We start from the raw sequence: 57671 nt of genomic DNA, 5'->3' as shown, positions 1-57671 counted from the left end.
AAGGAAGTGTTCGACACCGGCTCATGGCCGTCGGCCTCCCTCTACGCCAAGACTGAATGGCTGGACCAGAACAAGGAAACCGCAGGCAAGCTCGCCAAGGCGATCAAGCGCACCCTGGAATTCATCAACGGCCATTCCGGTGAGGAGATTGCCGCGAAAATGCCTGAGAAGTTCGCCGGCGGGGACAAGGTCCTCTACGCCAAGGTCATTGAGGACCTGAAGAAGACGATCAGCAAGGACGGATCCTTTACCGAGGACGGCGTCAAGGCAGTCCTGAAGACACAGCAGGTGGCCAACCCGGAGGTCGGGAACAAGGACATCAAGCTGGCCGACACCTACACGAACGAATTTGTAAAATAATGCACCTCCCTGCGGCCCGCCGATCTCCTTCGGCGGGCCGCAGTTGTCTGCAGCCCCCAGCGTCCAAGGATTCCCGTGGCCCAGAACCTGACCCAGAAGCTCCTCGCCAGCCATCTCACTTCCGGCGAACCGACCCCCGGCTCCGATGTCACCATCGCCGTCGACCAAATCCTCATTGAGGACGCCACCGGAACCATGACCGCCATGCAGTTCGAAATGCTCGGCGTGGATTCCATCGCGGTGCCGCTGGCAGTCATGTATGTCGATCACAATGTCCTGCAGATCGATGACAAGAATATGCAGGACCACCACTACCTCCGGACGTTCTCCGCCCGCTACGGGCTGCGCTACTCCCCTGCCGGGCACGGCATCTCCCACTACATCCACCTGGAGCACTTCTCCCGGCCGGGCCAGGTCCTGGTGGGCGCGGATTCCCACACCTCCACGGCGGGCGCCCTGGGCATGTTCGCCCTCGGTGCCGGCGGGCTGGAGGTGGCCGTGGCGATGGCCGGCTACGGGTTCGACTTTGTGTGCCCCGCCGTTGTGGGTGTGGAACTGACCGGCACACTCGGGCCCAACGCCGAAGCGAAGGACGTGGTGCTGGAGCTGCTGCGCCGCCACGGCGTGCGGGGCGGCCGCGGGAAGGTCTTCGAGTTCTACGGCGAGGGGGTGTCTTCCCTGTCAGTCCCGGCGCGCGCCACTATCTGCAACATGATCATCGAAACAGGTGCCGCCACCGCCATCTTTCCCTCCGATGACCAGACCCGCGCGTGGCTGCGGGCCCAGCGCCGCGAGGACCAGTTTGTCCCGCTGACGGCCGACGCCGGCGCCACGTACGACGACGACGAGCAGCTTGATCTCTCAAGCATCGTTCCGCTTGTGGCGCTGCCGCACTCGCCGGGCAACGTCCGTCCCGTGTCCGAACTGCCGCGCACGGAGGTGGTCCAGGTCTGCGTCGGTTCCTCCGTGAACAGTTCCTACGAGGACCTGGCCACCGTGGCTGCCATCCTCAAGGGACACACCGTCCATCCGTCCGTCCAGCTCACGGTGACGCCGGGATCACGGCAGATCCTGCAGACGATCATCGCCTCCGGTGTCTATGAGGACCTCATGGAGGCAGGGGCGCGAATGCTCGAGCCGGTATGCGGCCCCTGCGTGGGCATCGGGCAGGCACCCACGGAGGGTGCGCCGTCGTTACGCACGTTCAACCGCAACTTCCCGGGCCGCAGCGGTACCGCGGAGGACTCCGTGTACCTGTGTTCGCCGTCGACCGCTGCTGCCAGCGCACTGGAAGGCGCCATCGTGGACGCCTCCACCGTCAGCCGCGGTGAGCTCCGCCCTGCCACTCCGCCACATCCGGAAGTCCACGAGCTGCACATCGCCGGCGTCCTGCCCCTCGAGACCCGCCGCACCATCGAGATCGAGCGGGGCAGCAACCTCGTCCCGCCGCCACAGCCAACCCCGCTGCCGGTTGACCTGGACGCGAGGGTGCTGATCGCCGTCGGGGATGACATCTCCACCGGTGATATGGCTCCAGACGGCGCCATCGCCATGTCCGTCTGGTCCAACATCGCTGTCTGTGCGCGCTTCATGTTCCGCCGCCTGGACCCCGGTTTTCACGATCGTGCCCTCGAATGGGGCGGCGGGATCATTGTGGGCGGGGAAAACTACGGGCAGGGTTCGTCGCGGGAGCACGCCGCCCTGATCCCGCTGTACCTGGGGATCCGGGTGGTGGCTGCCCGCAGCTACGCCCGGATCCACCGCCGCAACCTCATCGCGGCCGGAATCGTGCCCCTGATCCTCCCCGCCGACGCGCAAAGCTCAACCGGGCAGCGGTGGGTCATTGAGGGGCTTGCCGACGCCCTGACCAAGGGGCGCCGCTCCATCACCGCCCGCGTGGACGGGGACTTTGAGCTGACACTCGGGCTCGACTTCTCCCCGGCCGAACGCGCCGTCCTCACTGCCGGCGGCCTGCTGGCGCAGGTGCGGAGCGGCGGGCGCTCCATGTTGGTGGGCGACGCCGTCGTTCAGGACGACGCTGCAGGCGTTTCACAGAGCCGATCCGCACGGTGAGGCCGGCCGCCATCGGACCCGTCCCAACACTGCCGCGCCGGCCCGGACAGCGGGCCACCGCCATCGCGGCGCTGACAACGGTGGTGGCCGTGCTGCCGGTCTTCCTGGTCGGCGGGCTGGCTGTCCAGCTCGAGCAGGACCTGGGCATGACTCCGTCAGCACTCGGCGTGGCGGTGGCCGCCTTCTGGGCTGTCTCAGCACTGCTGTCCGCCCCGGCCGGGTATGTGGCGAGCGGACTGGGGCTCCGCCGCGGGGTTCCGCTCGCCGTCGGGCTGGGCTTTGTTGCACTGGCCGGCATCGCCTTTGTCACCCCGCACTGGGCGTGGCTGATCGTGTGGCTCAGTTTCGCCGGTGCCGCGAACGCCCTGATCCACCCGCTCTCCAACGGCCTGATCGTGGACCAGGTGGCGGTCCGCAACCGCGCCTTCTCGTTTGGCCTCAAGCAGGCGGCCATTCCGACGGCGACACTCACCGCGGGCCTGTCCGTTCCGGTATTCGCCCTCACCGTGGGGTGGAACTGGACCTTTGCCGTAGCTGCACTGCTGGCGGCCGCCCTGATTCCGGCGCTCCTTAGCACCCTCCCGCGCACCGCTCCCCTCCACCGGCGCTCAGGTAAGGCTGCCAGGGAGCCGCTCCCCATGAGGCTGAAACACTTCCTTTTTGCCACAGCCGTGGCCAGCGCCCTGGGAGCCGGGCAGGCCAATGTGGTAGGTGCTTTCACTGTCGCGATGGCTGTTCAGGCGGGGTTTTCTGCCGCCGGCGCGGGCCTGCTGCTGGGCGCTGCCAGTGTGGCCGGGATCCTGGCCCGCCCGCTGGTGGGTATCGCCGGGGACCGCGGGATCGGGGGCTCGATGGCCACAGTTGCCCTGATGATGGGGGCCGGGAGCCTGGGGCTGCTGGGCATGGCGTCCGCTTTCCCCATCGCCTATGCAGCCGGAGCCGTGGTTGCGTTCGGCCTGGGCTGGGGGTGGAACGGCCTGGCCCATTACGTGGTCTCACGCACGGCGCATCGGTTCACCATCCAGGCCACAGGCATCACCCAGAGCGGAACCTACATCGGCGGAACCCTGGGGCCGCTGCTGTTCGGGATCGTTTTCTCCCGGTTCAGTCCGGCCGTTGGGTGGACGCTTGCAGCGGTGGTGGCAGCAGCCGGGGCGGCGGCCTCGCTGGTGGCGTTCCGTCTGGAGAAGCGTTTGCGCGACAGTTAGCTGCCGCCCGGGCTGGTCGCCGAGGACTAGTTGCCTAGGACAGGCGCGACAGCACTGCGGCGGCAAACTCAGTTGTGGTCGCGGTGCCCTTCAGGTCCGGCGTCGCAGTACCATCCGCGAGTGCGCCCTCGAAGGCCAAGGTCAGGGACCGGGCGGCCTCCGTCTCACCGAGATGGTCCAGCATCATTGCCGCGGCCCACAAGGCGCCCACCGGGTTGGCGATACCCTTGCCCGCAATATCCGGAGCAGAGCCGTGCACGGGTTCGAACATCGAGGGGTGCCGCCGCTCGGGGTTGAGGTTGGCGCTGGGGGCAATGCCGATGGACCCGGCAATACCGGCTACCAGGTCCGAGAGAATGTCCCCGAACAGGTTGGACGCAACGATGGTCCGGATGCTCGTCGGCTTCATCACCAGCCGTGCCGCCAGCGCGTCAATGAGCACCTTTTCGACGACGACGCCGGGGAATGCCTTGACCGTCTCCGCCACCACTTCATCCCAGAAGGGCATGGTGTGGATGATGCCGTTGGACTTTGTTGCGGAGACCAGCTGTCCGCCGCGGCCGGTGGCAACATTGGCGGCATAGCGCGCAGCCCGGGCGATACCGCTCCTGGTGAAGACGCTCTCCTGGACGGCGAACTCGCCGTCGGTTCCGGTGCCGAACCTTCCGCCGATCTTGGAGTATTCCCCTTCGACGTTCTCCCGCACCACCACGATGTCCAGGTCCTCGATGCCGGGCATGGCACCGACAACGCCGGGCAGCAAGCTCATGGGCCGGAGGTTGATGTACTGGTCGAACTCCCGGCGGATGGGGATGAGGAGCCCCCAGAGGGTAACGTCGTCGGGCACATCGGGTGTCCCGACGGCTCCCAGGTAGATGCCGTCGCCGCTGCCCAGCTGCTCGATGCCGTCGACGGGCATCATGCGGCCCGCCTTGCGGTATAGATCGCTGTTCCAGTCGCGGACCCGCCACTGGACGTCGAAGTCGTAGATTCCGGCGACGGCGTCAACGCACTGCATCGCGACGTCGGTGACATCCACGCCAATGCCGTCGCCGGGAATCGCATCGATGACATAACTGCGGCCCATGCGCATCCAATCTCTCGTGGTATCCAAAGATCATATGCGGACGGTCAGGAAATCTCGGCGGCAGAGTCCAGCAAGTCGACAGTGCCCGCGGCGACTCCGACGACGAGGTCGAAGCCCTCATCCGTGGTGAAGCCATGCCGGTAACCGTTGATCCACAGCAGCAGCACCATGAGCGTCCCGGCTCAGTACTTGTAGAAGCCCTCCCCCGAGGCGACGCCCAGCTTGCCCTGGTCGATGTAGTGCTCCTTCAGGTACTGGGCGAACGCCTGGGAACCGGCATCCGGCGAGGCCGAGGCGATGTTGTATGCCGTGGTGAGGCCAACGACGTCGTAGATCTGGAACGGTCCGCTCGGGGCCCCCGTGGCGATGCGCCAGGTCTTGTCAATCGTGTGGGGGTCGGCGACGCCCTGCAGCAGCAGTCCGGCGGCTGCGTTCAGCAGCGGAACCAGCATCGAGTTCAGGACGTAGCCGGCCTTCTCCTTCTTGATCTCGATCGGTTCCAGTCCGCTGTTCCGGGCAAAGTCGGCGACAGCGGCGTACACAGCCCGGTCCGTCTCCGCGGTGCCCATGACCTCGGCGATGTTCTGCGCCCAGATGTTGTTGGCGTAATGGAGCGCGAGGAAGCGGTCCGCGCGTCCGGTGAAGTCTTTCAGGTCACTGGGCAGCAGGGTGGACGAGTTGGTCGCGAAGATGGCCTTGGCCGGCGCCAGCTCCGCGAGCTTGCGGTAGACGTCGCGTTTGAGTTCCAGCAGTTCGGGAACGGCTTCGATCACGAGGTCCGCGTCGACGACGGCGTCCCCGAGGTCTGCGGTGAGGCGGAGGTTTGCCAGGGCTGCTTCGGTCTTGCCCTCGGAGGCGCCGCCTACCTGTGCCCGGTAGATGCCGGCGAGGCGGGTGAAACGGTCCCGCGCCTTGGCAAGCGCGTCCTCGTCGACGTCGTAGGCGGTGACCGCGAAACCGTGGAACGCGGCCTGGAAGGCGATCTGGGAGCCGAGCACTCCGGTGCCGAGCACAGTGAGCGTCTTGATGGAGGGCATTATGGTTTCCTTTCGGCGCGGGCCTTAGCGGCCGCCGGGGTTGTCGGACCCATAAATACTGCGGATCCAGATGGTTGACAGGACGTCCAGGGCGGCGGTCTCCGCGATGGCGGGACTCTCCCGGTTGAGGGCAGCAGTAATGACCCGTTCGTTCATCAGGTTCAGGCTCACCGCGAGGTCGTGCGCGTCGATGCCCGCCGGCGCGGCCCCGCGGGCCTGCTCGGCACGGATGACGTCGCTTGAGAAGTCGACCCAGGACTGCATCGATTTGGACCACAGCCCGCGCACCTCGTCGTTGCGGGCGCGCGCCGCGATGGCGGCGGTCGACACACCGCGGTGCGAGACAAACACCTCAACGAACATTCCGATGGAACGGGTCCACGCACCCGCGGGGTCGCTCTCGAAATCGCGCGGCAGGTGCCCCACCCGGTGCTCGACCTCGGTGATAACCCGGTCCAGCAGGGCCAGCAGCACGGCATCTTTCGAGGGGAAGTAGAAGTAGAACGTGGGGCGCGAAATGCCGGCACCCTGGGCCAGATCCTCGATGGAGACGTCGTCAAAGGCACGGCTGGACAGGAGGGCCTCCGCGGTGACCAGGATTGCGTCCTGTCGCTCATCGCCCGAGACCCTCGCGCCGCGTCTTCCTCTTTGAGCCATGCGCCCATCCTAGCCCCGGTTCTCAACACGGTGTTGACTATCTCAACACTAAGTCGATAACTTGTCGGCATGAGTGAGCACGTAGATGTGTTGATTGTCGGCGCCGGGCTGAGCGGCGTGGGTTTCGCCAGCCGGCTTAAGCGCGAGGTATCCGGAAAAACCTTCACCGTACTGGAGTCGCGGAACGCCGTAGGGGGGACCTGGGACCTGTTCCGGTACCCCGGGATCCGGTCCGACAGCGACATGTACACGCTCGGCTACTCCTTCCGGCCCTGGGCCGGCGCCAAGGCGATCGCGGATGGCGAGTCCATCCGCGAGTACATCGAGGCAACGGTCGCCGACGAGGGCCTCGCGCCGCGGATACGGCTGAACACCCGGGTCATTTCCGCCGCATGGTCAAGCGAAACCGCACTGTGGACCGTGACGGCGGTCCACACCTCCGGCGGCGAGTTCCGGTCCGGCGACACCGCCTCCTCCCCCGAGCCGGTCACCTTCACCTGCTCGTTCCTGTCCGTCTGTTCCGGCTACTACCGCTATGACGAGGGCTTCACCCCGGCCATCGACGGGGCCGACACCTTTGACGGAACGATCGTCCACCCGCAGCACTGGCCGGCCGATCTGGACTATGAGGGAAAGCAGGTGGTGGTCATCGGCAGCGGTGCCACGGCCGTGACGCTGGTGCCGTCCATGGCAAAGTCGGCGGCCAAGGTGACGATGCTGCAGCGTTCCCCCACCTACATCGCCCCCGTGCCCGCGCGGGACCACCTGGCCGACCGCCTCCGGGGCAAGCTGCCCGCGCAACTGGCGTACGACGTCGTACGCACCAAGAACATTTTCTTCTCCATGTTCACCTACCAGCTCAGCCGACGGCGGCCCGAGACGATGAAGGCGATCCTGCGCAAGTCGGCAGTAGCCAAACTGCCGGCGGGCTTCCCGGTGGACACGCACCTTGCCCCGTCGTACCAGCCGTGGGACCAGCGGGTCTGCGCGATCCCCAACGGGGACCTGTACCGGGCCATCAGTGCCGGCACTGCCGAGATCGTGACCGACACGATCTCCCGGATCACCCCGGATGGGATTGACCTGGCCTCCGGCACATCGCTGCCCGCCGACGTCATTGTCACGGCCACAGGATTGAACTTGCTGGTGATCGGCGGCATAAAGCTCTCCGTCGACGGCGAGCCCGTAGACGTCGGCAGAACCCTCACCTACAAGGGCATGATGCTGGAGGGGGTCCCGAATTTCGCCCTCACCATCGGCTACACCAACGCGTCCTGGACCCTGAAGGCAGACCTGGTCGCTGGCTACATCTGCAGGCTGATCAAGCAGCTCGACCGCCGGAACCTCCAATGGGTGGTACCCGTGGCACCCGCCGACGTCGCCCACGGCACGCTGTCCTCGCTGATCGACCTGAAGGCCGGCTACATTTTCCGCGGCGCCGACCAGTTGCCCCGGCAGGGCGCAGGCTCGCCGTGGCGGCTGCACCAGAACTACTTCCGCGACTTCGCCCTGCTCCGGGCCGGCAGGCTGACCGACCACGTCCGGTTCGGCCGGCGCGGGCAGCCGGTGCGGGAAACCGTCCGGCAACCCGCGGCCCCGGCCCGGGATCCCCTCGCGCTGCCGGGAACGGGCCATGTCACCGTCGCGGGGACACGCCTGCGCTACCGGAAGACCGGCAGCGGGGATCCGGTCCTGCTGCTGCACGGCATCGGCCAGAGCCTCGAGGACTGGAACGAACAGCACGGGCGGCTCTCGGACCGCCACACGGTCTACAGCATCGACCTGCCCGGCTTCGCGTACTCCGAACGGCTCCCCGGCACGACGACGCTCGCGAAGCTGGCCGGGATCCTGCCGGCCTTCCTGGACGCCGTCGGGGTTTCCGGGCCGCTGCCTGTGATGGGCAACTCGCTCGGCGGTGCCATGGCCATGAAGCTGGCCGCCGACCATCCGGACCGCGTCTCCGCGCTCGTGCTGGCCAACAGCGCCGGATTCGGCAAGGAAGTGGCACTGGTCCTTCGCCTCCTTGCGGTCCGCCCACTCGCGGCCCTGCTCCTGCGGCCCGACGAGAAAGCATCACGGCGGACCGTCCAGTCGCTCTTCTACGACAAAACGCTGGTCACGGACGACCGCATCGGCCACGCGCTCGCCCTGTCGCAGCGGGAGGCGCACCGCCGGACGCTGCTCGACGTCGCCCGCGACCTGGGAACGATCTCCGGTGTCCGGGCCGAGTGGCGCACCGCTCTGATCGAGGCGCTCGCCAAGTCCGAGGTTCCGGCGCTGGTGGTGTGGGGCGACCACGACCACATCCTGCCGTTCAGCCACCTTGAAGCGGCCGCCGCGGCGCTGCCCCGCGCCGAGTCGCACGTCTTCGCCAAGACCGGGCACATGCCGCAGATCGAACGGCCTGACGAGTTCGCGGCCGTTGTCGAGGACTTCCTCACGAAGGTCTCCGCAGACCGTCAGGCGGCAAGCATCTAAGGGCGCTTCTCGACGTCGGTAAGGACTTCGGGCGCCACGTCCGACGCCGGCACCGCTCCAAAAGATCCAGCCCGGTCTATGACTCTTGGCCCCGTTCCGGAAACGGCCCCCTTTCGCTTTCGACCCGTCGGGCGGCCTCTCGAGTCGCACGTCAGCGATATCAAGTAACTAGGCTGAATAGTTGCAGAAGCAGCTTAATTTTTACCTTCCGTTCACCACAATCCGGGCGCACGCCGAATCTAATTTCGCAACCGGTGCGTAGAGTGGCTGCATGCCATTTGACCCGCAGGAAAACCCGGACCCTGTGATGTGGAGAACAAGAGGGAGATGAGCCAGGGCCCCAAGGTAGGTCTTGGCATTCTCGCAGGCGTCGTGCTTCTCTTCGGAGGTTGCTCCGGATGGGAAGCGTGGAAGAATCAGCAGACCATCGCAGAGATGAAGTTGATCGCCGACCGACTTCAGAAGGGTGAGGGGTGGACCGACTTGCCACACCAGCCTCCGGTGGGCGGCGCGATTTGCATCCCCATCGACGGACCCTGCTCCCAGTACTCCTACCGCTGGGAGACTCACCAAAAGTACCAAGAGGGTGAGCTGGAGCGGTATATTCAGCAGGTGGGGCTCAAGCCTCTCGAGTATGATCCCTGCGTCAGGAACCCACGCTTCAACTCAGGCGGACTGAACTGCTTGGCCGCAGGAGTCATTGATGCCTGGGACGTTCGTATCAACATCACTGACTCGGTGATGGACGCCCATACCCACCAGGTACAGATCGTTGTAAACCGGTATCCGTATGGGTCAAGGTACAAGTAAAGCCCAGAGATCAGGCCAGTGTTTGATCTCCGGGCTTCCTTATGTCTTGGTTGCTTGACCGGTGTCAGGGCTTCACACGTCACTGCATCTTGCAGAGGGTAAGCTGCCAGCAGCCCTGCCCCAGGGCACGATCGGCATACATGGTCCACACCCCCTCTGCCCCTGAAACGGGTTCCACGCCCGAGGCCGGCGTGGCCGCCCTGGTATGCCTAGCCGGGTTAAGTGGCTGGTGCCACAACGTCCTCCAACACTGACCTGTCGAAGAAACGGATCTCGCCCGTTGCCTCAAAGAACACCGGAACGACCGAGGTGCTCAGGTCTTTGGACGTTTCGTAAATTTCAGCCGCACTCCCGTGCTTCCTGGCAATTGTTCCAACCAGCTCGGTACCGCGAACCCGAACAGTTCGATATTTGTAGCTCATCGTGACTCCTTCGTCGGCTAGGGCACACCCTACCCCTTGGCAGTGCCGCTTCGGGAGGTTGGCTCCTATGGCGCCAACACCGCTGGTGGCGGCTTCGGATCACTTCAGATCCCGGCCATGGATGTGTGGCTCTTGGCCCGTTCCAGGAGGTTTTACTGAGAGCGGCGGGCCTTCTCTCGCGACTTTCGGACAAGCAACGACGAAGCGCAGTCCTCACCCGCGACCCGCCTATAAATCGCCGTAGTTACCAGTTAGCGCGGTACGTCATGCGTGAGTGATAACCACACTTATTCACCCTCACTGTGCGCAACGGCTGGCATGACGCCGAGATTCGCGCATAGCGAGTCCACAAGACTGTCAAGCGGCTGGGTGATGTCTCCGAGGATATGTGGTTCGTCCATGCCGAGACTCTCGAGCGCGGCGAACTGGGAGTCCAGCAGCGTGCGCGGCATGAACTCGTGGGAACGGGCGTCCATCCTCGCCCCGATGGTGTCTGCGTCGCCGGCGAGGTGGACGAAGACAACATCCGGTGCATAACTGCGCAGGAGGTCCCGGTACCGGCGCTTCAGCGCGGAGCAGGCGACGATAGGCGGAACTGATGTGCCGCCGTCGCCCTTTCCTGCAAGCAACTCCCCCAACCGGCCCAACCACGGCTCCCGGTCGGCGTCCGTGAGCGCAACCCCGGCGGCCATCTTTTGCTTGTTGGCGGGCGGGTGGAAGTCATCCCCGTCGAAGAATGGCATCCCCAGTCGTTGACCCAGCAGGGTTCCGACGGTGGACTTACCGCAGCCGGAAACGCCCATCACCACCAATGGAGGCAAGTGGCCGCTCATCGGACGTCCCCGGGTTCCCCGAAGCTGAGGAGGACTTTGCCGGACGATGTGGAGTCTTTTGCTACCTCGAACGCGTGCAGGGCGTCGGCCAGCGGGAATTCGTGGGTGATGACGGGGCTGATGTGCAGGGATCCGTCCGCAAGGGCGGTGATCACCTGGTCGATCTCGTCGTTGAACCGGAAGGAGCCTTTGAGGTCCAGTTCGCGGGTGATGGCCAGCGAAATGGGCACTGGCTGCATGCCGGTGGGCAGCAGGCCCACCATCACCACGGTTCCGCCGCGCACCGCGCCCTGGATGGCTGATGCCAGGCCGTGGTGGCTGCCGGAGGACTCGATGACGACGTCGGCTTCCACCGCGGCGATCGCTGTGGCGTCCGCTGCATTGATCACCTGGTCAGCGCCGACGGCCATGGCGATCTCAAGCGGTTTGGGGTGGAGGTCGACGGCGGTGATCCGGGCGGCGCCGGCACGTTTGAGGACGGCAACGGCCAGGGCGCCGATGGGCCCTGAACCGATGACGAGCGCCGTCTTTCCCCGGACGTCGCCGGCGCGCGAGACTGCATGCCAGGCAACGCTTGCGGGTTCGATCAGGGCCGCCGTCCGAAGGTCAAGGTCCTTTGGCAAGGCGCGGAGCATCCGGACGGGCAGGTTCACGTACCTGCTGAAGGCGCCGTCCGTGTGGGGGTAACGGGCAGCGCTGCCCAGGTACGTGCACCCGGGTGAGAGGTTGGGCCGGTCTGCGGGATACTTAGCCGCGCCAGGGCCGGGCGTTGCGGGGTGGACGGCCACGGCGGTCCCGGCCTGTGGTCCTGCACCGTTGGCTGCCGGGCGCACCACCACACCGGAGATTTCGTGGCCCAGCACCAGCGGGGCCTTGAGGATGGACTCCCCCGCGGCACCGTGCAGCCAGTAGTGCAGGTCCGAACCGCAGATCCCACCGTACAGAACTTCCACCACCGCTTCGTCAGGTGCGGGCTGCGGCAACAGGACCTCGTCGATGCGCAGGTCATCTGCGGCGTGCGCCACCAGGGCCGGGCCCGTGGCAGGCAGTTCTTCCAGGCCTGCCCCCAAGTGCGTATTCAGAGTCATCACACCACCACTGTCATTCCACCATCAATGAAGATGGTTTGTCCGTTCACGAAGTTCGAGCCATCTGAGGCAAGCCACACCACGGGACCGGCGAGGTCCTCCACGGTGCCCCACCGGTGGGCGGGCGTCCGGCCCAGGATCCAGGAGTTGAAGGCCTCATCATCAACGAGGTTCTGGGTCATCTCGGTATGGATGTAGCCGGGTGCAACCGCGTTGATCTGCAGCCCGGAGGCGGCCCACTCTGCCGTCATGGCGCGCGTGAGGTTCCGCAGCCCGCCCTTTGCCGCAATATACGGGGCGATGGTCGGACGGGCCAGGTCCGTCTGGACGGAACAGATGTTGATGATCTTGCCCCGGCCGCGGGTGATCATGTGCCGCGCGGCTTCCCTCCCCACAAGGAACGCGCTGGTGAGGTCCGTGGAGAGTACTCGTTCCCAGTCCGCGACGTCCAGGTCCAGCATGGGCACCCGGTGCTGGATCCCCGCGTTGTTCACCAGGATTTCCAGCGGGCCCACGTTCTCCTCGATCCATCGGATGCTGCGGGCGGCCGCGTCGTCGTCGGTCACATCGAATGCGATGCTGTGGACGCGGCCCGGCGGGAAGTCCGCGGCCATTGCCGCGGCGGCGTCCTTCAGCCGCTCCTCATTGACGCCGTTGAGCACTACTGTTGCTCCGGCGTCGGCCAACGCCCTTGCAAGCGCCGAACCGATTCCCCTGCTGGAGCCCGTCACCAGGGCAACCCGGCCGGTCAAGTCAAAAAGCGCGCTCATGCGAACGGGCCTTCCTGAACTAGGTTGGCCGGGGGTTCACCGGCGGCCAGGGCCTCAAGCTGGCGCTTGAGGAGCTTGAGGATCCGCGGCTCAAAGGCTGATGCATTACCGCCAATGTGAGGGGTGATGAGTGCGTTCTCCGCGGACCACAAAAGATGGCCTGCGGGCAGCGGTTCGGGATCGACGACGTCGAGGGCGCACTGCAGGCGGCCGGACACCACTTCCCGGGTCAGGCTGTCGGTGTCCACCACGGCGCCGCGGCCCACGTTCACCACGAGGGCGCCGTGCGGCAGGGCGGCCAGGACATCCCGGCCCACCAGGTGGTGGGTCTTGTCGTTCAGCGGCAGGACCGAGACCAGGATGTCGTGGCCTGCGGCGAGCTCCACCAGTTCTTCCGGGCCGTGGACCTGTCCGTCGGCGTCGGTGCGGGCTGAGCTTCCCACCCGGGTGATGGTGACTTCGAAGGGTTCCAGGCGGCGGGCCAGTTCCTTACCGATACCGCCGATGCCCAGCAACAGGACCTTCCGGTCGGCCAGGGACTGGCGGCGCTGGGGGTTCCAGCTTTCGGCCTGCTGGTCCTTGACGGCCTGGTCAATGCCGCGCAGCTTGGCCAGGATGAGCCCCACAGCCAGCTCGGCCGTGGCAGCTGCGTGGACGCCTGAGGCGTTTGCCACTGCGGCGCCCTGCCCGGCAGCCTCGCGGACGCCGTCGTACCCTGTTGACTGGGTCTGCACGAACTTAAGGTTCGGGACCTTGGCCAGGGAACCCATCACTGCCCCCGCGTCGATGTAGGGCAGGATGACGCCGTCGATGCCACCCAGCTCCTCCCCCGGTTCGTCCTTCATGTCCCACACCACGCCCCGCAGGCCTTCGGGGAGTGGCGAGAGGTCAGCCAGGAGCTGGGGTTCGGGGAAACTGACGGTTCGTACTAACTGCATCTTGTGGGCCTATCGGTTGGGCGGTGGAAAGGTAGTTCCCGGGTTTGGGCGTCGCGGGGGCGGCTTTAGTCGGAGTCCCCGCGCCGGTCGAAGGTGAGGCCGCCGGGGACCTGGAAGGTAGGCATGAGTTCCAGCATGCCAACGTTGACGTGGCGCGGGGTTTCGATGGCGTAGTCCAGGGCGTTGACGATGTCGTCGGTGGTCAGCGACTCGTAGCCCTCGTAGTACGTTTGCCAGGCTTCTTCCATGGCCTCGGGGCTGCCACCCATGTTGCGGCCAAAGATCTCGGTTTCCACGCGGCCGGGGCAGATTTCGGTGACGCGGATCCGCTTGCCCACGGTGTCGTTGCGGAGCTGCCGGGAAATTTGGTGCACTGCGGCCTTGGTGGCGTGGTAGACGGTGTGGCCGTAGAAGTTGTAGATGCCCGCGATGGAGCTGATGTTGACCACGTGGCCGAGGTCCCGTTCCACCATGCCGGGCAGGACCAGCCGGGTGAGCTGCAGGAGCCCGCGGAGGTTGACGTCGATGAGTTCATCAATGTCCTGCTCGGAGGAATCCAGGATGTTGCCCGGCCTGGAGACGCCGGCGCAGTTGACCAGGACGTCCACTTTCAGGTCATTGACGACGGCGGTCAGCGCGGCGGTGTCGGTCAGGTCCACCACATGCGGGACTGCTCCGGTGCGGTCGGCAAGCTCGGTGAGGCGTTCCTCGTTGCGGGCCACCGCATGGACGGTGAGGCCGCGCTTGGCCAGCCGTTCGGCGATGGCGGCGCCCATGCCGGTGGAAGCTCCGGTGACGAGGGCGGTGGTGTAGTCGGAAAAAGGCATTGGTACTCCAAAGTGGTGGAATTCGGGCAGGCTCTTGCGTCCGGCAAGGGGTTGGACGCAGGAGCCTCGGGTTGGCAGGGGTTAGGGATCGCGCAGCGGTTCGTGGGCGCGGTCGTTGGCGGTGGGAAAAGCATTCACGATGTTCAGGCTCCTGACGCTGGGCTGAGTTCGTGCCAGCGCTGGCCGGCGCCGATACCGAGGAGCCCGAAGACCGTGTTGATGGTGTTCCGGAGCCTGTCCAGTTCCAGGCAGGCTGTGCGGTGCATGGCCGTTGCTTCAGCCACGGTTGTCTTTCGAAAGGTGATGGTGTGTCCGGGCCTGGCTTGCGCCAGGACGTCCAGTGAGCGGCTCGTGACAACTGCAAGGACCGGGTAGCCCGCCGTCACGCCTCGCCCCCGGTGCAGCACCAACAGCTCCTCCCGGGACGGGACCTCGATGGCCCCGACCGGAACGCCGCGGGAGAGCACCTCGGACGTGAGCTGACGCTCAGGAAGGGCACCACCGAGCCGCAGCCCGATGTGGTTGCTGCGGGGGCTCACGGTGTACTGCGTGGTGAACAGCAGGTCTGCCGTGTCCCCGAATTCCGCCACGTCCGGCCCGTCGGTGACATCAATGACCGGGTTGGTGGTGAAGACAGGTTTGGTAAGGCCCAGCCGGAACAGCGGCAGACCAAAGTACGGCTGGGTGATGGGCGCCGTGGTCTTCCGCGTTTCGAGGCGGAAGCCCTCCACGAGCTTCAACCCGAAGCCCACCACAGTGTCAGGGGCGCAGCTTCCCAACAGGGTGGGGACCGTGAAGGATCCGTGGACGGCGATGTAGGCGCGCAGTCCGGTCCGGATTCCCCGTACGGCCACGACTTCGCCGGCCCGGACGGACACCGGTTCCCACTGGGGGCAGTCCCGTCCACCCACCGTGAAGTCCAGGGGCGCACCGGTGACGGCGATCAGCAGGTCGGTGGTGGCGCGCATCCGGAAGTCCAGCGCAGTCAGTTCCAGCAGGGGGTCGTTGTCTTCGTTGCCGGCAAGGATGTTTGCGGCCTTGGCGGAATACTGGTCCAGGGCGCCGTTGACGGGGAGGCCATACGCTGGCCCCTTCGTCCGGCCGAGGTCGGTGACCACGGAGTGGCCCGGTTGCAGGATGGCCAGGGAACCGGTCATGGCCGGGCCTCCAGGAACTGCCCCGCGAAATTTCCGAAGTCCTCCGCAGAAATCCGGTAGAAGCGAAGTTTGTCGCCGGGGACGTAAGGCACCAGAGGTTCGCGTGCTGCGTCCAGGACTGTCAGGGGTGTCTGCCCGATGACGCACCAGCCACCCGGTGCCACTGCGGGCGCGATCACGGCCTGGCGTCCAGCCACGGATACGGCACCGGCGGGAACGGACAGCCGCGGGTCCTTGAGCCTGGGGACGGGCACCGGGAAGTCCGGCCCATCCATCATCGGAGAGCCTGCCGGCGCCCCGAGGCAACGGATGACGTAAGTCTTTGCGGTGTGCCTGGCAATCACGTCCTCAACGTCCAGGCCCTGGTGATCCGCCACGCGGTCCAAGTCGGGCCCATAGTCTCCGCCGTAAACCACGGGCACCTCGAAACGGCGCGGTTCCCGCATGGCGGTGCCGATGAAGTCCAGCTGGCGCATTCCCAGGAGGACGAACGCCCGGACCTGGCGCGCCGACGTGACGTAGGGGTCGAATTCCACCAGGACCGAGTCGTAGGTGGGAACGGCACCATAGATGCCGTCGACGCCGGCGGTGGCCAGCCAACCGGCCAACGAGTGGACGGTAGACCAGTTCGCTTCCGCCTCACCGGACCGTACCACCACGCGCAGGGCAGCGTCACCGGATTCGAAAATATCCAATGCTGTTGGCGTTGTCGTAGTGGTCATTGTCAGGACACCTTTTGCTTTGCGGCGAGCACCTCTGCCAATGGGGCGATGGTGACGCCTGCAGCAATAAGTTCGCTGCGTATCAGGCGGGCCAGTTCGACGGCGTCCGGGTTGTCGCCGTGCAGCAGCACCGTGTCTGCCTGGATGGCGATGTCCCTGCCGGAGGCAGTCTCGATCAATCCTCCACAGACCATCCGCACAGTGCGCTCGACGATGACGGAGGGGTCGTGGATCACAGCGCCGGGCTGGCTGCGCGGCACCAGTGTGCCGTCATCCTGGTAGGCGCGGTCCGCGATGCCGACGATGGCCACCCGGAGGCCGCGCTGCGCAGCAGCGGTGGCGAGTTCACCATCCTGCGCCAGGATGATCAGGGCGGGATCCACCCGCACGGCGGCATCCGCTACGGCTCCGGCGTAGTCGGCCCGCGTTGCCACCAGGTTTCCCAGCCGGCCATGCGGGGCAAGGTGGGAGACGGAACCGCCGTGGTAGGCGGCAAACGCTGACAGGGCTCCCAGCTGGTAGATGACGTCGGTGCGGACTTCGTCAGCTGTGAGGTCCATGGCCCGCCGGCCAAAGCCGCGGAGATCCGGGAAGCTCGGATGGGCGCCGATGCCAACTCCCGTCCTGACACATTCAGCCACCGTGGCGTCCATGATGTCAGGGTCCCCTGCGTGGAAGCCGCAGGCAATGTTGGCGCTGGACACGATCTCCAGCAGGGCTTTGTCGTCACCGATCGAGTAGGCACCAAAACCTTCACCAAGATCCGCTACGAGATCGACTGTGGGCATTACGGGCCTTTCTCTGCCTGGTACTGCGGTATGTAAATGAGTGTGGCATCGGAATTCGAGCCACACAAAGACGAATGCGGTATCTCCCTATAGGAAGCGGTTATGACCTTCACCGGCGCTATTGGCACCAACCTTAAGGAATGTACGCGGCTCGTGTTTCGTAACTGTAAAAATGGTGCGGCCAATAAGCTCTTTCCCTGCTTATGCAAAAAAAATATGCCGCCATCAAAATCAGTGATGGCTGGGCGGGGATAGAATGACTTGGTCATTGGAAAGTCATCTGCAATTAACCTATGCCCGAGACTCGGATCACACAAAGACGTAATGCCTGTCCCGCCATAGCGCCAACGTATGACCCCGCATGCTGTGCCGTCCCGCCGGAAAAGAGGAGCGCTATGGACACCCGGAAGCTGGCGTACTTCGTCAAGATCGTCGACTCAGGAAGCATCACCAAGGCGGCCGCCGCCCTCCACGTGGCCCAGCCCGCGCTGAGCCAGCAGGTGTCCGCCCTTGAAACGGAGCTGAAACAGCGGCTCCTGATCCGGAGCAAGCAGGGGGTGGAGCCTACAGCGGCCGGCCATACCCTGTACCGGCACGCGCAGACCATCCTGCGGCTCGTGGAGCAGGCCAGGATCGATGTGGCAGCGTCAGGAGCGGCGCCTTCGGGCCGCGTCTCCATAGCGATCGCCCCCTACAGCATGGCCTCAAGCCTCACTCCCCGGATCATCAGCGAAGTGGGACGCCGCTACCCGGACATCGTGCTGCATCTGACCGAGATCTACGGCGGTGTGCTCAGCGAGGCCATTAAAAACGGACGGTTGGACATGGCGCTCATCTATGAACCAGGGCCCATCCGCGGGGTGCAGTTCACCACCCTCATCGTCGAGGACCTGTACCTGATTGTGAACTCCCGCCGGGAGCTCCCGGTAGCGTCCACGGCGAACACCATCACGCTGGACGAGGTGGCTGCCGTGGGGCTCTTCCTGCCGGAACAGATCCACACCCTTCGGCAGGTGGTTCAGGCGGGCATCGACAGCAGGGGCTTGAAGCTGAAGCTGGTGGGCGAGGTGGAATCGGTCCCCTCCCTTACCCGGCTGCTTCGCACCGACCTCGGAGCGACCATCCTGCCCAAGTCAGCGGCGGACGCCCTGTTCCATGAGGAGGACTTCCGGGTCCTGAGGATCATCGAGCCTGGACTGCAGTGCAAAATTGCGTTGTGCACGCCCGACCATGAACCTTTGTCGGAAGCCGCGTCCGCCGTCCTGCTGGTACTTAAGGAAATGCTGCAGGAAATGCTCCGGAGTAAATATTCCCCGCTCCCCGCCGCACCGTTCGAGGCATCATAAGCGGGCCTTATCAGGTCACGCCGCTTTAGTCTTATTCATGGAATTGCGTGCGTTCTAGGATAAAAGCCATAAAGGTTTCGCCGAAGGCGATACCGCGGCAATAAATTCCCTGGAGCCCAGCCATGAAGAAGATCACCAGCCTGCAGTACCGGAAGACAGCTGAAAGAAGAATCCAGCTGAAAGCCAGCACCGGTTCACATTGCCCCGCCAACGGTTTTTGGCGTCCCGAGGACGGGGGCGCCACCGAGCCCGTCTTCGTGTTCGAGGGAAGCATGATGCCCCCGGGCAGGCGCGGCACCACCATGTGGTATCTGGAGGACGCGCAGGCGGGACCGCCCGCCTACCTCCTGCCCGGCATGAACTGACCGGCTCATCGGCTCTAAAGCGGCAAGAGGAAAGGCCCGGAGTTCCGAAGGAATCCCGGGCCTCTTGGCTTAACCGTGTCGAATGCTGGGTATTTGCCGTTTTACGTGGTCACAACGACAAGTACCCAGCAATCGGTGGGGATACGTGACTACAGGGCCGGCTCCAGTTCGGCGTCCTCCACCAGCAGGCCCTTCGCCTTCAGCACATCTGTCAGTTTGCACAACTCGATGGTGGTGCCGCCTTCCTTGTACCGGCGGATGAGGTCGTCCTCGGCGTCCACCCGTGCCTGGGACAGGCGGATGACCTCCTCGATCTCATCTTTCCGGACCACCACCACACCGTCGGCGTCACCCAGCAGGACGTCCCCGGGGTAGATAATTTCGTCACCGAAGACCAGGGGATGGTTGATGGGGCCAATGGTTTCCTTGACGGTCCCCTTGATGCAGACGCTGCCGGAGAACACCGGCAGGCCGAGTTCGATCAGGTCCTTGGTGTCGCGGACACCGGAGTCCGTGACCATGCCGGCCAGGCCTTTCGCCTTCATGGCGTTGCCCAGCACATCGCCGAACGTCCCGGCTTCCTCGTACTCGCCCGCTGCTACCAGGACAACGTCACCCTTCTGCGCATAATGGATCGCCACCTGGAGCATGAGGTTGTCCCGGGGTGCACAGACCACGGTGACGGCGGGTCCGCAGAACGTCATGCTGCGCTCGATGGGCTTAATCCTGGAGCTCAGGGCACCTTTGCGGCCCTGCGCTTCATGCACTGTAGCGGAGGAGAACTTGGAAAGGCGCTGAATGGCGTCCTCAGAGGGCCTGTCGAATTTCGTTTTGACGTGGATCATGGGGTGCTCCTGTTGTTGGAAAGAGTAGGCAATTGGATGGTTGGGTCAGGCCAGCGCCGTGACGGCCTTTTCGATGGCGGCAATGGATTCCTCGATCACCGGCAGCCCGGTGGCGTAGGAGATCCGGAAATAAGGGCTCAGCCCGTAGGCCGAACCCTGGATGACGGCAACAGATCCTGCTTCCAGCAGGTACAGCGTGAAGTCCTCGTCGTTGGTGATTTGCCTGCCATCGGGCGTCGTCTTGCCGATGACCCCGGCGCAGTTGACGTAGGCGTAAAAGGCGCCATCCGGCGTCGTGCACTGCAGGCCCTTGACTGCGTTCAGCCCGGTGATAGCCGCATCCCGCCGTTCGCGGTACACGTCCACGCTTTCGCGGACGAATGCCTGGTCTCCGGTGAGTGCCTCGGCGGCAGCGGCCTGGCTGATGGAGGACGGGCAGGAGGACATCTGGGACTGCAGTTTGTTGATGGCAGCCACAATGGGCGCCGGACCACCGGCATAGCCCAGGCGCCAGCCCGTCATGGCATAGGCCTTGGAAACGCCGTTGGTGACCAGCACCCGGTCCTTGAGCCCAGGGGCAACTGCCACCAGGCTGGTGATCGGCTCCTCGCCGAAGTGGATCTCGTCGTAGATCTCATCAGTAAGGACGTAGACGGCCGGATGGTCCTGAAGGACGGCGGCCAGGCCGGCCAATTCCTCGCGGGAGTAGACAGCTCCTGTGGGGTTGGAGGGCGTGTTGAGGATAACCCATTTGGTGCGCTCCGTCAGTGCCCCTGCCAAGGCCGCAGGGGTCAGTTTGAAGCCGGTTTCTCCGCCACAGGAAACGATGACGGGGGTTCCTTCATTGGCGAGCACCATGTCCGGGTAGGAGACCCAGTACGGTGCGGGGATGACCACCTCGTCGCCCTGGTCCAGGGTGGCCATGAATGCGGTGAAAATGACCTGCTTCCCGCCGCCGCCGATGGTGATCTCAGCCGGGGTGTACTGCTGCCCGGTTTTGCGCTGCAGCGTCTGCAGGATGGCCTTTTGCAATTCGGGCGTTCCGGTAACCGACGTGTACTTGGTTTCACCGCGGCCGATGGCTGCGATGGCAGCGTCCTTGATGTGCTGCGGCGTATCGAAATCCGGTTCTCCGACCGTCAGGTCCAGGATGCGGCGGCCCTCGGCCTTGAGCTCCCGCACACGGGCCGCCGCGGCAACGCTGGGTGAGGATTTGATACGGGTTACGCGTGATGCGGGCACGAATTCAGGCATGTTCTCTTCCAGGCTTCCGGTACGGATGAGGGTGGTTGATTCGAGCCTAGGGAACGCGCAGCCCACTTGGATAAGACCTAAAGTGCGTGGACAGATAAGCAGCCCTTATGACAGGAGCAGCCAGAACTTCCGCGTATTGCTCCACGCACTTTCGGTATTGCCTGCCGGGCTTGCCTGCCGCGTAACCTGCAGGGTGGACAGCGGACCCAAAGCCGGATCAGCGCCGGCCCCGGCCTCGGTCCTCTCAGGCCCTGCGGGGCGAACAATGGCTAAGTCCCCTACCCACGGGGCGCCGCGCTGACATTGAAACACCACGGAGATAAGGAGCAGAGTTGCCGGGTAGAGAGATTCAGGAACGGATGCTTCCCCGTACAACCGGCACCGGGACGGGCGGAACCTCGGCGGCCGCCTACCGGTACCGGGGCGGGCCGAAAGCGGACCCCGCCACTGCCCGCGCGGAACAAGCCCTGGCCATGCTGGCCCAACTGCGGACGACCATCGCGCTCCGCTCCAGCAGGGTGCGTGCCCTCACCGCCGAGCTGGGTGACTGCGTTGCCCAGGCCCTGTGCGACGGCGTGAAGGTCGCCGCCGTCGCAAAGGCCGCCGGCCTGCCAGCCGCCAGTATCCGCTCTGCCGCGCTGGCACGCGGCGAGCTGTACCCGACGGGCCAAACCTGGAACGGGCATCTTGACCTCATTGCAGGATTATCTGCGGAGTTGGCGGCGGCCGGAGGCGCCCGGAATGCCGCGGAAGAAGAACGCACGCAGGTACTGGCCATGGCTAGGAAGTCCCGACTCCTTGATGACTACCAACTTGCCGGCGCAAGCGGACTGAAGTCCGACGAGATCCGCAAGATGACCAGGGGCGTGGGTTTGCGTGTGGCCTAGCCCGGATGATCCGTCCCGGCGGATATGATCCGCGGCCCGCCGTCTTTCACCCCGTTGTCCCTTGCGGAGGCCGGCGTAGACGAGTCCGGCTTAGCTTCACGCCCCCGCTCTGGCGGCGACCGGCAAGCAAGCGTAGCGTCTTTTCGAAGAGGCCGCCGCAAGCATGATGTCTGCCTGCACGGCGCTTCGGTAAGGCGCGGAGGAGGCCGGAATGGCTGGGTGGAATGCCGATACGGCGGCCGGTCCACTAGGGGCTGGCTCTGTGACGTTGGTCGAGGGCTCATCCTTCTGTATTTCGTCATCCAACGGGGATATTCAAGCCGATCGTCCGCATGGCCTCTTCGTGGCCGACGTCAGGATCCTGTCAATCTGGCGCCTGACAGTGGATGGACAGGCGCTTGAACCACTCACAGCGGAGACCAAGGAGCCGTTCCGTGCCGCCTTTGTTGCAAGGATCCCCCGGTCCGACGGTTACGCGGACAGCCCACTTATTGTGGAACGGCTGCGGGAAGTGGGGGCCGGCCTTCAGGAGCAGATCACCGTCCACAACTACTCGCAGGAGCCTGCTGAGTGCCTCATCGTCCTGGAAACAGGGGGCGACTTCGCGGACCTCTTCGAGGTGAAGGAGGCACGGATCCGGCGACGGTGGGCGGAAACACGAGAAGCCGACGACGGAATGCTCACCATTCGTGGCAGCTGGCAGGACGTCCGCAAGGGCACGGCTATCCACGCTCCTGGTGCCGACATTTCCGGTAACACCGTCCAATATCGGGTGTCCGTACCCGCTCATGGGCAGTGGAGCACAGTCCTGACCGTTCTGCCCACCAACGATGGAGTCCACGCACCGGCTTTCACCCATTCCGAGGGGGATAGCCTGTCCCCGCGGGACCGTCGCCGCCGGGAGTGGGTGGCGAAAATCCCCGTACTGCAGGTGGCCAACCGGTCCGTAGAACGGACCCTGCGCCGCAGTTACGACGACCTCGGTGCTCTTCGAATCGAGGACCCACACCATCCGGAGCGCGTTGTCGTCGCCGCCGGTGCACCCTGGTTCATGACCCTGTTCGGAAGGGATTCCTTGTGGGCCTCGGTGATGGCGATGCCGGTAGACCCGTCGCTCGCCTTGGGCACACTCCAGACCCTGGCGGACCGCCAAGGCAACGTGGTGGACCCCATGACGGAAGAGGAACCCGGCAAGATCCTCCACGAGGTCCGGCTTGATGTCTCCAGCGGCCTGTCCCTGGGCGGCAAGTCGAACTACTACGGAAGCGTGGACGCCACGCCCCTGTTCCTGATGGTGCTCGGAGCCGTCAGCCGTTGGGGATTCGCCGCGGACACCATCAAGGCCCTGCTGCCCCACGCCGACCGCGCACTCGACTGGATCGTGAACTACGGCGACAAGGACGGTGACGGCTTCGTTGAGTACCAGCGGCTGAACGACCAGGGGCTGCTCAACCAGGGCTGGAAAGACTCCTGGGACGGCATCAACTCTGCCGACGGCACCCTGGCCGAGCCGCCAATCGCGCTCTGCGAGGTCCAGGCCTACGTATACGTCGCTTACCTGTCACGGGCATGGCTGGCCTACGACGCCGGTGACATGGCCTTGGGCGACGACCTTACCGGTCGCGCTGCCCGGCTGAAGAAGCAGTTCAACGAGCAATTCTGGATCCCGGAGCGCGGATACTACGCCATCGCGCTCGACGGCAGGAAACGGCAGGTGGATGCCTGTGCCTCGAACATGGGGCACTGCCTGCTTCAAGGTCTGATCGACGAAGACAAAGCCCCGCAAGTCGCCGCGCACCTGATGTCACCGGAAATGTTTAGCGGCTGGGGCGTACGCACCCTGGCCAGCAACATGGGCGCCTACAACCCTGCCAGCTACCACAACGGGTCCGTCTGGCCCCACGACAACGCCATCATCACGGCCGGGCTCCTCCGGTACGGCTTCGTCGCCGAAGCGCAAAGAATCGCCACCGGGATGATGGACGCGGCAGAGTTCTCCGACGGCCGACTCCCGGAACTGTTCTGCGGCTTCAGCCGTGACCACCTCGCCACTCCCGTTCCGTACCCCACCGCCTGCTCGCCCCAGGCGTGGGCAGCCACCGCGCCCATCCAGATCGTGTCCAGCCTTATGCGCTACGACCCGGTCGTGTCTGCTGGCGGCGTGTGGCTCGATCCCGTCCTCCCCCAGTCCTTCGGGGACCTGCACATCTCCAACGCCCCGCTTGGCAGCGGCCGCATCACCATCGACATCGTCGGCTCCGTCCCGTCCATCCAAGGACTACCCCCGGAGATGGCCCTTCACCGGGGACACCGACCGTGGATGTCGGAACTGGTTGAGGAAGCGGTGCGGCGTCGTGGAAGTAGTCGCCCCAGATCAAACCCTCTTCGTTAGGGAACCACGTCGAGCTTCGTGGTGTCCAAGACCTCCTGTTCTTCGCCTCCATGCCATAACGAATCGCTATGTAGGTACATAAAAGCGGACTTTGTGTGACCCACACCGCAAACGTTAACTTGATGTCTGGGGCCGGTCCGCAAAGCCGTAAAGACGACTTGCGAGAGAGCTCACAGCAGGACCAACCGGATATTCCACTCGAAATCTCTTTCCCAGAGCCCAGGTGTAGCGGCAGCCGGTGTTCACCCAATCACCAACGGAGACGAAATGACTGAAACCTTACTTCCGAAGAAGACCCCGGTCAGGGCCGCAGTGGCGGCCTGGATCGGCACGACGCTGGAGTACTACGACTTCGCCGTGTACGGCACCTCGTCCGCGTTGATCCTGAACGTCCTCTTCTTCTCGCCCGAGCTCCCCCAGGGCATCAGCGTGCTGCTCGCAATGATCACCTTTGCGGTCGGCTACGCGGTACGTCCGCTCGGCTCTCTCATCCTGGGGCCGCTGGGTGATCGCCGCGGCCGCAAGTTCGTCATGATGATCACACTGTTCGGCATCGGCGGCTGTACCTTCCTGATCGGGTGCCTGCCCACGTACGCCCAAATCGGTCCTCTTGCTCCGATCCTGCTCGTGCTGATCCGCGTCATCCAAGGACTGTGCCTTTCCGGCGAGCAGCCCAGTGCCATCACTATGAGCCTGGAGCATGCTTCCGAGGGCCGACGCGGGTTCCTCGCGAGCTTCACCACGTTGGGATCCTCCTCCGGGACGCTGCTCACACTGCTGGTCTTCATCCCGATCGCAGCTATGCCTTCGGAGCAGTTGCTGACCTGGGGTTGGCGGCTTCCGTTCTGGGCCTCCGCCGTCGTAGTCGTCGCTGCATACCTGATCCGCCGCCACATCCAGGAGCCGCCCGAGTTCGTAAAGCTCCAGGCCGCCAAGGTGAACGTCGCCCCCCTCAGGCACCTTCTGCGCTTCCACTGGCGCGCGGTGCTGCGGATCGTATTCTGTGCGCTCATTGCGGGCACGAGCTACATGATGCAAACCTTCTCGGTCGCATTCGGGACCGCCGGATACAAACTGGACAAGCCGACCATGCTCCTGACGACCACCGTCTCGGCAGTGATCGCCCTCGGAATCACCCCCCTGGCAGGATTCCTTGTGGACAAGATCGGCCGTAAAACGATGTTCCTCATCGCAACAGGCGGCGTAGGCATCACCATGGTGCCCTACCTGTGGTCAATCACGACCGGCAACTGGTCGCTGATCTTCCTGTTTGGCATCATCAACTACTCCCTCTTCTACTCAATGGTTAACGCGTCCTGGCCCTCGTTCTTCGCAGAGATGTTCCCCGGCCGGCTGCGCGTCTCCGGACTCGCCCTTGGCACCCAGATCGGCTTCGCCATCTCGGGCGTCATCGGCCCCGTTCTCTCCACGGCACTCGCTGGCCCCGACCTGAAAGATTGGGTTGGGCCGTCCATGGTCGCGCTCGGATTCATGGTCCTGGCAGGAATCTCAGCCCTCACCGCCAAGGAGACTAAGAAATACACGCTCAAGGAGCTGGACGAGGTGCAGCAGAGCGAGCGAGAAACGGCCGCCCTCGCTGCCGCAACCGTATCGCCCAGCAGGACCGCGCCCCGCCTCACTGCCTAGCCCGGCACCTTGAAGTGACGAGCCAAGAGCGCATTGAGAAATGTCACACCCCGCATTGAACTGGTCCCCGAAAGTTGGACTGGCCAAATAGGAGCCTAAGCCGCAAGGGCCTGAGTACGGTATTGAACCGTCCTCAGGCCCTTGAGTTTTGCCGAGATTCTTTTGGTTTTACCAGTGGTGCACTGGCGCTGCCAGTGACTTGGTAATCAGAAATCGCAGTACGGCGGCCTATTCGTTGTCTCGGAACGGTACTCCCGGCCCTTGTCGCCCTGAGAGCAGGGCCCTCGGATTATGACGAAAAGCTTTGCAGAACGTCGATTAGCTGACTTTCACGGCCCAGGCTGCGTGGCTGGCGCGCACAGGCCAAAAGCCCAACGTGTGGTTAAGAGCAGGGACCACTGAATCAGTTTGGGAACCTGGAGCTTGGTGCGAGACCCGCGCGCAATTCATGACAGGATCCGGACCCGCGTCCCCTTGATTTCCACTTCGGTGAGCTTGACGCGTTCGTCCGGGGTGTTGTTTGGCCAGTGGAAGACCAGGTAGTCCTGTCCTTTGGAGGTGCGGAGGATCATGCCGTGGCCGCCGTTGCTGGACCACAGGGGCCGGTCGTGCTGAATCCAGGGGCCCGTGATGGTTCCACTTTCTGATTCGGCGATGCCCATCGCGTATCCTTCCTCGCCGTGGCTCGACCACAGCATCAGCAGTGACTCCTCGGGCGATCGGAGAAGAAATGGACCGTCGGTGAACATGGGGTCCTTGGCAAGGTTCAGGCCCTCCGGTGGTTCGATCCCATTCGGGAACTGCAGTGGCCTGCTCCAAGCTGCCGATGAAGCTGGGAACAGCAGGATTGGCTCACCGATGCCAGCTTTCAGGTCCTGTGTCAGGCGGAGCGCGCACATCTCGCCGTCGGAGATCCCTGGTTTGTCGGCTGTCCCCTCCGCGCCGCGGCTGTAAACCAGCCACGGGGCAGAGTCCTCCGCAATGAAGAGTGTTCCGTCGAGGCTTGGCTCAGATGCCGGCGTCACGGGCCCATCGCTCCACGGTTCGTAGGGGCCTGTGGGGTGGTCCGCGACCAGGACTGCGACTCCGCGGGGGCGCGAGCCGGTGGAGGTGGCGAATGTGGCAAGCATGAAGAACCGCCCGTTAACGCAGTGGACTTCCGGCGCCCAGTACTGGGTGTCCGCCCAGAAGCCTTGCGGAGGGCGGAACGCGGCGATGGGGCCGTTCCAGCGCTCGAGATCGTCGCTAATGTAGCAGTCGAAACCGGTCGCGGGGCCACCCCAAACGTTCTCGTCGGTGGTCCCGAAAAGGACGAAATCACCTGGAAACGGCTCCAGGATGAACGGATCACGCATCCGAATGTCCTCAAGGCGGAGTTGTTCAACGGGCATATGCGTTCCCTTCGTCGGCTTGGCGGCTCACCGCGTCGGTGCCCGGCCTGGTCCGTGCGCCGACACCAGTCTTACCGTCGTCGGCAACCCTTTGGAGAACCACTTTCGCCCAATGGAAACTTTCGTCAGCGGAGCCGGCCAAGGGAAGGCGCGTCGTCAGACCATGCGCAACTCCCCAGTCGCGGCCCCTCCCCATGGTTTACGAGCCAGAGTTTAGGTGCTTCCAAGCACCAAATTCCTCCTAAGCGTGAACGTTGCAGCCACTACTCCCGTCTCATGAATACCCGCGCTTGCCAGCTGAATTTGGCCGGGGGAAGGCTCGGACAAGGACGCGCCCAGGCTTTTCTCTCACTTGCCAGCGGGTGTCAGCGTTATCCCCGCGCAGTGCCGACGTTTTACCCTCAGTCGCCGGCGCCTGCCATGCGCCATCACCCTTGGGAAGGGGTGGTGCCTCAGGGGTAGCCCACGGCGGCCATCCGGAGCCATGATGGCACTATGACTGATCCCCAACGGAAGCTGTCCGCCGCCGAGCTCGCAGAGGCCGGGCTCACTGGCTGGCGCGTGACCGGCGAGGCCCTCGCCGCCACCTTCCGGACCCGGAAGTTCTCCACCGGCCTGGAGCTCGTGAACCGCATCGGCGCCTCCGCCCAGGAGGCCAACCACCACCCCGACCTCACGCTCACCTATCCCGAGGTCGGCGTCACGCTCTCGAGCCACGATGTCGGCGGGATCACCAGCCGCGACATCGACCTGGCCCGCACCATCAGCGGCCACGCCGCAGACCTCGGGGTCGCTGCCGCGGAGTGAGTCCGCGCCGTCGGGCACGGGGCGAACGGCTCCTCAAGGCGCTAAGCGGAACCTAACCCGTCAGAGGGACGCCACCACAAGCCATGTCAACACGTAAGCAGAAAACCCTCTGACGAGGGGATATGCCGTGCCCGAGGTGGGACTCGAACTACATTCGAAGGCCTGCCAATACTGGGATCTCCCGAAAACATCAGCAGTTCGACCCGATCCGACCGATCTACTCCCCGTTCCAAAGCCAAAGGTGTTGACACTGTCAACACCTTTTTGTTTCCTATCCCAACAGCAGCCCGGAGTCATTTTTCGAGGACATTGGGGCCTCCCGGCAGAAAGCCTCCGTGGACTGACTACGAATCCGCAGCCTTTTCCGGCTTGAACAGGCAGAAACATCGCTGATTTTGATTATCAGTGCGATGAGAAGCTTCAGTGCTGTGAGGTCGGTGCGGAAATGTTCAGCTTCACTGGCTGAAGGCGGCTGCGAGCCATGCAAGTACTTGTTTCGAAGCTCCGGCCCGTTACTAAACTCAGTCTTGTTCAACAAGAAGTTGAAGTAGCTGGCCTCCGACTCCGTTAGTAACGAAGACTTTCGCGACACCCACCCCCGAGCTTCGAGCGTATCCACGTACTCACGGCCCCTCGGTGGAAGACAATGTTCGGCGGCGCCCTGTGTGTCGAAGAATTTGTGGAGCACCCCCAACTACTGCCACTCTACAAATTGAACTCGAGTGCCCCCAGCAGCTGATGAAGAACATCTTCCTCTATCCTGAGCAGAACGCGGTTCGGAAGGGCCTGGAAGCGGGGCTTGCCCACGAGCTCAGCTATACCCTGTCCCCCCAAGCGCGCCAAAGCCCTACCTCAACTACGCGCAGTTCGCGCCACAACTCTACGGTGTCTGCGCGGCATCCTGGACTAGGTCGAGCACGTACCCTCGGTGATGACGGAAGAAGAGTCGGCTGAGCTGATGGGCGTGCTGCCGCTGCCGGACCTGGTTCGACGGGCGCCACATGGCGGCATCGATCTTTCCGAGAACGCCAACCCGAAGGCGTGAGACTTGGTTAACGGAGCGAAGAACGTGTGGGTGCCTCAGCAGATCGCCGGGATGGGCGGGTGGAAGGACACGGTGGCCACCATCGGCATCACTGACCAGGGGTCGGACCATCAGGCAGAGCCTGATGCTTACCTTGATGATCCGAACAACTGCTCCGGGTGGCCACAATCCGTGATTCACCGCTACACCCACGAGGGCCTGCTCCTGGACGACTGAGCAATGCACAAAAGACCCCTGCGATCCAAGCGGACTGGCAGGGGTCTTTTCGTTGCAGCGCTACATCACATGCCAGCGATGCCCTGCTGCACGACCGAATTGACAGCGCTCATACCAACTTGAACGCCACCAGTTCCGGCAAGTTCGACGAGCTTGTAGGCCAGCTCCTTAATCCGGCTTGGTTGCGCAGACGCGGACTGAATTTCTTGCTGTATTTCGTCAGCCACTGCTTCGGCTTCTGCGACAGTTTCAGATGAGACACGCACGAGGTCGGACGCGATCAACGGGATTACCGTCTTCAGCATCTCGGAAACCTGGTCAACCTGCCCCTGCGTTAGATTATTCGACTGGGTGACATTTGAACTATTGTGTGACCAGTTGAAGGCCCCGGAGTTATGGATAGTGATATGTCCCCTGCCACTATCTCCAGCAGGTGTGCCGTTATCCACGATCGATATCCCCTTATTTGTTATCGTCGGCCTCGCCAGGTCGCCACTAAAAGTAAGGATGCCTTCAATGTGCTTCTCATCCAGCAGCCACTCAGCTGCGCGGTCCAGCTCGGCTTCGGTGTACGGATCTCCAAAGTGTTGGTTGGCGGGGCTGGTGAGGAAGTCGGTGATACCGGAGGCCTCTTCTCCACGAACATAAAGATCGTAGAGCCAGCTGCGAACGTCTTCGCGGATCTGCCGTGTACGACGTCTTGGATCTGAACGCAGTGCTTTGAACTCTTCGGCCACGTCTACGCCCGCTTGGTTCAGCGTGACCGTCTGGATGCCGGCTAGTGAAGGTTCGAACCACAACCACCCACGCGTCTGGAGCTCTTGGAGATCGCCGGTCACGCTCTGTCGAGGAAGACCGCGGGACACGGCATCTTCATAGAGCTCCCCAACCCCGACCTGGCGATTGCCATCAAGGTGCTCGAAGTCGACGAGCGTTGCGATGAGCTGCAAGTGCCGCAGTCCAGTCTCGGACTGAATGAGTGATTCAACTTCTGACAATGTGTCCCCCTGGAGTCTGCGAACTAAGTGCTCCCCACTCTAGCTATGAGGTGTGACAATTCCCGCCCGTAGCGCCTGTCTGCGCTAGGTTTATCCCGTGACTGTAGAAAATGAATCCAGAGACCCAGCCCCTGTGAAGCCCATGCCCGCCAGCATCATCGGCGCGTGGTTCAGAGATCCGCTCTTCTGGCAAGGCGTGACTGCTAGCACCTTGTCCACAGCGATAGTTGCTGCCGGTGCCGTAGTCGCCGCACTCCTCACTGGTCTCGTCGATCTAAAGGCTGCCATCGTGACGCTGCTCAGCATCGTGGCAGTCATCTCCGTCGCTGCAATCTTGATCTGGCTCATTCCTGCCGCCAGGAGTGGTCTGGATAAGTTCAAGTCCAAGGTGCTCAACGAGAACGCACATGTGTCCATCTTTGGCGCTGGCATATCGGCCTTCGTGTCAATTCTGGGGCTGATCATTACGCACTTCCTGGGCGGGTCGTGATGATCTAGCCCCACGCCACGCATTCAAACGTACGTTCTAAGATGGTCTGGTCATCAAGGGGGGGGACCCGAGGATGTAGAGCGGATGATGGCCCGGACGGATGCCGGAGCGACCCCACCATCGACAATACTGGTCCGATCAGGGACTCCCCAAGTACGGTCGGCCGCTGGTCTACGTGAGTGGCATCTACGGCAAAGCTGTTGCCTGGACGCACACCTACGGCGTGATCGAGTGGCTGGACGTTTCTTCCGGCAGGTACCACATCGGCTGGGCCCACTCTTCCAGCATCAAGCGAGTGACCAAGGAGGAGTGGAAAGGGCCGAGCGGACTCTAAGCCGCGGGCCTAGTTGTACTCAGTCAGTAGGTTCGTTGCACCTGCTGATGGGTGGTTTGCCTCCGAGGCTGCCGTGTGGCCGGTGGTTGTTGTAGAAGTTTAGCCATGGCTGCAGAGCGTCGGTGCGGGCCTGGTTTGAGGTGAAGGGTTGCCGGTAGGCCCAGCCTTCTTGGAGGGTGCGGTTGAAGCGTTCTGCTTTGCCGTTCTGCCAGGGGTGGCGGGGTTTGATCAGGATGTGTTTGGCACCAAGTGCGGCCAGGGCGTTCTGGAAGTCGCGGGAGAGCCGGTAGGCGAACGCGTTGTCAGTCATGACCCGCTTCACGGGTGCGCCGTTGGCTGCCATGGCGGCTGCCGCCCGGGTGAGGAACCCCGCGCAGGTCGGGCCTTTCTCGTCGGGCAGGACCTCGGCGTAAGCGAAGCGGGAATGATCATCGACAGCCACGTGGACGTAATCAAAACCGACCTTTGTGTGGCCGGTTGAATGGTTGCGGGCGGATTGCTTCGGGTCTGCCCGCCAGCCCCCGCCGTCCGGGATCCTGCCGAGCTTCTTGACGTCGATGTGGATCATGTCGCCGGGAGCGTCGCGTTCGTAGCGGCGGTCGGTCGCCCGTGAAGCCCGAATCCGCGCCCCGGTCACCGGGTCCAGGTCCCACAACCTGGGCATCCCGGCCGAGGCCAGAATGCGGGAGACCGTCCGGGCGCTCGTCCCGCAACGCAGGGCCAGGTCCGCTGGGCCCTCGCGGTGCTCGATGCGCTGGGTAAGAACATTTGCAACGACTTCCGCGGAGGTCGCGTGCGGGCACGACCTCGGACGCGAGCTGCGGTCCTGCAAACCAGCCCAGCCGTGGGTCCGGTATCTGCTGATCCAGCGGTGGGCGCAGGTCCTGGAGATGCCCAATTCCTTGGCCACGTGGGCGACGGGACGGCCGGCGAGGACGCGTTCGATGATAATCCGCCTACCGTTCGGAGTCAGGTGGGCATTACGGTGGGACATGAAGACCTCTTAGTCGTTGGCTGTGTGTGGTAACCACCAACCTAAGAGGTCTTCACCCATTCACGATGTAACCAACGTCCTGACTCAGTACACCTAGTGCGCTGCCCTGTAGGCTCATGACATGACGATCGCTGGCTCTTTCGATGACGAGTACTTCCGCAACAGCCCAGCCATGCGGGCTATCCAAGAGATGGTTCGCCAGAGCACCGCGCCGGCCGTGGAGGTGATCAGGCAGGCTCACGCGGCCAGCGTCGCAAAGATCAACGAGTCGTTAAAACCCAACATTGCTGCCATCAGTGCGGAGGCAACTAGGTCAATCAGCCAAGCCGTGCTCCCTGCCATTCAAATGACCACGTTCGACCTCACCCTCAAGACACTTCGGCAAATTCAGTTGGGCGACGACATAGCTCAGGATGTTGTTTCTTCAATCGATTACAACGGCATGGCTCAAACCGTAGCCGCTGAAGTTGAAGAGACAGAGTCACCGGAAGATGTTGGCGACATCCAGCCGGAAGTCCTTGCTGAGCAAGAACTCGACCAAATGACGGCTGATTTTTTTTAGCACATCCAGACCTAGCAACGAAGTTTTATAACGACCCTGGCATTTCCGCCCTAAACCCTGGCCAGAAGAAGATGCTTGCATGGCAGTGGGCAATCATCGTCCTTTTTGGAGTTGCCCTGTTCGTCGGGTGGGCGAAGGTAGACGGAAACGTCGATTTCGTCAAAGACGTGGTGACTGACTCCACGATTGTTGCTATTGCTTATAACAGCGCCAAGAAAGCCCTCAACGCTGACGAGGAAGAAGGCGAAGAAGACGAGGACGAAGAAAAGGGGGCCTAGTCGCTCCCTGTGGCTATTCTAGGCACCAGCTGAGGTGTCGTGTCGAATCAGCTCAACAAGATGGAGCAGTGCCGCTACTAGAACTCATCGTCTTGTATTCACGAGGCGCATGGTGAGCTGATACAGCTCCCACATGAGCCAGAAGATGATGGGGAGGACTTGTAGCTTGGGAAAGCTCATGACCTCGCACCTACTTTGTTCCGCCTCCATTCCTTGATCAGCTCAAACAGTGATCAAATGGCCCACATAAAAGGACCACACTAGGAGGCTCCAAAGGGGACAATGTGAGACCATGCTACAACGTGCTTCAGGCGGCTGAAATAGTCTTGCAGGTCATTCCGACTCGAAAAGCCTAATAAAAGTCATGAATTGTTTTCGGACCGCGATAACCATTCCCGGGGTAATCTAGGTTCAACTCGCGGCAATAGACCGCGGCCAAAGGATCCGTATGCCGATAATAGTTCAAAATATTCCTTAGAGAAGTGTCCCCCAACTCCGGAGCGGCGTTGATCTTGTCACCCGCTTCGATGAGGTAATAAATCGCCCTTCGAGCTACGCCGGGACGCGGCTGGTTAGCCACTGCCCACTTAGCCCAGCCCTTATACGTATAGTTTCGGAAAGCCTGTCTGACTCGTTCCTCAACTTCCTGAACATATCCCGCCACCATCGCTTTGGGTCCCTCTTTGATACCAGTGAACTCAGATAGTAAATTCCGTGCATGGCTACCCGTCGGCAATATTCCGCCCCCGGAATCCATAAGGAACAATGCAACACCTGACTGTTCGGCTTCCACTTTAGCCGCCGCTGTATATCCTGAGGTTGAATAAAAGATATGGTTTGCTACCTCGGCACGAGTGCCACGCAACTGCTGAATCAGCGGCGCACTCACAGAAACGCCTTGCATTTTAACCTGAGCCACCGCGTCTGGATGGATAATGTCTATCCCATTATCACGGGACCCTCCTGTTAGGCGTGCAACAGTGAAGCCAATGGCTTTCATGTGTTCCAGCGCGACATGTTCCGCTGCTCTCCAGTCCGTCACGAATGATCGTTCTCCCATCAAAATGGATTCCGGAGCTGCTACCGAATAGCCGCCACCATCGATGACGGGCGGTGCGGGAACGTCCCCGTATTCCGGAAGGCGAAGAATTTCGGTACCTGCGCCGCATTTGATCCTCTGTCGAACTTCAGAATCAATGTCGTCGAGGAAGACCTTCACCCAACCACTACTAAAAGACGTCTCCCAGGCGGTCCTCCTGGTTCCTGGCTTATTTGTCCACGTCGAGAAACCTCCTTCGCCAGGTCCCTCGAGAACGTCTGCTTCCGGACGATCGGGACGGGCGCCGATCCAGCATCGGAGAGTCCTCGCAAGTAGTCGCCGGGAGCGCCGTTTAACACCCTCGGTCACGGACGGGCTCCAGACAGTCCCTAGGCCCCCGTCAGCAAAAACCTCCACGTGGTCGCCAGTTGGGATTGCTGAAAGAATCTGCTGCGCTTCCTCCTCTGTAACCTGAAGGGGATCGAACGTATTTAGATACTCGCTCCAAGCCCAAGTAGTTCGGGGGTCCGTAGCCAATGCTTCACACATTCATTCATAATATTTTGCACCCACGAACCACAAAAGTCGTTGAAGCACAATTTTCGCTCAAGGATGCCTAGGACTATGCAAGCTGCCATTATGTATCAGTCATTGCCACGCCCGGGCAACGACTTACCCGATTTAGAATTCAAGGCTGTGCCACCCATTTGCATAACGGCTGCTTCCACATGCAGACCCGAGAAAATTTGCCTCGCGTTATCGTAGGAACGCATGAAGGATGGTACCGACCGAGTCGGTGCGATGTGGAGCGTCACCGCGTGCCGCACTCGGACTACCGCGCACCGGAGAGCATTCACAAGCCAGACGCCAGGATAGTTCCCGAACTCCTATGCAGCAGCACGGGAAACAGATATCAGAAGGGACGGATAGAAGCGTGACCGATTCGCGGGGTAGCGCGAAACGGCTCGTGGGGGCGGGACGGGCAGGGTGTCGTCGAAGCTAACCCGGATGATGGTTTCTATGGCCAGGATGTGCGCGGTCGGGGCGGCGCCCCTCCTCGTCAGCTCTCCGGGACCCACACGTACAGAGGGCGATAGCTCGGCATTCCCCGGGGATGGACGAATTTCCGCCATCCAAGTGAGTCCCAGAATCCGTCAGCTTCTTCCGAGTAAGCCAGGAGTCCCACGCTGGGGTAACGATCGACGACACACTGGACCGCGCGGGTGCCGATCCCGAGCCCTTGCCGTTGGCAGCGAGCGGCGACCTCGAGGAACGACAACTCCACGTACTTTGACGCAAGCCTGGGGACACCATAGTCGGATCCCGGGAGCTTATCTAACAGGATCTGCGCGCGTGCAACCTCAACACCAGTGATCCGGAATGACAAGAACTCGATACCACCGGTGCTGCCATAGGAGTACGGGATGTCACTCCACCAGCCCTCCGTGAAGTCCGGGCTGCTCTCAAATGGCGAGTTGTAGACGCTCCGGAAGACGTGCTCCGGATGGACCTCGATGCAATCGAGCGGACCTTGCAGCGCCAATGCTCCTCCTCAAGAAGTGGATGTGTGCCCACCACGGGCACCCATCCATTGTCTCGCGGCCATTGGCTAGAAGGTGCCGCCGAACTCCTCGAACAGGGCGGCGATGTCTTCCCCGTCAGAGAAGGTGGCGATGCGATCCTCCACGAGGGTCCAGCCGCGGCCCGTGAAGTCCAGGCCCCTCAGGTTCCCGTACTTGTTGCAGATGACCGCGGAGACCCCGGCGGAATGCGCCCCGAGTGCTAGCTGGCGAACTGATTCAGCGAACTTTACCGCCGCCGGATGGTGGACCTCTCGCCTTTTCGCGGGAGCCGATCCAGGCGGTCTACGAGCAGCTCGGAACTGAAGCCAAAGTAGCTGCCCGTCCCGTCCGGGAACGCCGGCCTGTCAACCGTTGGCACCTCTTGGCTGCACTGGCCCTTACCGCGATCAATGCACAGATGCAGAGCTCCACGGGCGTCCGCCCGGAACGGCACGGCAAGACGGCGGTGAACAACAAAGGTCCTCCAGCGCGTACCTCCGTAGGCAATCGGGTTATCTCCCGAAATGACCCCGCAGTGGGGGCAGCAATAGGCCAGGTAGGTCTTCTCCGCTGTCTTGCTCTTGCGGGTGATCAGCTTCGCTGCGGGGGGAAGATCCACCTGCTCGTGCTCAAGCCACGGCAGGACCTGGTCGGCGATGATGCGTTCAATCCGGTCCTGCAGGAACATCCGGGATGCGAGGTGGTACACCCCTTCGATTGTTCCTTCCAGGCCGCAGCGCGTCTTGACCTGCAGGTCTTCAAGGCGCCAGAGCGTGAACCATTTCCCGCAGGCCTCCCGCCAGCACTTCGTCATGGCAACGTCCATGGAATACGCCTGGACGTAGGGTTCACTGTGGACGCGGTAGTCCCCTCGGAGGATGTGCACGACCGCGTCCTCGAAGGGCAACTCGGTCCTGCTGTAACGGTCCAGCGTCGTACGCATGGGAATGTGCCATGCGCCAGGAGCTCCCCCGATGGTGTGAGAGGGGACGGTCCCTGCGTCGTCAGAGTTCTTCGGCGCCACAAACCAGATGCATTCCACCCCGTCCGCCTCGTAGCGTTCCTGGCGGCGAACGAAGTCCTCGCTGCCTTGGCGCGACCATTGCACCTCCAACGCGATCCGGCGCTCCCCCTTGGTGACCATGACGTCGGCGATCCAGTCGCGCTGCGGCGATGGCACCTCAAGTTCAGCCTCCCAGCCGGCGGCCTTCGCAGCCTTGACGAGAAGGGATTTCAGTTCGAGATGCTCGGCAGTTTCCCCGCCCTCGTGCATGTCGCAGTCTGCACCCTTCTTGTGGGCGAAGAACTTCAGGCCCCGAGAGGAGACTCTGGCCGATCCCGGCTGGCCGCACGACATCAGCAGGGGCTCGCCAGCGCGGTAGCGCTTCTTGAGGGACTCCCACTCGTCCTGGGTCAGGTCGATGGATACGACACGCTCTCCGGCTAGTGTAGCGACCAAAGGCATGTGCCCCTCCGTCCTCCCATGCTGATTCACCCATGGAAACACACAGCGGGGCTGAGTCGTTAGAACTTCAAGATAGTGGCGCCATGATGACGCCATGGGTGATGAGGCAGCCGACGGCGCCCACAACGAAGAGGAAGTTCATCCAAGCCGCAATCGGCATCCCCGTTGGGGGGCCAGTTCGCCCCAACACCCAACCGCGAGAGTCAAAAAGATTCGGGGCAGTCCGCTGAGATGCGGGAGTTGAAGAAGCGAAACCGGTCGTTGAAGCAGGATATTGGGATGCCGCACGAGTCATGTCCTCACCGAAGCGTCAGACGTCGATCACCCACCCTTCAGCGTCACGAGCCTTGCAAGGGAACGAACACCATTGGTGAACTGGTCGAACTTCAGCTTGATGTGACCGTTGTGCAGGCCGCCCGTGCTTCGAACGAGTTCATTCGCCTTGAGCTCGAGCAATTCATCAGGCACAAAGCGCGGAGAAGTTCGACTCACCCAGGGCCAACGATCTGCCTCTTCGCCTCTTTCGGCACGGTAATCATCGGGAAGGAGTAACGGCTCTGATGTCACTTCCACGACGGCATAGCAGTCCCGGGTCTGGACGCAGATGATGACCAGATCTCTTGGTCTGATGCTTGGGCGGCCCTTGGCAGGGCTTCCGACTTACCACGCGTTGTGCCATTGGTCCTGAGCTGGTTCTCCGTACTCGGATTTCAGCGACAAAGTTCGGGCTTCATCACGGGCATCAACCAGCAACTGCTCCACGAGGGCCAGAGCCGAGCCCGTGTCCAATTTGCCAGTGGTAGGTAGCTCTGCATGGGTGAGCTGACGAGCTCGCGAAAGAAGCTTTTCTAGAACGAGTTCCTACTGGCGGAATGGGATCTCGCTGTATGAGACTCTGACGTCGTGCAAGCCGTGGAAGTTGAGCAGCTGTTTCAGGCTGTCGGCGGCCTGAGAACTATATGGTGTTGGACCTATACGAATTTCGCGTATTGGTAGGCGCCCCGGTCCCATGGCAAAGCGCTCCTCATACACATCATCATTGACGCCGCCCAGACCGGTGAGTTTCACGTAGGGCACTAACCCGAAGGCGCCGGGACGGTGGAAAACAAACTTCCAGTCTGGGTTGAGCCACACGATGATTCGCTCTTCACGTTCATCGCGAAAGCCTTCATTCTTGATGAGATCAAGAGACTCATTTATGAGGTAGGGATAGAGCCAGAACGAGGGACGACTAGACTCAGCAGTCGAATTACGCTTTTCAACGCCCTCACGGAGTTTGTTATATATCTCGACGATGATCTCGGCCTGTTCCTCGGGATCGTAGATCACGGGCTTCCAGTTACCGCCCTCGATAATTATTGAATCCGGGTCAAAAATGACTATCGGACTTCCGTCGGGATAGGTGACAATCTGCCCATCCTCGTCCCTGTCGTACATGTCGTCGAGGTACCCCGCCGGAGGGTTCGGATGAACGTCCTCTTTCAGACGTGCCAGCGGAACCAAGGGCACGTTTCGGTCGAGCCCGAGTGCAAAGCTGACTTGATCGCGGCCGTAGTAGCGCCACATGGTCAGACTGTCGCCATCCGACGAGGCGGATAGCACGTAGGAATGCCGCGATCTCTCCTTCACTTCGGGAATGTACTCTTCCAGCCCCTCGATAACATCCTTCGACAGTACTGCCCGCTGATCCTCAAAATGCTGTCGAAGCTGGATGCTGCCGCTCAGCAGTTCGTTGGTGTCGTTCATGAACGCCGCCGAACCTGCCCACAGCTCATTCTTCGCAAGGATGTTTATCAAAGCCGCACCGTCTGTGTAATGCCAAACGAGTGCCGTCTCATTCTTTCTCATGGCTGCTGATCCTATGCCGCCTCAACGCCATCGATGGTCGCACTTCTCACGAAGCATCAGCCAACGCTGGCCAGCGGATTCAGCTCGGAGTACGGCTTGCTCGGCTCGGTCCGCACCAACCTGAAGAAAGTTACTACTTGCTCTTCAGTCAGATACTGAAAGCTCTGTGGGGGACGGACGCAGGTCCCCAGTTCAGCCAGAGGGATCGGTTCGGGGAATCGGGCGGCTGCCTCGACCAGGATCCCTGTTCCGTGCTCCCGCTGGTCGTAGTACTCAAAAAACCTGCTCTTTGAGATTCCCCCAACTGCACGGAATGTAGCCCAAAGCCCCTTCGGCGACATAGTCTTCTGCCCCCGGACGGCAAACCAACCAACAAGCGCGCCAACGGGCATCGTGGCATAGATCAAAACATGGCTTACGTCATCGGCGACGGGCCGCTTACGGAACTCAACAACCTTCTCGCCGGAGAGAATTGCATTGGCAAACTCCGGCCGAATAGACATCAGGGCTATACGTCCTGGAGAGTTCTTGCCCACCGAATTCCTTCCTCTGATTTGATTTGGGCGATGGATTGCGGGGACTCTTCCATGACTCCCAGCATCTTCAGGTTTTCGCGGGACACTGGCGCATCCAGTACTTGGTCAAGCCTGAATTTGACCGCCAGAACTTCCTTCGCACACATCTCCTGGAGTTCCTCAGCTCGGTACACAGTACGCGCACCGGCAAAGTTCAGCACCTCAGCCAAGATGCTGGTCCGGAGTGTTTCCTCGACGACACCAACAGCATGAACAGCCCGCCTTTCGTGCGTTCGGAGGAAGAACAGAGTGTCGCCGGGCTTCAACGCTTTGATGCCCGAGTGGCAGATGTAAACCTTACGGATCGCATTCCCATAGGTCGAATCAAAGAAAGACTGCTGTGGTTCGGACGCAGGGAAGAGCATGCTGTGGAATGCGGGAAGGATGGGGACGAGGAAAGCCCTGTCGACGCGCCGCTTTCCCGGGCCGTAGCGTCTGTTGTAATCAAGGGGGTGCATAGGCGGTTCTTGGTCCACGCGAGGCTCCAAGATCTTGCCCAGAACGATTTGGTCGGGCGCCCCGGGCTTGGGGCCCAAATCGAAAAACCCGAATTCCCTCAGCATCGCGAGCAAGGACTCTTTGTCCAGGGAGGCCTCGATGAAGCAGGTGTCAGCACGCATGGACCGGAGGCGAGCTATGACGGCTTCCAGTAGTGTCTCCCCCAGTTTCTTGCCCTGGTTCGCCTCGGCAATCTTGAATGTACAAATCTTCACGCTGTTTGCGCTCAATCCGGGCACTTCCGGCTCTTGCCGGTCCAACACCGCCAGTCCGCGGAGGTCATTGCCGCCCCCGATGACCAGACAAGTCCTTCGCTCTGTAACGACTTTGTCCCACCACTTGGAGAAGTCTCCATAGTCTGACCGAAGGGAATCGAAGAACGGCTGGACTGGATCTAGCGTGTGCGGCTGGACGTCATCGACGGAATAATGAACTGGCAGCTGCCCCGATAGTGCCGTCAACACCCCTTGGGCGTCGTCGAGCATCATGACGCGCTCCTGGAGCCCAGCGTGACGAGCATGCGCGTGGAGTTTCCGGTCCTCGGTTATCAACCATGTAGCGGCATTACGTTGCAGTGTGAGTAGCAGTGCAGCGTCCACTCCGTCGTTGCTTTGGGCCCTTAGATTCGGTGCGTAGCGTGCTTTGTCTAAGAACTGTGGTGGGAGTTCAACACGTCCCAACCTTGGATATTTCTCCAACTGGCGGCGCCGACGGTCCCTCAGGAGGCGATCCTGAATCCGGGAGATGTCATCAAATTGGTTCTCCAGGATGGACATCTGACCGCCGGCGTCTTGAACAAGGCGATAAACGGTCGACGCCGACTTGTGGTTGAGGTGGTCTGCATCTTCATCACCCTCGATGGCAACAACAATATTCGTGTCCATCAGGACTCGAAGGTCCCCCATGTCCCTCTCATGGTTTTCCATTTTCTCCCCCAACTTTCCAATGCGGCCACCGTGTGCGTTGTTCCTGCTGCCTAGGCTACTAACCAGAACTAGCGTTCACCCTTTGCCACGATGGCCCGCGCAAAAATGACTGTAAATCCACCAGGGCCAGCTACGGCAGGCTGCCGGCTGCCGTAGCTGCCAGCATCTCCCAGCCTCGTGACCGAGACACCGTTGCCCTCATTATTTGGCCTTTGCTGCAATCACCTCTCAGCGACACTAGTCGTGGACTACCAATTCGGATCCGTCTGGCTCCGGTTCTCCGCTGCAAACCATGTGGCCATGAGCACCTAGGAAGTCCGGTGAGACACGCAACAGCCGCCACGTCTCTTGTTATCCAGGATCTTGGCCGAAGTAAGCAGCGTCGTTGCGACTTTGCTCAGGCTCCACAGATTCTCGAAAGGCACAGCCAATTGGATCTTGGAATTCTCTGCAACACTGATCAGGGTGCCCAAGGTCGGTCCGTTCACCATCCGTTTGCGCTGCTTCTCCGGGATCTCATCACCCTTCTTCTCCAGCACGCGGGTCAAAACGGTCTCCAGCGCCGTTGCAGCATCAATGATGGCGCGACGATGCTGCCTTCGAGTGGCTGCCGCGCGTGCGTCGTCCTGACGGCAGTCGGCCTATCAAACCTGGCCTGGATGGTTGTCATCGCCGTATTCGTTCTTCTGGAAAAGACCTGGATCAACGCCCGTCAGGTCGCTGGCCTTCTTGCTTACCCATGCCATACCCCCTCCTGGGGTTTCGGTGCGAATACTGCCTTTTGCGGTATTCCTGTCCTGAGTAAGAATGAAGCTCAAAATTATGTCAATATGTGCGATATGATTAAGATATAAATGCAGGTCTTTCAACTCAAGCGGTATTTGAAGAAACTTACCGAATCAAGTTCGGTCCCCCTTCGTGTTGAAAATGACGCCGCTCTTATGGCCGTTGCTGCTCTGCTCCGGCATTCCTAGCTTTTGAGTCACAATCAGGGTTTCAGTCTTCCCACTTCGTTCCTTTGATTTCTTCAAGAGATGCTCGTAGGCGTCTTCAGCTAAGAAGGCCTCATGATGGACCGTTGCCAACGACAACATAACCACGTGCTTGCCCGGGCCCCGACCGTAGCGCTTGCCGACATACACGGCTGCGGCGGCGACAGCGACACTTGCCATATTCAAGGCGAGTAGCAATAGACCAGACGCCCACTGCTCGCTACCGATGTAAGGGATGTAGAAACCCAACGTCAAGGCGATGATCGCGATGATGCTGACCACTTGCATTAGCTGAGCAGTCCACCAACGCCGCGCGTATCGTACCCACAAGAACGATTGACCGAAGGTGATTAGGCCCAACGGAATAGCCACAAAAATCAGCAGCACCAAAAAGAAATAGGTGACGGAGACCAGCCAGCCCAAAAAATCGCCTGCCCCTCTCAGACCGATCAGTGGAAAGATGGCCAACAGCACAGTGGCTTCAACAAAAACGAGAAGGCAGCAGTACAAGCCGATAGCGATTTGCTTGCGATTAAGTTGCTTCCTAGCAGACAGCGTGTCCCTGGGGCTCACCTTCTTACGCAACCGTTTAGCCACTTGTGGTTGCAGGCTGTCCAACAGGTCCTGCTTCGTCTTGTCAGCATCACGTACTCTAAGCGCCGCCTCGAGAAGCTTCACGGAGTCATTGAGTTCAGCAAAATATCTGCTGTTGATCAGAAGTGCTGCGAAGACAGTGAACGAGGAGACAAATATCAAGACGGTGAACAGCCCGACGTCGTCCACTAGGCGTGTTAGGGTCAGGGTAATTGCTAGCGCTGCGGCCCCACCTGTGACTAATCGAACTCGGTTAGCCCAGTCTGTGCGGAACATCTCTGTTTCAACGTCGCCCAACTTTCGTTCTAGGAAGGTGGCGACGAAGGCAACTGCGAACGTGGCGTTGAATACCAGGAGCGCTGTGACGAGCACGGTGACATCTTCCGGACGGACATGCGCAGTCCAGCTCCAGCCCGAAAATGAATCAGTATCAAAGGTGTTAGACATCACCGAAAAGTAGTCTCTCGAGAACTGGGGGAAGTTGCCCCCTAGCTCCAAGGCCAGGATTGTCCCGACCACTAGGAGACCTATGCGGTACGCCGACTCTTTTGCATACTCCTTTTGGCCTTCCCTCATGCTTTCCAGGAGCTCGAGCCGTTCGTCAGCAGACAACTGCTTCTGTACGTCTTTTGCGGACCACCACCAGTTCACAACATGTCTCCTCGTTGAGACCAGTCGAGCAGTAGAACCCCCAGGGCGAGTAGTTTACAGAGGCAACTAGTCGAAAGTAAGTACTTCAGCGCCTGCCGCTATTCCTTGTCTCGAAAGACCTTTCGCCCTGACGCATAGCGCCACACGACATGATCGAGCCGATTTGCTGCGACTGGATACAGCGTCGCCACCTGCTTGATAAGGTCCCCCGTCTGCATCGGTGTCAGCTCCCGCACGATGGCGCCGTGTTCCTTCACGAAGCGGATGATCATGCGGTCGGGCTTCACCGATGGGTAGCCGGCCAGAATCAAGAAGTAATTGAAGGTGACACCCGACGATTGGCTGGGCAGTCTCAGCCAGACCTTCTTCAGATCCGTGAGGTGCTCGTCTGCTTCATACCGCTCGCGCAGGTCTTTCATCGTCCTGATCCCCAGGGCGTGTAGGGACAGGGCCGCTTGGTAGACCACCTCGGCCTTCAGCGGAGCCCTGCGGTCGGCATAGGCCCGGTTGTGGTTGCCGACCAGATCAGCAAAGGCACCGCTGCCGCCAACGTCCTTGAAGACGTGTAGGAGCTCGTCAGTGCCATCCTGGCTTGCGTCATGACCAATGAGCCGGCGATGTGCTGAATAGCGCGCCACGACCTTCTGTACGGCGCCATACGACGGCCCCGTGGACCAGAGCGAGTCGATGATGCAGAGTGCCAGGCTGCTGGGGTAGCCGTCTGCTGTCATCCAGGTTGTTGGGTCGCCGAAAATCACCCGGCAAGCGTCCGTCAGCTTTTCCGCCTCCACGGCGAGCTCAGTCGTCATGGTCGGACTCTAGCAACCCCTGGCATGTCCGCCTAAGATCACCGTGTGTTCAATCAATTGGCGCAAGAGAACGTCCAATAATGGCTGACGACTTCCATTCGCAAAGTGTTTCTTGATCAGCCCGAACTCTGGAATTGGAAGGTGGGCGAACGAGCCCGCGTAGTCGAGATCCGTTTTGCTTTACGGGGAAGAGTACCCAAACCGTGGAACGTCGACACGGAGTGGAACAGAGAAGGACAGGAGGGATCGCCTAAGAAGCTCCACAACGTGCCAGGTCAGGACTTTGGCACACCAGACCTCCTCATTCACCGGCGTGGTGAGTGGGGAGCGCAAAACAACCTGCTTGTTGCCGAGTTCAAGAATGAGTACAAGTCCAAAGACGAAGAGGGTGACTAGCGAAGATTCGAGACTGGATGGAGAGGTACGAATATCGGTTCGGAGCCGTGGTCGCGTTGCCACGTGGCTTCGACCGGGTACTTGCCCCGAAAGCGCTATGGCTGAATGGAGATGGAGGCTCTGCAGCGGCCACCCGATGGAAGATAGAACCGACGACCCGAGACTGACGACTACTCGCCAGAGGGCACTTCCAGTTCTGGATTGTCCAAGTATGCGTACCGGCGGAGCTCCTCGACGATGCTCGGGTTCAACGTGAGTCCAGTCTCGGGGTCGTACGAGCAGAGCGGGTCACTCCCCCGGCGTTCGATGGACGAGGCACCGCCGTCTTGGGGACGAAGGTCACTGCTTTCCTTCGCTCTCCTTTCTTAGTGGCATCAGATGAGCCGTCATGGTGCCTACTTCGCACCGTTAAAGATGGCGTCCTCCAGCTCGTCGCGGTTTACATCCCACCCCATCGAATCCGCCCGGCGTTTGGCGTCGTCGATGATTAGATCGATGCCCTGCTGGACCGTTTTTATCGATGAACTCAGAGTTAGTCTGCCATCAGCGGCATCACGTTTATATCCGCCAACTGTGATCAGGATATTGAAAGCAAGACGGACTTGTTCAGCCGGTACTTCGGGGATCTGGTAACCCAGGAAATCAAGCAGTTCGTTCTCACTCATCGGAGTCAATTGAAGGGTTAGTTCCTCCAGTACCTTCTTTACAGCCTCACGAGTTGGGTAGACAACTGCAGGCACCACGGATTCCAGACCAGCATGGAGCTGCGCTTTGCGTTCTCCTCCGGGAACAGTTTCCGGGAGGCGAACTGCTTGAGCTGCAGCCGTCGTCAGAGGATGAAAAATTTGCATGCCGCAGCCCTCTTCGATGAAAGCGCCGAAGGATCTGTAGCTGTACGTCTTATACGAAGCGCGAGGCCACTTCTTGCGTAGTAGCGTGCTCATAAAGGCACCATCAACCGCACCGTCCTTCATTACGGCCGGGAATTGCTCTGTAAACGATTTGACCGCAGTTACGTACTGCGCCTTATCAGGTACAACATCAGAGGGAACGATGTCCGACATCCTTGTGATTCCGTTGGTGGTTCCCCCCGTCACTTCGAGCTCTAGTCGGGGCACCAGACCCTCGTCGGGCAGAGAAACAAAATGGTCAACCGCGGCTCGAAGGTCACCGCTAATGCCGCCAGCGCCGCTGTATCCGGTATCGACACCGATCGTGAACTTACCTAGAAATTGCAGTCTGCGGATAAGGGGTATGAAGTCGCCATCACCTGTCACGATCACAAATACGTCGATCCACGGTGCTTCTTGAGCCACAGTTAGTGCATCGACCACTAACTGGATGTCGGCGGCATTTTTCTTGCGGTTCCTCCGCTGCTGATCACCGCCATCATCAGCGTCGGGTTCAGTCGGAGGCGTGTCTTTTCTCTTCTTCTCATAGGGTTCAGACGACCAAACCTGTATCGGCTCCACACCATTTTCGATCGTTTCCCTCCGGTAGGTCGCCATCCCCTCATAGGTCCAGTTCGCGTATGCCCTCGTCGTTGCGGCCGATCGCTTATGACCCAATGCATGCACCTCGGCTTTGATGCCATTCATAATCTTGGTGATTGGTACACCGTGGACTGTCCCGCTATAGCCGCTAAACAGATTTTCCAGATCGATGAATACTGCCACGTTGCGATGTCTCTGGGTTTTTGGCAATGGTTGTCCCTTTCATATCGGCTATCCAAGACAAACCACCCCAGAACTGGGAGTATAGGCGCCACCTCATGGAAAACATAGGGTCGCCGAGCGATACTGCAGCGCCGGCGTTGACCAGCTGGCGCGGTGTGCCATAGATTTGACGCCTCGTCAAGGAACAGCACTCCGCGGTGCGGTAGCGTTTGCGTTCAATGGTCCCCCCTCTGGGTGAGGCGCAAGTACAGGCCTATAAGACTTAGATGACTCGAGCCCTTGTTTCCAGATCGCACCGCGGAGGAATCGTGTTGACCCCTGGAAAGATCAACTGACCCTTCTGCGTGCAGAGGACTCCTCACTCTGGCCAAATTCGAAATGTCAAGCTTTGTCAACAGGAAGGAGAAAAAACGCTTCTGAGCTGCGGAAACACTGTGCCCGAGGTGGGACTCGAACTGTTTTCCAGCCCTTGCGAACTCTGGGAAGCCGCGAGAACATGCTGGATCCGGAGCAGTTAGAAGGCAATATGAGGCGCTCCGATACGAAAAGTGTGGACATTGTCCACACTCTTTTTGCCCAATTCCCGGGATCTGATCAGTCAACGAGCCCTGCTCCGACTGGTCCGACCGATATATTTTCGCCGCGGCAACCAAGGCCACATGCGCTCGGCCCTCGAGCCGTTGATGAAACGGCCTCAAAGTTTAAAGCGGCTCGAGCACGGTTTTTTCGATCGATGAGATACGCGCGCGTACCGTCTTCAGCCCTACGTCACCGGCTACATGAGCGGCTGCTGAGGCGACAGCAAGATCGACGGGCAGCACTTTGCTTGTTGATTGTACTGACGCTCCAACGCAATAGCCGGCGACGAAGGCATCACCGGCCGCAACAGCTATACGAGCTTCGGCGACCGGACAGCTGGTTAGCATAATCACGTCGTCCAGGCAGTGGACAATCCCTCGTGCGCCGAGCGATACAACAGGCTCGTCGACGCCCTGTGACAGCATCCAGCGGAGCCCCGCGACCGCACGGGACAGCACCGGCTCATAGGGCCGCACACCCGGGAGCACATTAACCTCATTCTCATTTGGCTTTGTCATGGTCACGGCACCAGTGCATACGGCCTCTACAAGCGCAGCCCCCTGCCCATCGACAACGACGTCGCCACCGGCAGCTACGATGGATTCCGCCGCGAGAGCCCAGGTGACGGCACCAATACCGTCAGGGACTGCGCCACTTAAGACCACGATGTCCCGGGGACGTATGTCACGAAGCAGTTTCCTAATCAGTCGGTCAACCGCTTCAACAGGGACAGCCCCGAGCCGGGGCCCACTGGCATGGCCTGCCATGGGACCTATAGCGTCACTTGTGAGAGTCAAATTGTTGCGTGTCGACCCGGGAACGGCGATCGTGTCGACATCAACACCGTCAGCCGCCGCAGCGCTGCGGAACCTCTCCTCGTCGAGGGTGCCGACAAGTGAGTAGGCTTGAACTTCCGCTTCAAGCGACCTCGCAAAGCGTGCGACATTCATTCCCTTGCCCGCAGCGCGAACCCGCCAAGACATCACGTGGCCGACCTTACCGGGATCGATGCGGTCGACATGGACTTCGTGGTCAAAGCCGGGGCTAAGGGTTACTGTACGGATCACGCGCTCGCGCCGCCATGTTGACTCCCGGGTGTCCGCGTACTCGTGTGAGAATGCACGGACACGTAGAGCATAGCTATCACCTTTCAGCTTCAGCGAGCCATGTCTCGAGGAATGCCGCGACCCCGTCATCATGGTGGCGACCTGTAGTGACTGTCGCCGCATCGAGCACTGCCTGCTTGCTGTTCGCGACTGCGATGGAGGTTCCCACGGCAGCGAAAGCAGGTATGTCGTTGTAGTTGTCGCCGAAGAAGTAGCAGTCCCCTTTGTCGTAGCCAAGCTCTTCTGCGGCGGCCTCCACGCCTAGGCCTTTCGAGCATGCCGAGTTGGCAATTTCGAGGTAAGTGTCTTTCGACCGGTAGGTGACGACACCAGGCACGGAACTTAACAGTGCTTCGATTCCATCCACAAGCGTCTCCTCCCCCATGCACATGATCTTATGCGGGGGATGCGCGTCAACCCGACCGGAGGAGATGTATTGCTTTGAGGACATCGAGTGGGGTGAGACCCCGGTGTTGTTGATTTCACGAGCGGTCCACGAATCGTTGCCCCAGACGTGCCAGTTCTCACCGGCGAAGAAGCTGGCGTGCAACTCGACATCGGTACAATATTCGGCGACCGTTCGGGCGTGCTCCGGTGCGATTGCGACGTCGTGGACAACCGAGCCCGATCGGGACAGCACGAGCCCTCCGTTGTAGGCGATGAGCGGCTCATCCGCACCGCCGTACAGCCGTTCGAGGATCCGCATGGACTCTGGCATGCGCGAAGAACAAAGCACGAATGCGTGACCTGCGGCACGGATTGCCCGGACAGCATCGATCGTACGTAAGGACAATGTTCGATCAGGGTTGAGCAACGTACCGTCGATATCTGTGCAGAACATGGCCATGGATTTGATCTCCTTAAGCTGATTGGAACCGATTTAGTCAGGTATGAGCCAGAACAGGCATTCGCGTGCGATCGTCGACTAGCGGATCCCGTAGGACGAGCCCCTCGACGTTGCAGTCGCGAAGGTCAGCACCCCGCAGGTCCGGCGTCTCGATCGTGGCGTTCCGCAGATCAGCAGCGCGCAGGTCAGCATCGCGCAGATCGGCGTCTTTCAGCCGACCTCCACGCAGACTCGCTGCCCGGAGATCTGCGGCGCGGAGAACGACATTGGTGCCCCTGCAGTCCGATAAATCGGCGCGGCGCAGATCCGCTCGCTCCAAATCTGCCCTGTCCAGCACGGCCCGTGGAAGCCGGACATCCGCCAGGAACGAATCAACAATGCGAGCGTCGGTGAAGTCGACATCCGACCCAGCGAGGCGCGAGAGGCTGGCCGCCGTCCACTCCACGTTCCGTACCTTTAGTGCATCAACGGTCGCGCCGTGCAGGTTTAGCCCCACGGCACCTGAACCGCTCAGGTCGGCCCTCGAGAGATTCGACTTTCGGAGGTCTGCGCGGGTCAGGTCACTAAGAGAGAGGTCGCTGCCACTCAGGTCGCGCGAGGCGAGTATGATCCCCGCCAAACTCCTCCCCGCTATGCGGATCTCCGTTAAGTCAGGAGCGGCGATGAGCGTCTGCACGAACCGATGCTCCTCAGCAAGACGGCGCTCACGTTCCGCCTCCGCCCGACCGAGCAGCGCTTCGACATACAGGATGGCTACGCCGATCACAGCGCCAACACCCAGATTGATCCCTAAATCTGAAAACTTGTTACCTTCCGTGGGTCCGAGGACCCACATTGTCATACCAACCACGAAAATGAAGGCAATTAGTATTAAGGCAGGAAGGCTCGTCGATTTGAGCTTTGACCATAGCCGCCTCATGCTGTAGCTGCCTCGGCTTGGATTGCATCGCGGATCAGGGCCGCACGATCTTCCTCTCCGTTAGCGTCGAGTTCAATTGCAATGGCTTCCAATAAGTGGCCAGACTCAAGCTTTATGGAGTCCGCGGCCGACGCAAACCACTCAAGAGCGCGTTTTAGATCACCTGTTCTAAGGGCGATCTCCCCGAGTACGATTTGAGTCTCACGAATACCCTGGGCGTAGCCTATTGATTGATGTCCGTGCAAGGCTCGCTCGGCCGAGGCATTCGCCTCAGAAAAAGATCTGTTATCTTCGGCGAGAGTCATTAGGAACGTCGCCTTGTACTGCCAGCCGATTGCTTGGGACCGGACAGAACCAACCTGTGTGCTCCACGAGATGACGCGCTCGATATGGTCGAGCGCCTCAGCTGCCTTACCCGCCCTTCGAAGCGTCTTTGCGTACGGAATGAGAAACCTGTGGCTGGCCACGCGGCTATCAACAGTGTCGATCGCCTGACGGTAAAGGCTTTCGGCCACCGATAAATCTCCGGAGACACGTGACAGTTTGGCCTTGTTCCGTAGTGCCCGTGCCCGTAGAGGGCCAGGAGCGAGGTCGCCGCGCATTGCAAACGCTTTATCAACGTGTGCCACATACTGGACGCGATGGTTTTCAGCACTGTCTGGCGCGATACCCGCCTGCCGTTCGTACTGGCGCCCGTGAAGTTCGGCTAAATCACAATGCACCTCGCACATGGCAACGGTGTCGTCGAGTGCTTCCGCGAGCCTGCGACTTTCTTCGTAGGCTTCGAGGGCCTGGTCAATCTCTCCCTCATACAGGAGCACATCGCCGAGCAAATTGAGCGCCACGGTCCGCACGGAAGGCGGATTCTCCCCACCGGTAAGCTGCGCCAATAAACGACCGGCTTCTGCAACCTCACTCGCGCTTATATAGGAGTTAACTAGCTCAAGCTGGATCGAAGCTCGTGAGTCGTCCCCGTCGAAAACGACTCCGTTCGAAGACTCCAGCACTTTGACGAACAGGGCAGCGGCCTCTGAAGAGGCTCCCATGGCCTGCGCGTTTCGTGCAGCCCGAAGGAGGTATGGGAAGGCATCCGCGTGCTTTGCGGCCAAGTATAGGTGCTCCCCGATCAAGGCGTCCCAATCCTCGTTCGAACTCGCGCGCAGGTTGGAAATCACGTCAGCAACCTGAGCGTGAAGCCGACGCTTACGCAATCCACTCAGCTGTGAGTAGAGCACGTCGCGGATCTTGCCGTGTGAGAATTCAAAGGACTCGTCACTAGTCTGCAACTCGCGGATCAAATCGATGTCGAGAAATTTCTCCATGTCTCGTAGGAGCTCGTCTTCACCCGCCTCCATCAGTCCGTGAAGAACGCCGAACGCGAACCGCCGGCCAACCACAGCAGCAAGTTCGAGTTCGTGCCGTTCCGCGACGTCAAGAAGGTTCAGTCGGGAGGCGATAACTTCTTCCACGGAGTCGGGGATGTCCCAGGACCCGATGTCGCCGTCAAATAACCAGACATCTTCAACTCGGCTCAGCGAGACCCGGCCGGACCTCGGATCGGGCGAGCAGAGCATCCTGATCAATTCGCGGGTAAAGAGCGGATTGCCTTCAGTCTCTTCGTAAAGTTTCTTGGTAACCGGCTCCGGCAGGTTAGTCGGACCGCCCAACAACGACTCGACCAGCGCGCCGAAGCCCGTGATGTCAAAGCCGCGGATTTCGTGATTCTGGTAGATTCCTTCCATTCGTCGTGCGGAAGCGATGACGGGACGGACAGGGTGCGCCTGCTCTGCCACTCGGTCGGAACGAAAGGCCCCCAGAATGACGACCGGACCTTCGTTCAGGCGCGAGACAAGGCAGATGAGGGCGTCGGCGCTGCCGACGTCCAAGTGTTCGAGGTCGTCGATAAACAGCAGCTTTGGCGAGGAGTTGCCTTTGCGATAGGCACCCATGATCACGTTCGTGAAGGTAGCGACTATAGCTTCTCTTCTGCTTGCAGGATCAGCAGAAATGGATTCGCTCACGGCAGCCATTTCGACTTCGGACGAACCGGGTCCAAACTGCTCCGCGACAACTTCTCCTACGGGGCGGCCGTCAGCCATCTGCCGGACGAGTTCTCGCACCGGGAAGTAACTCATACCCTCATGGAAGGGCTCGCATGCCGTGCGCACGCATTCGTACCCCAGTTGCTCCGCGGCAACCAACACTGACTCCGCCAATGCCGACTTTCCCGCTCCGCTAGCGCCGCTCAGCATAATCACTGCCCCGGCTGGCCCGACTTCTCGTCTGCTTACACGCTCGAGTGTCCGATTGATTAACGCTAGCTCTGCGTCACGGCCATACAACCCGCCGACAATATTGCGATTCACCGACACCCCAAACGCCCCTCATCGCACCGGATCGGCGATAGTGGACTCATGCTATGGGCGGCCCCGGTGCAGGTCAAGCAACCTAGTGAGTCATAGCCTGTCCATTACTTTGGGCGTTGTTTCTGCGGCTGAATGTGTAGACATCAAATTGCACCCTTGACTTTTCCAAAATTCAGGCCTTCCGGCAGCATCAGACGTGATAATCCAGTTGAAGACGTTTTAATGGACCCACGGCCGCCCAAAGCGAGCCCCAGTGACTTCTGTCATCTCACCACCGATCGATTGTCGAGAACAGGATTTAGGGTGGAGTATCTGGAGGATTTCGCCCGCAGTCGGCCCTGATGCCGGCAGTGGCTGTCGCGGGAAACCTCGATTGCACTTTGACGTTTCAGGGAAAGAAATCGCAGCCCACTCAGCCCTTTGTGCTAATTTGCCCGTAATTTTCTGTGGCACCCCTTGTATTCACTTCCTGTGGGTCGTTTGGGAGACGCCGTAGTTCGTGTCATGGGAAAAGCGCGTCAGGAGTGCTACATTCCGGACAGCTTATTGATGTCAGCCGGGGCGCTCCGGAGATTGGGGAGCCGCATGGCCCGACGAAACGCCATTTTGGCGGGAATTGTTGCACTCGCTTTGGTTGTCGTCGGGCTCCTTGTTGGTTCTCGTCCTCCTTGCGTGGCTTTCGCCCGTTCCAGCCTTCTCGGACAGAGGGACGGTACGGATGAACTCAGGAGCTGGCCGCGGTGCCGGCGGCGCCTCCGCCATGGATGGCGCCACTGCGGCCGTGATAACCGCCCTGATCCGCTTCGCAAGGCGGCGCCGTAACGACGACGTGGACAACGACTCGGTGGGATGGTTCACGCCCGCGACTATGAGGAGTCTGCCCAGCCGCCCGGCTACCCCAAAAACACCAAAACCGCAGTGGACCCGGACGACCCATTCGCCCGGATGCAGGTCCCCGCTACCGCAGGAGAGACACCCAATGACCACCACGACCTTCGTCCGCGAGGGCGCGTCGTGGCCGCCGCCAAAGCCATCGCAGCCCCGACTCCGGCCGTGACCGGGTCAAGACGCCGACCGAGAAGCCCAGCGCCTGCGACTTGCACGAAGCCGTCGTAACGGTCAAAACCGTAGATTAAGTGGCATCCTCCGCGGTGGCCGCCGTCCTGGCTCTGCATACCCCGGTCCGCCGCCACCAGGCTGCCACGCGCCTAAACCAACACAGGTACCCGACCGCCGAGCGTGCCGTCCAGGTCAACGCCCGAAATTCGCTGCGCGGCTACCAGGCCCTGGTTATGGCCACCCCGGAGGACGTCCCGTTCATGGAGGTGTGCGCGGAGTGCTCGCGCATGGAGAACGCCTTCGCGGAGACCGTCAACGGCTACGGCGACGAGATCGACGACCAGCAGGACGGCAGAGAGTGTCGATGACAGCTTCCGGCTGACCCTGCGCCACTTACCAGGCGATCTACGGGACCGATGAGGGGCCAGCCTACGGAGGACGACCTCCGCAAAGGTCAACGAATTCCGGGACATCCCCCAGCTGCCGTCCCCGCAGGAGATCCGGCTGGCGCTCGTCGCCTCGATGCCGCCGAGCACGGACCCGGCCGACTGCATCTGCGCCCCGCTAAGGGAGTGCTGCCCGGACACACCCTGCCCATACTGCCGGAGCAACCTGCTGACGAGCTGATCATCGAGTCCAGGGCGCCGGGGTCAGGACCAGTGGAATTTGACGCACCGAAGCCCGCCAGGAGTCAGAGCTCGACGTCGATGTTGATGAACGCGCAGAAGTCGATGAGCCAGTCCAGGTCCGGGCCGTTAAGGAAGACCTTCGGGGCAACGCCAGCCGAGATCGCGAAGGCGTCAGCGGCCCGGCCGAAGAAGACGTAGGCGGCTCCGGAGTCCAGCCGGCGGCTGGTCCACACGCACCCGTCCAGGCCCGCCTTCCAGGCAGCCTCTGCCCATTTGACCGTATCGGCATACCAGGCCGAATCCGTGTCGGTCAGCTGCGACCGGTCCAGCCCGAAGTGCCGCAGGCCCACGCCCCGGAAGGAGGCCAGGTTCAGGGGCCGCAGTGTCGTGACGCCGGCAGCGATCCGGTCGGCGTACTGCCGGGGGAAGAGAGTCCCGCCGGCGGCCGGCAGATGATGAAGAACGGACTCACATACGGCGATTTCGACGTTGTCCGCGGCGTACAGGACCGGAACCGGCGGCCCATGGTCATCATCGAAGAAAGCGAACCTGGTCGGCTCCCCCAGCCCTGGATTGAACGAGGTGGGGAGGCGTTTGCCGTCGGGTCCTGCCCCGTAGACGCGGTGCAGGACGGTCCCCTCGGGGAGGACGATCCGGGCGGGATCAAACGGGGTCGGAGGAGCCGGGACCGGCCCTACCAACGTTCGGCCATATCCTGGCGTGCTGCCTCGAGGATCTTGTCCGGTTCATCCATCATCTGCGCCGGGACACGGCCTTCCAGGTACCCGTTCGGGGAGGCCAGCCACAAGAGCAGGTGCGGGTCCGTCCAGTGATTGCGCCGGCCCATGGCGGCGACCTCCGCGATGACGGGCCTGACCTCGCCGTGGTCGAACTCGAAGCCCGGGTACAGCGTGCCCCTCCCCCGTTTCACCCCGATAATTTTGCCCTCCTTGGCCAGCTGGTGGGCCCTGTTCCTGTTCGTCCCGCTACCGCCAAGCAGCGTAGCGACCGCACGGCTGTCCAGCAGCCCGTATTCGCGGGCCAGGGTGCGCCAGCGGTTCTCGGAAGCCTGCACGGAGCGCGCCACTTCAGGGGTCGCCTCGAGCCCCTGGCCGGTGCGCTCCAGGACTTCTGCAAGGGCACGCGCAGTCCGGCGCAGCTGCAGCTGGTCTTCGCGCAGGCGGTCCTCGGCGGCGCGGACGGCCTTCGGCTTGGCCTGGGGACCCTGCCGCGTCACCTTCCACCGGCCGGTCTTCTGGTCGACGGTGACATACACCGTTTTCGAAGACTGCGATCTCCGCACCTTCTTCTTACCGGCAACGGACACACTTCGTGCTGCGGCTGCCGCGGTCACCTTCGAGGCGTTGGAGTTGGTGACCCCGATTCCGCCAGGCTCGCCTGAATGACGCTTCATACCAACCCACACTACCGTCATCTCCGTCACCTGCGATAGGACTGAAGCCGGCTAGGCCCTGACCCGGTCTCTCACTCGACCGCCCGCGAAAATCTTAGACTGGCGCCAATAAACACCATCAGCCCGAAGTCCCCCATGCTCCGCAGCGTCATCACCGAGCTTCTGAACGCCCACGACCTGGCAGACGTCATGGACCACGGGGCGCCCGGCAATGAACACGACCCTGAGATGGAGGACCTCGCCGCGCTGATTGCCGCCAGAACACGTAGTCTTCAGGGCCTCCCGTGACGAGCTGCTACTTCTGGCTTCGTGCATGAACGAGGCCATGGAAGCGGTCGAGGACTGGGAGGTTCAGACGCGCCTGGGCTACACCGTCGGGGAAGCCAGAGCCCTTCATGCGGAACTTTGCAGGCAACTGGACCTTCTGTCCCCGTAACAGGATCTATAGCAGCAGGCCCGACATAGCGGGCGCCCGTGCCGGAGTTACTTGAGCCAATTCCATGACCGCTGGCCGTCCCGGATTTCCCCGCAGCGCTAGGCAAAGTCCCGGTAGGGTAAAAGTCCACCTTCCAGCAGTCGAGTTCGAACAAGTGGCCGGCCTCAACGTTGAGGCTCACACCCATCGGGACTCCTCCCGGTATGGCCCGCAGCACCCAATTATGCGGGGCTTGAAGGTAAATACCGAACCGCGCGCCGGCTTCATCCCTCATCCCGAACGAAACTCGCTGCTGCCTTCCACCTCATGTGTGCGGCGTCGTCGTAAAGCTCTTCGCCGTCACATTCAGCGCCCTTGGCCCGGTGACCGGCAGGCGTCCGTATGCTGTAGCCACGGCCGTCGAAGTGGGGGATCAAATGCGGGTGTTTCGTAGGGTGCGGGCCATCCCGCTGCTGGCAGCTTTAGTGATTATGTGCTTGGCGCTGACCTCCTGCAACCTGTTCGCCCAAAAGGGGGCTCCGCCGTCCGAGAGCGTGGTCGGCGACAACGGGGCCGACCTGAATATAGCCGGTGTCCATATCGTTGTTCCGGCTGGCGCGGCACCGGTTGGAACAAAGGTCGAGGCATCCTTTGAAGACCGGAACCCGACGGGCACCGACGGGGACAGCCTGCAGCTGCTTGCCAAAGCCTTCAAGATCAGGCTCGGGGACGGCCTGCAGCCGTCAAAGCCGCTCACCGTGACCGTGCCGGTGGACAAGAACAGGCTGGCATCCTGGGACCATGCGGACACCGCACAGACGGTCGCCATGATGATCCAGTCCGAAGGCGCTTCGGAACTTGATCTCGTCCAGGCCGCGCTGGACCCTGCGGCCGGGACGATCACCGCCCAAGTGCCCCACCTGTCCTGGGTGTGGCCTGTGCAGCTCGACCTTGGTGCCGTGATGAGAAAAGTGGGCGAAATCATGGACCAAGGCTTTGGCATCAAGTTCCCGAAACCGGACTGCGTGGACAAGCCGGTTACGATCGCCGGCTCCACCTACAAGGCAGTGTCCCCGGCGCAGGCCTGGCTGTGTGTCGGCGAGTCGAACGGCTCGCTGACGGTTACGGCCTCGCCCAACTCCCCCATCCCGTTCCTCAGTACGACGTCGCCTGCCGCCGCTGCGTCCAACAAGGTCGAGATTTCGGCGGCGACGGCCTTTTCCGTCGCACTGGCCCAGAACTCCGGCTTCATCAAGAACCACCAGAGCATCATGATGCCCGGCGCGGACGCCCAGTACACGTTCAATGGAACACCCGGGTCTGTGCGGATCGGCTTCAAGCAGTACCCGGTGATGCTGCTCATGTCGATCCTGTCGAAGGTCTTCGACACGGCCCTCGGAAGCTTCGTGAAGTCGAAGGCACTCGACGACCTCGCCAAGGCCGGGTGCATGCAGAACATCGTTGACACCGCGGACGCGGGCAGCCCGCTTACCGTCGCGTATGCCGGCGGCATCGTCAAGTCCTTCTTTGGTTGCGTCGGCACAGCCATCAAGCTCTCCCCAGCGGCCCAAATACTGCTCGCGATCATCACCGCCGGCCCGCAGTTCCTGGCGGCCTCTGCAATAGGCATCTACAACGAGTTCATGGGCGGGGCGAACTTCGAGTCGACCATCACCGCGTCGGCGGCGTCCACCAGCGGCACCATGGAGGGTGCTACGCGCTTCGTGACCCTGGACCCCTGGAAAGACGGCACGCTGAAAGCCGTCAACAAAACGTACGACGGGTCAACCAACAATTCCGGATCCGGCTGCAATGGCTCCGAGATCGCACCCCGCAAGGACGGCTTCCGCTGCTACTGGCCGGGGATCTTCGACCCGTGCTTCCAGAACCCCTCGGCCGCGCACGATTTCCTGTGCATAGGCGTCACGCAGGACGGGAAAGCCCTCACCACGCTGCTCAAGAACATGCAGTTGGGTGACAACTTTGGCTTTAGGCAAAATACCGGCGCACCCGACCAGAGCAGCCCCGTTCGGGTCGAACTGGTTGACGGGACGGTCTGCGTGAGAGCCTCCGGTGCAGGGCCCCAAGGAATCCCCGGATACCCGTACTGGGCCGGGTCCTGCTTCGGCCCCTCCGGGGGTGTCTGGCGGGTCGGTGAACCGGAGCTCTGGAATAACGATCTGAGGCACTATGCGCTCTA

The 57671-nt window shown here is 61.6% G+C and carries 54 protein-coding genes (2 of these 54 only partly in view); 19 read left to right on the top strand and 35 right to left on the bottom strand.

What is annotated here, in order from left to right:
- The 3 genes from ACR65K_RS10115 to ACR65K_RS10105 form a co-directional block, all read left to right on the top strand.
- Positions 1-360 carry the 3' portion of an ABC transporter substrate-binding protein gene (locus tag ACR65K_RS10115; RefSeq protein ID WP_440152605.1) on the top strand. Its footprint begins 717 nt before the window's first position, so only the last 360 of its 1077 coding nucleotides appear in the window; its start codon lies off the left edge, out of view; its stop codon occupies positions 358-360.
- A gap of 75 nt (positions 361-435) precedes the next feature.
- Positions 436-2433, top strand: coding sequence for an aconitate hydratase (locus ACR65K_RS10110; protein WP_440152603.1), 1998 nt, complete (start codon positions 436-438; stop codon positions 2431-2433).
- Complete coding sequence (locus ACR65K_RS10105; RefSeq protein WP_440152601.1) at positions 2430-3641, top strand: MFS transporter; 1212 nt, start codon at positions 2430-2432, stop codon at positions 3639-3641. The genes ACR65K_RS10110 and ACR65K_RS10105 overlap by 4 nt, the downstream gene beginning before the upstream one ends.
- A 34-nt stretch (positions 3642-3675) precedes the next feature.
- Here ACR65K_RS10105 and ACR65K_RS10100 read toward each other — a convergent pair whose 3' ends face one another.
- Genes ACR65K_RS10100 through ACR65K_RS10085 form a run of 4 tightly spaced genes read right to left on the bottom strand, consistent with a single transcriptional unit; the run spans position 3676 to position 6422 of the window.
- The gene (locus tag ACR65K_RS10100) at positions 3676-4728 is read right to left on the bottom strand and encodes an isocitrate/isopropylmalate family dehydrogenase (RefSeq protein ID WP_440152600.1); all 1053 of its coding nucleotides are present in this window, start codon (positions 4726-4728) and stop codon (positions 3676-3678) included.
- A 44-nt stretch (positions 4729-4772) separates the two neighbouring features.
- Positions 4773-4895 carry a hypothetical protein gene (locus tag ACR65K_RS10095; protein WP_440152599.1) on the bottom strand — a complete coding sequence of 41 codons (123 nt, stop codon included), beginning with the start codon at positions 4893-4895 and terminating at the stop codon, positions 4773-4775.
- Between the two features lie 15 nt (positions 4896-4910).
- Entirely contained in the window at positions 4911-5765 is an 855-nt protein-coding gene (locus ACR65K_RS10090) for a 3-hydroxyacyl-CoA dehydrogenase (RefSeq protein ID WP_440152598.1), read from the bottom strand.
- Between the two features lie 24 nt (positions 5766-5789).
- Positions 5790-6422 (bottom strand): TetR/AcrR family transcriptional regulator, encoded by a 633-nt coding sequence (locus ACR65K_RS10085; RefSeq protein WP_440152597.1) that lies wholly within the window; start codon positions 6420-6422, stop codon positions 5790-5792.
- A 69-nt stretch (positions 6423-6491) separates the two neighbouring features.
- On the opposite strand from ACR65K_RS10085, the gene ACR65K_RS10080 reads away from it, so the two are divergent.
- Positions 6492-8900 carry an alpha/beta fold hydrolase gene (locus ACR65K_RS10080; protein WP_440152596.1) on the top strand — a complete coding sequence of 803 codons (2409 nt, stop codon included), beginning with the start codon at positions 6492-6494 and terminating at the stop codon, positions 8898-8900.
- Positions 8901-9209: 309 nt separating this feature from the next.
- Positions 9210-9710 carry a hypothetical protein gene (locus ACR65K_RS10075; protein ID WP_440152595.1) on the top strand — a complete coding sequence of 167 codons (501 nt, stop codon included), beginning with the start codon at positions 9210-9212 and terminating at the stop codon, positions 9708-9710.
- 218 nt (positions 9711-9928) lie between these two features.
- Here ACR65K_RS10075 and ACR65K_RS10070 read toward each other — a convergent pair whose 3' ends face one another.
- From ACR65K_RS10070 to ACR65K_RS10030, 9 genes are all read right to left on the bottom strand, one after another.
- On the bottom strand, positions 9929-10132 hold the full coding sequence (locus ACR65K_RS10070; RefSeq protein ID WP_416416328.1) for a hypothetical protein: 204 nt from the start codon (positions 10130-10132) through the stop codon (positions 9929-9931).
- 287 nt (positions 10133-10419) lie between these two features.
- Positions 10420-10965 (bottom strand): gluconokinase, encoded by a 546-nt coding sequence (locus ACR65K_RS10065; RefSeq protein ID WP_440152593.1) that lies wholly within the window; start codon positions 10963-10965, stop codon positions 10420-10422.
- On the bottom strand, positions 10962-12053 hold the full coding sequence (locus tag ACR65K_RS10060; protein WP_440152632.1) for an L-idonate 5-dehydrogenase: 1092 nt from the start codon (positions 12051-12053) through the stop codon (positions 10962-10964). Before ACR65K_RS10060 ends, ACR65K_RS10065 begins: the two co-directional genes overlap by 4 nt.
- The gene (locus ACR65K_RS10055) at positions 12053-12823 is read right to left on the bottom strand and encodes an SDR family oxidoreductase (protein ID WP_440152592.1); all 771 of its coding nucleotides are present in this window, start codon (positions 12821-12823) and stop codon (positions 12053-12055) included. The genes ACR65K_RS10060 and ACR65K_RS10055 overlap by 1 nt, the downstream gene beginning before the upstream one ends.
- On the bottom strand, positions 12820-13761 hold the full coding sequence (locus tag ACR65K_RS10050; RefSeq protein WP_440152590.1) for a 2-hydroxyacid dehydrogenase: 942 nt from the start codon (positions 13759-13761) through the stop codon (positions 12820-12822). The genes ACR65K_RS10055 and ACR65K_RS10050 overlap by 4 nt, the downstream gene beginning before the upstream one ends.
- 65 nt (positions 13762-13826) lie before the next feature.
- Positions 13827-14588 (bottom strand): SDR family oxidoreductase, encoded by a 762-nt coding sequence (locus tag ACR65K_RS10045; protein ID WP_255175418.1) that lies wholly within the window; start codon positions 14586-14588, stop codon positions 13827-13829.
- 143 nt (positions 14589-14731) lie between these two features.
- Positions 14732-15745: a 5-oxoprolinase subunit C family protein gene (locus ACR65K_RS10040; RefSeq protein ID WP_440152588.1), complete on the bottom strand. Its 1014-nt coding sequence runs from the start codon at positions 15743-15745 to the stop codon at positions 14732-14734.
- Positions 15742-16467: a 5-oxoprolinase subunit B family protein gene (locus tag ACR65K_RS10035; RefSeq protein ID WP_440152587.1), complete on the bottom strand. Its 726-nt coding sequence runs from the start codon at positions 16465-16467 to the stop codon at positions 15742-15744. Before ACR65K_RS10035 ends, ACR65K_RS10040 begins: the two co-directional genes overlap by 4 nt.
- Positions 16468-16469: 2 nt before the next feature.
- Positions 16470-17255 (bottom strand): LamB/YcsF family protein, encoded by a 786-nt coding sequence (locus ACR65K_RS10030; RefSeq protein ID WP_440152585.1) that lies wholly within the window; start codon positions 17253-17255, stop codon positions 16470-16472.
- A 395-nt stretch (positions 17256-17650) separates the two neighbouring features.
- Between ACR65K_RS10030 and nac the strand changes: the two genes are divergently transcribed.
- Complete coding sequence (gene nac, locus ACR65K_RS10025) at positions 17651-18601, top strand: nitrogen assimilation transcriptional regulator NAC (protein ID WP_440152583.1); 951 nt, start codon at positions 17651-17653, stop codon at positions 18599-18601.
- A gap of 122 nt (positions 18602-18723) precedes the next feature.
- Positions 18724-18966, top strand: a complete 243-nt coding sequence (locus tag ACR65K_RS10020; RefSeq protein WP_440152582.1) for a hypothetical protein — start codon at positions 18724-18726, stop codon at positions 18964-18966.
- A gap of 149 nt (positions 18967-19115) precedes the next feature.
- Here the strand turns inward: ACR65K_RS10020 and ACR65K_RS10015 are convergent, their stop codons facing one another.
- Positions 19116-19811 carry a 4-carboxy-4-hydroxy-2-oxoadipate aldolase/oxaloacetate decarboxylase gene (locus ACR65K_RS10015; protein ID WP_440152580.1) on the bottom strand — a complete coding sequence of 232 codons (696 nt, stop codon included), beginning with the start codon at positions 19809-19811 and terminating at the stop codon, positions 19116-19118.
- 45 nt (positions 19812-19856) lie between these two features.
- Positions 19857-21065 (bottom strand): aspartate transaminase, encoded by a 1209-nt coding sequence (locus ACR65K_RS10010; RefSeq protein ID WP_440152579.1) that lies wholly within the window; start codon positions 21063-21065, stop codon positions 19857-19859.
- A 359-nt stretch (positions 21066-21424) separates the two neighbouring features.
- On the opposite strand from ACR65K_RS10010, the gene ACR65K_RS10005 reads away from it, so the two are divergent.
- The 3 genes from ACR65K_RS10005 (at position 21425) to ACR65K_RS09995 (ending at position 25991) form a co-directional block, all read left to right on the top strand.
- The gene (locus ACR65K_RS10005) at positions 21425-21952 is read left to right on the top strand and encodes a hypothetical protein (RefSeq protein WP_440152577.1); all 528 of its coding nucleotides are present in this window, start codon (positions 21425-21427) and stop codon (positions 21950-21952) included.
- Positions 21953-22163: 211 nt separating this feature from the next.
- Complete coding sequence (locus tag ACR65K_RS10000; protein WP_440152576.1) at positions 22164-24344, top strand: amylo-alpha-1,6-glucosidase; 2181 nt, start codon at positions 22164-22166, stop codon at positions 24342-24344.
- A gap of 267 nt (positions 24345-24611) precedes the next feature.
- A complete protein-coding gene (locus ACR65K_RS09995) occupies positions 24612-25991 on the top strand; it encodes an MFS transporter (RefSeq protein WP_440152574.1) in 1380 nt (459 codons plus the stop codon).
- Between the two features lie 446 nt (positions 25992-26437).
- Here ACR65K_RS09995 and ACR65K_RS09990 read toward each other — a convergent pair whose 3' ends face one another.
- Positions 26438-27382, bottom strand: coding sequence for a glycoside hydrolase family 43 protein (locus tag ACR65K_RS09990; protein ID WP_440152572.1), 945 nt, complete (start codon positions 27380-27382; stop codon positions 26438-26440).
- A 495-nt stretch (positions 27383-27877) separates the two neighbouring features.
- On the opposite strand from ACR65K_RS09990, the gene ACR65K_RS09985 reads away from it, so the two are divergent.
- Both ACR65K_RS09985 and ACR65K_RS09980 read left to right on the top strand, forming a co-directional pair.
- The gene (locus ACR65K_RS09985) at positions 27878-28189 is read left to right on the top strand and encodes a 4a-hydroxytetrahydrobiopterin dehydratase (protein ID WP_307090432.1); all 312 of its coding nucleotides are present in this window, start codon (positions 27878-27880) and stop codon (positions 28187-28189) included.
- A 1075-nt stretch (positions 28190-29264) separates the two neighbouring features.
- Positions 29265-29450 carry a hypothetical protein gene (locus tag ACR65K_RS09980; RefSeq protein ID WP_440152570.1) on the top strand — a complete coding sequence of 62 codons (186 nt, stop codon included), beginning with the start codon at positions 29265-29267 and terminating at the stop codon, positions 29448-29450.
- Positions 29451-29515: 65 nt separating this feature from the next.
- On the opposite strand, the gene ACR65K_RS09975 is transcribed toward ACR65K_RS09980, so the two are convergent.
- Entirely contained in the window at positions 29516-30400 is an 885-nt protein-coding gene (locus tag ACR65K_RS09975; RefSeq protein ID WP_440152568.1) for a hypothetical protein, read from the bottom strand.
- A gap of 145 nt (positions 30401-30545) precedes the next feature.
- Between ACR65K_RS09975 and ACR65K_RS09970 the strand changes: the two genes are divergently transcribed.
- Together ACR65K_RS09970 and ACR65K_RS09965 are read left to right on the top strand one after the other, a co-directional pair.
- On the top strand, positions 30546-30938 hold the full coding sequence (locus ACR65K_RS09970) for a hypothetical protein (protein WP_440152567.1): 393 nt from the start codon (positions 30546-30548) through the stop codon (positions 30936-30938).
- Positions 30939-31113: 175 nt separating this feature from the next.
- Positions 31114-31272, top strand: a complete 159-nt coding sequence (locus tag ACR65K_RS09965) for a hypothetical protein (protein ID WP_440152565.1) — start codon at positions 31114-31116, stop codon at positions 31270-31272.
- Between the two features lie 19 nt (positions 31273-31291).
- On the opposite strand, the gene ACR65K_RS09960 is transcribed toward ACR65K_RS09965, so the two are convergent.
- Positions 31292-32266, bottom strand: a complete 975-nt coding sequence (locus ACR65K_RS09960) for an IS481 family transposase (RefSeq protein WP_440152563.1) — start codon at positions 32264-32266, stop codon at positions 31292-31294.
- Between the two features lie 121 nt (positions 32267-32387).
- Here ACR65K_RS09960 and ACR65K_RS09955 point away from each other — a divergent pair, with 121 nt between their 5' ends.
- A complete protein-coding gene (locus ACR65K_RS09955; protein ID WP_440152562.1) occupies positions 32388-32828 on the top strand; it encodes a hypothetical protein in 441 nt (146 codons plus the stop codon).
- Positions 32829-32899: 71 nt separating this feature from the next.
- Complete coding sequence (locus ACR65K_RS09950) at positions 32900-33106, top strand: hypothetical protein (RefSeq protein ID WP_440152561.1); 207 nt, start codon at positions 32900-32902, stop codon at positions 33104-33106.
- Positions 33107-33458: 352 nt separating this feature from the next.
- On the opposite strand, the gene ACR65K_RS09945 is transcribed toward ACR65K_RS09950, so the two are convergent.
- From ACR65K_RS09945 to ACR65K_RS09875, 15 genes are all read right to left on the bottom strand, one after another.
- Positions 33459-34325, bottom strand: coding sequence for a restriction endonuclease (locus ACR65K_RS09945; protein ID WP_440152559.1), 867 nt, complete (start codon positions 34323-34325; stop codon positions 33459-33461).
- An 880-nt stretch (positions 34326-35205) separates the two neighbouring features.
- The gene (locus ACR65K_RS09940) at positions 35206-35688 is read right to left on the bottom strand and encodes a hypothetical protein (RefSeq protein ID WP_440152558.1); all 483 of its coding nucleotides are present in this window, start codon (positions 35686-35688) and stop codon (positions 35206-35208) included.
- Between the two features lie 266 nt (positions 35689-35954).
- Entirely contained in the window at positions 35955-37172 is a 1218-nt protein-coding gene (locus tag ACR65K_RS09935; protein ID WP_440152557.1) for a competence protein CoiA, read from the bottom strand.
- Positions 37173-37493: 321 nt separating this feature from the next.
- The gene (locus ACR65K_RS09930) at positions 37494-37745 is read right to left on the bottom strand and encodes a hypothetical protein (protein ID WP_440152556.1); all 252 of its coding nucleotides are present in this window, start codon (positions 37743-37745) and stop codon (positions 37494-37496) included.
- 288 nt (positions 37746-38033) lie between these two features.
- Positions 38034-39020: a DUF2971 domain-containing protein gene (locus ACR65K_RS09925; RefSeq protein WP_440152555.1), complete on the bottom strand. Its 987-nt coding sequence runs from the start codon at positions 39018-39020 to the stop codon at positions 38034-38036.
- A gap of 56 nt (positions 39021-39076) precedes the next feature.
- Complete coding sequence (locus tag ACR65K_RS09920; protein ID WP_440152554.1) at positions 39077-39556, bottom strand: ASCH domain-containing protein; 480 nt, start codon at positions 39554-39556, stop codon at positions 39077-39079.
- Positions 39529-41019, bottom strand: a complete 1491-nt coding sequence (locus ACR65K_RS09915; protein ID WP_440152552.1) for a PIN domain-containing protein — start codon at positions 41017-41019, stop codon at positions 39529-39531. Before ACR65K_RS09915 ends, ACR65K_RS09920 begins: the two co-directional genes overlap by 28 nt.
- A 308-nt stretch (positions 41020-41327) precedes the next feature.
- Positions 41328-41567: a hypothetical protein gene (locus ACR65K_RS09910; RefSeq protein WP_440152550.1), complete on the bottom strand. Its 240-nt coding sequence runs from the start codon at positions 41565-41567 to the stop codon at positions 41328-41330.
- Positions 41568-41918: 351 nt separating this feature from the next.
- The gene (locus ACR65K_RS09905) at positions 41919-43256 is read right to left on the bottom strand and encodes a hypothetical protein (RefSeq protein WP_440152548.1); all 1338 of its coding nucleotides are present in this window, start codon (positions 43254-43256) and stop codon (positions 41919-41921) included.
- A 98-nt stretch (positions 43257-43354) separates the two neighbouring features.
- The gene (locus ACR65K_RS09900) at positions 43355-44065 is read right to left on the bottom strand and encodes a DUF8548 family protein (protein WP_440152546.1); all 711 of its coding nucleotides are present in this window, start codon (positions 44063-44065) and stop codon (positions 43355-43357) included.
- A 791-nt stretch (positions 44066-44856) separates the two neighbouring features.
- Positions 44857-46137 carry an NYN domain-containing protein gene (locus ACR65K_RS09895; protein ID WP_440152545.1) on the bottom strand — a complete coding sequence of 427 codons (1281 nt, stop codon included), beginning with the start codon at positions 46135-46137 and terminating at the stop codon, positions 44857-44859.
- A 701-nt stretch (positions 46138-46838) separates the two neighbouring features.
- Positions 46839-47783, bottom strand: a complete 945-nt coding sequence (locus tag ACR65K_RS09890) for a PfkB family carbohydrate kinase (RefSeq protein ID WP_440152544.1) — start codon at positions 47781-47783, stop codon at positions 46839-46841.
- 76 nt (positions 47784-47859) lie between these two features.
- Positions 47860-48669 carry a Cof-type HAD-IIB family hydrolase gene (locus tag ACR65K_RS09885; RefSeq protein WP_440152543.1) on the bottom strand — a complete coding sequence of 270 codons (810 nt, stop codon included), beginning with the start codon at positions 48667-48669 and terminating at the stop codon, positions 47860-47862.
- Positions 48670-48706: 37 nt separating this feature from the next.
- Positions 48707-49588, bottom strand: a complete 882-nt coding sequence (locus tag ACR65K_RS09880; protein ID WP_440152542.1) for a pentapeptide repeat-containing protein — start codon at positions 49586-49588, stop codon at positions 48707-48709.
- A complete protein-coding gene (locus ACR65K_RS09875) occupies positions 49585-51954 on the bottom strand; it encodes an ATP-binding protein (protein WP_440152541.1) in 2370 nt (789 codons plus the stop codon). The genes ACR65K_RS09880 and ACR65K_RS09875 overlap by 4 nt, the downstream gene beginning before the upstream one ends.
- 1136 nt (positions 51955-53090) lie before the next feature.
- On the opposite strand from ACR65K_RS09875, the gene ACR65K_RS09870 reads away from it, so the two are divergent.
- Positions 53091-53381, top strand: a complete 291-nt coding sequence (locus tag ACR65K_RS09870; RefSeq protein ID WP_440152540.1) for a hypothetical protein — start codon at positions 53091-53093, stop codon at positions 53379-53381.
- A 323-nt stretch (positions 53382-53704) separates the two neighbouring features.
- On the opposite strand, the gene ACR65K_RS09865 is transcribed toward ACR65K_RS09870, so the two are convergent.
- Together ACR65K_RS09865 and ACR65K_RS09860 are read right to left on the bottom strand one after the other, a co-directional pair.
- Positions 53705-54343 carry an RES family NAD+ phosphorylase gene (locus ACR65K_RS09865; protein ID WP_440152539.1) on the bottom strand — a complete coding sequence of 213 codons (639 nt, stop codon included), beginning with the start codon at positions 54341-54343 and terminating at the stop codon, positions 53705-53707.
- A complete protein-coding gene (locus ACR65K_RS09860; protein ID WP_440152538.1) occupies positions 54337-55056 on the bottom strand; it encodes a hypothetical protein in 720 nt (239 codons plus the stop codon). Before ACR65K_RS09860 ends, ACR65K_RS09865 begins: the two co-directional genes overlap by 7 nt.
- Before the next feature lie 135 nt (positions 55057-55191).
- Between ACR65K_RS09860 and ACR65K_RS09855 the strand changes: the two genes are divergently transcribed.
- Both ACR65K_RS09855 and ACR65K_RS09850 read left to right on the top strand, forming a co-directional pair.
- On the top strand, positions 55192-55344 hold the full coding sequence (locus ACR65K_RS09855) for a hypothetical protein (RefSeq protein ID WP_440152537.1): 153 nt from the start codon (positions 55192-55194) through the stop codon (positions 55342-55344).
- A 564-nt stretch (positions 55345-55908) separates the two neighbouring features.
- On the top strand, positions 55909-57671 hold the 5' portion of the coding sequence (locus ACR65K_RS09850; RefSeq protein ID WP_440152536.1) for a hypothetical protein. It continues 97 nt past the right edge of the window; 1763 of the gene's 1860 nt are visible here — the first part of the coding sequence; its start codon is at positions 55909-55911; its stop codon lies off the right edge, out of view.

It is taken from the genome of Arthrobacter sp. SAFR-179, assembly GCF_059414945.1.
The sequence above is the reverse complement of the archived record's forward strand: the minus strand, read 5'-3'. Positions and strand labels throughout refer to the sequence as shown.

Bases quoted from the DNA above. Each gene is read 5' to 3' on its own strand.
- ACR65K_RS10100 (WP_440152600.1), bottom strand. From the start codon at position 4,728: ATGGGCCGCAGTTATGTCATCGATGCGATTCCCGGCGACGGCATTGGC.
- ACR65K_RS10090 (WP_440152598.1), bottom strand. From the start codon at position 5,765: ATGCCCTCCATCAAGACGCTCACTGTGCTCGGCACCGGAGTGCTCGGC.
- ACR65K_RS10085 (WP_440152597.1), bottom strand. From the start codon at position 6,422: ATGGCTCAAAGAGGAAGACGCGGCGCGAGGGTCTCGGGCGATGAGCGA.
- ACR65K_RS10080 (WP_440152596.1), top strand. From the start codon at position 6,492: ATGAGTGAGCACGTAGATGTGTTGATTGTCGGCGCCGGGCTGAGCGGC.
- ACR65K_RS10070 (WP_416416328.1), bottom strand. From the start codon at position 10,132: ATGAGCTACAAATATCGAACTGTTCGGGTTCGCGGTACCGAGCTGGTT.
- ACR65K_RS10065 (WP_440152593.1), bottom strand. From the start codon at position 10,965: ATGAGCGGCCACTTGCCTCCATTGGTGGTGATGGGCGTTTCCGGCTGC.
- ACR65K_RS10060 (WP_440152632.1), bottom strand. From the start codon at position 12,053: ATGACTCTGAATACGCACTTGGGGGCAGGCCTGGAAGAACTGCCTGCC.
- ACR65K_RS10055 (WP_440152592.1), bottom strand. From the start codon at position 12,823: ATGAGCGCGCTTTTTGACTTGACCGGCCGGGTTGCCCTGGTGACGGGC.
- ACR65K_RS10050 (WP_440152590.1), bottom strand. From the start codon at position 13,761: ATGCAGTTAGTACGAACCGTCAGTTTCCCCGAACCCCAGCTCCTGGCT.
- ACR65K_RS10045 (WP_255175418.1), bottom strand. From the start codon at position 14,588: ATGCCTTTTTCCGACTACACCACCGCCCTCGTCACCGGAGCTTCCACC.
- ACR65K_RS10040 (WP_440152588.1), bottom strand. From the start codon at position 15,745: ATGACCGGTTCCCTGGCCATCCTGCAACCGGGCCACTCCGTGGTCACC.
- ACR65K_RS10035 (WP_440152587.1), bottom strand. From the start codon at position 16,467: ATGACCACTACGACAACGCCAACAGCATTGGATATTTTCGAATCCGGT.
- ACR65K_RS10030 (WP_440152585.1), bottom strand. From the start codon at position 17,255: ATGCCCACAGTCGATCTCGTAGCGGATCTTGGTGAAGGTTTTGGTGCC.
- nac (WP_440152583.1), top strand. From the start codon at position 17,651: ATGGACACCCGGAAGCTGGCGTACTTCGTCAAGATCGTCGACTCAGGA.
- ACR65K_RS10020 (WP_440152582.1), top strand. From the start codon at position 18,724: ATGAAGAAGATCACCAGCCTGCAGTACCGGAAGACAGCTGAAAGAAGA.
- ACR65K_RS10015 (WP_440152580.1), bottom strand. From the start codon at position 19,811: ATGATCCACGTCAAAACGAAATTCGACAGGCCCTCTGAGGACGCCATT.
- ACR65K_RS10010 (WP_440152579.1), bottom strand. From the start codon at position 21,065: ATGCCTGAATTCGTGCCCGCATCACGCGTAACCCGTATCAAATCCTCA.
- ACR65K_RS10005 (WP_440152577.1), top strand. From the start codon at position 21,425: ATGCTTCCCCGTACAACCGGCACCGGGACGGGCGGAACCTCGGCGGCC.
- ACR65K_RS10000 (WP_440152576.1), top strand. From the start codon at position 22,164: ATGGCTGGGTGGAATGCCGATACGGCGGCCGGTCCACTAGGGGCTGGC.
- ACR65K_RS09995 (WP_440152574.1), top strand. From the start codon at position 24,612: ATGACTGAAACCTTACTTCCGAAGAAGACCCCGGTCAGGGCCGCAGTG.
- ACR65K_RS09990 (WP_440152572.1), bottom strand. From the start codon at position 27,382: ATGCCCGTTGAACAACTCCGCCTTGAGGACATTCGGATGCGTGATCCG.
- ACR65K_RS09985 (WP_307090432.1), top strand. From the start codon at position 27,878: ATGACTGATCCCCAACGGAAGCTGTCCGCCGCCGAGCTCGCAGAGGCC.
- ACR65K_RS09960 (WP_440152563.1), bottom strand. From the start codon at position 32,266: ATGTCCCACCGTAATGCCCACCTGACTCCGAACGGTAGGCGGATTATC.
- ACR65K_RS09955 (WP_440152562.1), top strand. From the start codon at position 32,388: ATGACGATCGCTGGCTCTTTCGATGACGAGTACTTCCGCAACAGCCCA.
- ACR65K_RS09950 (WP_440152561.1), top strand. From the start codon at position 32,900: ATGCTTGCATGGCAGTGGGCAATCATCGTCCTTTTTGGAGTTGCCCTG.
- ACR65K_RS09935 (WP_440152557.1), bottom strand. From the start codon at position 37,172: ATGCCTTTGGTCGCTACACTAGCCGGAGAGCGTGTCGTATCCATCGAC.
- ACR65K_RS09925 (WP_440152555.1), bottom strand. From the start codon at position 39,020: ATGAGAAAGAATGAGACGGCACTCGTTTGGCATTACACAGACGGTGCG.
- ACR65K_RS09915 (WP_440152552.1), bottom strand. From the start codon at position 41,019: ATGGAAAACCATGAGAGGGACATGGGGGACCTTCGAGTCCTGATGGAC.
- ACR65K_RS09900 (WP_440152546.1), bottom strand. From the start codon at position 44,065: ATGACGACTGAGCTCGCCGTGGAGGCGGAAAAGCTGACGGACGCTTGC.
- ACR65K_RS09885 (WP_440152543.1), bottom strand. From the start codon at position 48,669: ATGGCCATGTTCTGCACAGATATCGACGGTACGTTGCTCAACCCTGAT.
- ACR65K_RS09880 (WP_440152542.1), bottom strand. From the start codon at position 49,588: ATGAGGCGGCTATGGTCAAAGCTCAAATCGACGAGCCTTCCTGCCTTA.
- ACR65K_RS09860 (WP_440152538.1), bottom strand. From the start codon at position 55,056: ATGAAGCGTCATTCAGGCGAGCCTGGCGGAATCGGGGTCACCAACTCC.
- ACR65K_RS09855 (WP_440152537.1), top strand. From the start codon at position 55,192: ATGCTCCGCAGCGTCATCACCGAGCTTCTGAACGCCCACGACCTGGCA.